Below are 56,496 nucleotides of genomic sequence, written 5' to 3' on the forward strand. Positions count from 1 at the left end.
AAACCGTGGGTGCGGGCGTTCTGATTGCCGGGTTGAGCGCCCCGGCGGCGAGGCATAGCGGATCCCTCTTCTTGACTCAACAAGATACTCCTGTTCTATCTTTACTAATCGCAGTATATAGAATAAGGCCGGGAATGGCGGATTGTCAATAGGACTTTGGCGGGTTTGGAAAATATATATTGAGCTGTCAGCTGTCAGCTTTTAGTTTTTGGGGTGGGGGGATAACCACGTTAAACTTAGTGTAACGCACACTTAACCTCATCTCACGCTCTACCTCACTCACCTACCCTAATGCTGTAATAAACAATGCCCCATAATCTTGCTCCGTATAACGCTGTCACTGACGGTCACAGCCGTTCTCGGCAACGTGGCCGGCTGCCGTCAGCCCGCGCCCGAACCGCTGTACCGCGGTGAACAGTTAAAGGTCGCATAGGATGACAAAGGGCGGTAGGGCAGGGCAAGTTACGCGTTATGCTCGTTTGGCAGCACCGAGATCGTTTCGCCGGTGGTTCCCCGATTTATCATCATCGGCAACTCTCTGTTACTATATGGGCATGACCGCAGCAGGCGAACAGCCTCGTATCGAACACCCCCAATCCGGGCGCGAAAAGAAACTACTTGGCGTCCGTCCCAATGTGTTTTACCTGGGGCTGGTAAGTTTTTTCACCGACGTCTCCAGTGAGATGATCTTTACCCTGGTGCCGCTGTTCCTGGCTAACGTGCTGGGGGTGCCGCCGGCGGTGATCGGCCTGGTCGGCGGTGTTTCCGACAGCACCGAAGCGCTGGTCAAGATATACAGCGGGCGGTTGGCCGACCGGTTCCGGCGTTACAAGGCGCTTTCGGTGGCCGGTTATGGGCTTTCGACGCTGGCCAAGCCGTTCATGTACCTGGCCAGCCACTGGGGCATGGTGCTGGGAGTCCGGTTCGCCGACCGGCTGGGCAAGGGGCTGCGCACCTCTCCGCGGGACGCGCTTATCGCCGCTTCCGTAGAACCGAAGGAACGCGGGCGCAGTTTCGGGCTGCATAAGGCGATGGACAGCGCCGGCGCCTTCCTGGGCCTGTTCATCGCCGCCGGGGTGATCTACCTGACCCAGCGGGGCGCGGTGGATCTGACCCAGGATACCTTCAGACTGCTGATCGTTATCGGCATCATCCCGGCTATCATCTCGGTGATCATTTTAGCGACTAAAGTGAAGGAACCACCGAAAGCGGATCAGATCGGGGTCGAAAAGATCGGCTTCCGGGCTACGGTGAGCGGCATGAACCGGGAATTCAAACTGTTTCTCCTGGTGCTCGGTATTTTTACCCTCGGTAATTCCAGCAATTTCTTCGCTATCCTGAGGGCTCAGAATTTGGGTAATTCGGTACTCGACATAACGCTGATGCTGGTGGTGTTCAACATCACCTATTTCCTGTCCGCCACACCCGCCGGAATTTTGTCCGACAGATTTGGACGGCGGCGGTTGATGATGGCGGGGTGGGGTATTTACGCCCTGACTTTCCTGGGATTCGCCGTCGCCGCGGAGAGCTGGCATATCTGGCTGCTGTTCGCGGTCTTCGGCGTTTATTACGGTATCGTCGAAGGAGTGGCCAAGGCATTCGTAGCTGACCTGGTCCCTCAGGAGAAACGGGGCACCGCCTTCGGGTTGTATCACGGGGTACTTGGTTTGCTGCTGTTGCCGGCCAGCCTGATCGCCGGTTTCCTGTGGCAGGAAGTCAGCCCGGCCAGCCCCTTCTACTTTGGGGCGGCTCTGGCATTTGCGGCCATGGTGGGGTTGGCGGTGCTGGTCAGACCGGCTAAGACAATATAATGTTGTCGATCAACCGCGTCCGGCCTATCCTGACCGCCAGCGATATCAGGGCAGGTTTGGCGACGAAAGTGAGTTCCTCAAGGCTGGAGGCGTCGGCGACGCTGACGTAATCGATACTCGCCAGGGGTTCGGTGTTAATGAGATCGATCATCCGTTGTCTGACGATGACCGGGTCTCTCTCTCCCGCGGCGATCAGGTCTTCAGCCAGGCGAAGCGAGCGATAGAGAACCGTGGCCGCCTGCCTCTCTTCAGTGGTGAGATAGCTGTTCCGGCTGCTCATGGCCAAGCCGTCTGCCTCCCGCACCGTCGGCATCACGACCACCTCGACCGGGACGTTCAGGTCGGCCACCATCTTCCGGATAACCGCCACCTGTTGAGCGTCCTTTTGTCCGAAATAGGCGCGGTGCGGCTGGGCCAGGTTGAAGAGTTTGAGCACCACCGTGGCCACGCCCTTGAAGTGACCGGGGCGGACGGCGCCTTCCAGGCGGTCGGCGATCCTGCCGGGCAATACCAGGGTGTCGGCGCCGGGGGCATACATTTCCTCGACGCCCGGCAGGAAAACAGCGTTGGCGCCGGCCGATTCGAGCAGTCCCAGATCCCGTTCGGTGTCCCGCGGATAATTGTTGAAGTCCTCGGCGGGGCCGAACTGGGTGGGGTTGACGAAAATACTGACGACGGTATGATCGCATTCGATAATCGATCGCCGAACCAGGGAAAGATGACCTTCGTGCAGGAAACCCATGGTCGGCACCAACCCGACGGACCCCTTAAGCCCGCCGCGGTAATCCCGAAGCTCGCCGATAGTTTTAAGGACTCTCATCTTCCCGTTTCAAGTCCTCGATGACGGCTTCTTCCATGGTGAAACTCTGGTGCAGGGTGGGGAAACTCCCGTTTTTAACATCGGCGGCATAGGCGGTGACAGCATCGGCTATCAGGTCGGCGAGCCTGGCGTACTGGCCGGCGTGTTTGGGCACGAAATCGGTGAACAGTCCCAACAGGTCTGAAATGACCTGCACCTGGCCGTCGCACCCGGCGCCGGCGCCGATGCCGATGGTGGGGATGGTGATCTTCGATGAAATGTAGGCCGACAGTTCCGTAGGCATGGTCTCAAGTACAACCGCGAAAGCCCCGGCTGATTCCAGTGCCCGGGCGTCGGCCAGGAGTTTCTTTGCCGCCTGGAGGTTCCGGCCCTGGACCTTGTAGCCGCTCAACTGGTTGACCGATTGGGGCGTCAGGCCGATATGGCCCATCACCGGTATGCCGCAATCGACCAGTTTTCTGACCTTATCGGCCACGGTGACGCCGCCCTCCAGTTTGACCGCCTGGGCGCCGGCCTCCTGGATGAAGCGGGCGGCGTTGCGGAGGGTTTCTTCGACGGTGATGTGATAGGTCATGAAGGGCATGTCGGCCACGACCATGGCTTTATCGGTGCCGCGGACGACGGCTTTGGTATGGTGGATCATCTCGTCCATGGTCACCGGAATGGTTGATTCATACCCCAGGACGACCATACCCAGGGAATCGCCGACCAGTATCACCGGGATCCCGGCGCGGTCGACGATTCGGGCGGTGGCGTAATCATAGGCGGTGAGCACGGCGAATTTCTCGCCTTTCGCCTTGAAATCCCGGACCTGCTGAATGGTGGTTCTCATGGCTTCCTCCTAAAAGAAAATCGCTCCTATCGCCTGTTTCACGGAGGTGATCCGGTTCTGCTCATTCACATACACCAGCTTGGGCATGTGACCGGCGAGGTCAGCCTCTGCCACCTGATCGTAGGTCAAAATAATGACGATGTCTCCCTTACAGGCGCAGCGGGCGGCGGCGCCATTGAGGCCGATCTCACCGCTGCCGGCCTCACCCTCGATGACATAGGTGGCGAAACGGGCGCCGTTGTTGAGGTTCAGCACCTGCACCTGCTCAAAAGGCAGGATGTCCGCGGCCTGCAGCAGGTCCCGGTCGATGGTGATGCTGCCCTCGTAGTCCAGATCGCAGCGGGTGACCCGCGCCCGGTGAATTTTGCTGTGTAACATCGTTCTCATAGATTGATCTCCAGAAGTTCTTTCATTATGGCGGCCTGATCCGTGTCGATGCCGCCTTTGGCCACCGCCAGGGGAATGGTATTCAGACCCAGAACACGATAGACATCGAGCGCCCGCGGGGACTTTCCCCTGAGAGCCGCGAGGTGCCGGTTTACCGTACCGGTATCGCCCCTCGATATGGGGCCGGTGAGGCAACCCGGTACGCCGATGGTCTCTACATTGTCGATGGCGCCCCGGACCAGCGGCAACAGAGCGGCCACAGCTTGTTCCCGCGTGCCGAAGTCTTTCCACAAACCGGCGGCGAGATCCAGGAGAGTCACCAGGTAATTTGAAGCCATGACCGCCGAGGCGTGGTACAGCACCCGGTCGGTGCCGGACAGTTCGACAGGCCGCCCGCCAAGCTCCTGCGCCAGGCTCCGTAAAATCCCCAACAGCGGCTCTTCGGACTCGATGGCGAAGGTGATGCCGGGAAGAATTGCGGCGCTGTCGATCGACCCTACGCTTTGCAGGGGGTGGAAAACACCGGTGACAGCACCCTGCCGGCGCAGGGGTTCGAGTACATCGACCGGGTCCGCCGCCGAGGTGTGGCAGACCATTTTACCGGGACCCGCCTTGATCGATGCCGCGACACCGGGTATGGCTGCATCAGGGGTGGTGATGAAGATCAGGTCGGCGGCATCGGCGACGGATTGGGGATCGATACCGGCCGCGGCGGAAGGCAGCCTGGCGGCCAGTTTTTCGGCCGAACCCAGGCTACGGCTGGCGATGGCGTTTACGGTATAACCGGCATCGGTCAAACCGAGCGCCAGCGCCGTGGCGACCTTCCCGGCTCCGGTGAATCCGATTTTCAGATCTCTATCCGGCATGGAAACGTAAATGCCTCCCCGGCAAAAGCAGAGAAGGCATCCTTCCGGGCTTATTGCCGTCTCGTTCCTTCAAGGGGATACAAGCGGACTGAATATGGATATATTATACCCGATGAGACGTGATAATGGAAAAGTTGGAGCGCAGACCGGGAGTAAAAGAGGGTTAATTATTCATCGAATAGTGTTGTACTAAGGTATTTTTCTCCCCTGTCCGGAAAGATCACCACGATTGTTCCTGAATCTATGCTTTTGGCAGTTTGAACCGCCGCATACATCGCGGCGCCGCTGCTCATACCGACGAAAATCCCCTCCCGGGCTACAATTTTCCTGGTCATTTCCTGTGCCGCCTCAGACTCGACCATCACCGTAATATCGATCTGCGAGGGGTCGTATATCGAGGGGACGATAGCTTCTTCCATGTTCTTCAACCCTTGAATATAGTGCCCTCTCACCGGATGGGCGCAGACCGTTTTGATTTGAGGGTTGTGTTCCTTTAGCACCTTACCAACTCCCATAAGAGTGCCTGAAGTTCCCAAAGAGGAAACGAAGTAGTCTACCTTACCGCCGATCTGTTTCCAGATCTCTTCTCCCGTAGTCCTGTAATGGGCGATCTTGTTGTACTCGTTGGAAAACTGATCCGGCATGAAATACTTCTCAGGATGCTCTTGAACCAATTGCCGGGCTTTGATTATCGCGCCGTCCGTACCCAGTTTTCCGTCGGTTAATGTCACCTTTCCGCCAAAGGCTTTGATCATCTTGATTCTTTCAATGGAAACGGCACTGCTCATGACGATCTCGACATCATAGCCCTTGACCGTGCCGATCATGGCCAGGGCCACCCCGGTATTGCCGGAAGTGGGTTCGATGATCGTTTTGCCCTTGGTTAATTTGCCTTCCATTTCAGCCTGCCGGATCATGCTTAAGGCAATTCTGTCCTTGATACTTCCGGTTGGATTGAAGCCCTCGAGTTTGGCGTAGATAGTTACATTCTCGTTGGGACTTAAATTGTTGATCCTGACGAGAGGAGTGTTACCGATAGTCTGGAGAATATTGGCAGCAGTTTCCATACTACTCCTTAAGTCGATGGCTTGAGTACACGAAGCCTGTCGAACCAATCGTCGCATAAGGCCTGAAGACCGTCGATGGCCGGTTTCCGGAACAGGTTGGCGTGAAGTTCGGTGACGGAAATGCAGTCCTGCTCGATAGCCTTGATATCGGTGTCTTCCGCGGCCTCGAAATCCAGCTTGCGGCGCACCAGCCAGTAGAACTCCCGCCGTCCGTCGTGGCCTTCCTGCACGGTGTCGATATGGGTCTTGTGCGCCAGGTTGGTGAGCCGAATCCCCTTGATCCGTTCCAGCGGGATATCCGGGGCGTTGACGTTCAGAAAGAATTCACCCGAGAGCCGGCCCGAGGCGATGTCCCCGGCGATAATGGCGGCCAGGCGTGCCGGGGTCTCGTGGTTGGTGGATTCGATATTGAAGGTGGAGACGGCCATAGCCGGGACGTTCCGGAGGTAAGCCTGCAACGCCGCGCCGACGGTGCCGGAGATCAGCACGTCATCGCCGAGGTTGGGGCCGTTGTTGATGCCCGAAACCGCCAGACCGACCGGTTTTTGCACGATGCGTTCCAATCCCAGGATCATGGCATCACCGGGCAGTCCTTCGGTAGCCCAGCAATCCACGCCGGGCAACTGGGAAGCCACCTTGCCCACTCTTAGCGGCTGGCGCAGGGTCAATGCCGTGCCTGTGGCGCTCTGTTCCCGGTCGGGAGCGACGATGGTGACCGGACCGATCTGTTTCAGGTGAGCGGCCAGGGTCCACAATCCCGCGGAATGGATACCGTCGTCGTTGGAGATGAGTATCTTCATAAGGGGCTAGAATATCACAATCGAAACGGGCGGTAAACCTGAGCGGCGGCAATCCCGACGGACCAACGATGCGCCCGACCCCATGGCACCGGCAAGCTGTTTACCGCTATAATTAGCCGCTTTGAAAACATCCGATTTCGACTACCACCTGCCCGAAAAGCTGATAGCTCAAACACCGGCCGAACCCCGCGACAGTTCCCGCCTGCTGGTGCTGGATCGGGAAAGCGGCACCACCGCTCATCGCCGCTTCGCCGATGTCGTCGATTACCTTCAGCCGGGCGATGCCCTGGTCTTCAATGATTCCAGGGTAATTCCCGCCCGCCTTTACGGCCGTAAGAAAGATACCGGAGCCAGTGTCGAGGTGTTGCTGCTTATCCGGCAGGGGCTCAACGAATGGCAGGCGCTGATAAAACCCGCCAAACGCCTGAACGCCGGGGCGGTCGTCGAACTGTTCGATAAGAACGGGGCGATCAGCGGCGTGACCTTCGAGATACTGGCGAAAGATGATGACGGTACCGCCTCTTTACGCTTTTCCGATGAGAACCGGCTGGCTGAACTGGGCATCTTGGCCTTGCCGCCCTATATCCATCATCAGCTGTCGGAATGGGAATCCGAGCGCTACCAGACGGTTTATTCAAAAGTGAGCGGCAGCGTGGCGGCGCCCACCGCCGGGCTCCATTTCACGCCGCGCCTGCTGGAGCAAATCGAGGCCAGGGGCGTCAAACTGCTGTTCGTGACCCTGCATATCGGCCTGGATACCTTCCGTCCGGTCAAAGAGGAAGACCCCTCCCGCCACCCGATCCACAGTGAATACGCCATACTACCGCCGGAAACGGCAGAGGCGATAAATCACGTCAAAGCCGCCGGGGGCAGGGTGTTCGGCGTCGGGACATCGGCGGTGCGGACGCTGGAGTGGGCGGCGATGACCGGCGGGATGCCGCTCAAGCCGTTCGAGGGATGGGTGGAGCTTTTCATACTGCCGGGATTCGAGTACCGGGTGATCGACAAACTGATCACCAATTTTCATTTGCCTAAAGGCACGCCACTGATGCTGGCGGCGGCTTTCGCCGGTTGGGACAAACTCAAAGCCGCTTATGATGAAGCGGTCGCCGGGGAATACCGGTTCTTCAGTTTCGGCGACGGTATGTTGATACTTTAAGCCGGCGACCACGCGGCTATTCCCAGCGGAAGAAACGCACGGTGAGGATCATACATACGATCAGCCATGCGACCAGTACCAGGATATCGACGCTCATTGGATATAGGGGAGGGGAACCTACCATCACTTGCCGGAAAGCGTCTCCGAGGTAAGTCAGTGGCATAGCTGAGATCACGGGACGGATGAAGTCCGGCATAATTTCCACCGGCCAAAAAATACCGGATAAGAACATCATGGGGAAGGATATCAGGTTGACGATGGGGGTGGCGCCCTCGACCGTCCTGACCCGGGCGGCCACCACGTAACCAAGTGCGATGAACACCAGGGTCCCCAATACCACAAGACCTATCATCATGAGCCAGCTGCCCAGAACTGGAACACCGAATACCAGGTTGGCGATGATCAACAGGATGGCTGCCTGGATCACCGCAAGTACCAGCCGGAAAGCTAATTGGCTGATGACCACGGTGGAGCGGGAAAGGGGAGTGACGCCCAGGCGTTTGAGGACTTTCTTTTCACGCCATTCGACTAGCGGTAAGACACCAAAGAGGCCGCTTTGCATGATGGACAAAGCCAGGATGCCTGGCACGAAGAAATCGATGAATCTCAGGCTGGTGGACAGGATCGATTCTTCTGAAAGGCTCAACAGTACCGGCGCTTGGGTCAATTGCCGGTTGAATTCATCGACGATCTGACGCATGACCGGGAGGATGATCTGCGACGTTTGAGTTTGTGATGGATCATGATAGAGGGTCAGAGCGGCGTTATTGCCCGCGCCGATAGTCGGTTCGATATTCTCAGGTATGACGATGACGGCGGCCAATTCGCCGTTTTTCAAAGCATCGATCGACGCTTCGAGACTGTCTTCGGAGATAGTAAAGATAGGAACACTGCCAATGGCTTCTGCGATATTTTGCCCAATCGGTGAATCATCATTATTCACCAAGCCGACACTATAGTTGACGGAGTTGTCGCCGCCGAAGACCATGCCGAAAAGGAATATGAAGATCAACGGGAAGGCGAAGGTAAAAAAGACCGCTGTTTTATCGCGGAAGAACTGCTTGAAATTAGCGATGATCAATTGCTGCATGGCTTTCATTCGCGGATCTTCCTCCCGGTCAGCTTCAGGAATACGTCTTCCAGGGTTGCCTGCCGCACGCGGAGGTCTTTGAGTTGGGAAGTGACGTTCTGCACTTCAGCGTATTTCAAAGTGGCCGACATGGTGGCGGGGATATCGTTGGAGTATATGACGATGTCATTAAGATCAGTCGCCACGCTGATGGCGCCGGGGAAACTGAGCAACAGTTCGTCCGACGGCCGCGGATCGAGTTCGAATTGAACCGCCTTTTCCTTGAAATTGGCGTTGATAAGGGCGCGGGGGGTATCCAGGGCGATGATCTTGCCGTGGTCGACGATAGCGATGCGGTCGCACAGGCGCTCCGCCTCTTCCATGTAGTGCGTGGTCAGGAAGATGGTTTTGCCTTTGGATTTCATGTCCTCGATAACTTGCCACATACCACGACGTACCTGGGGATCAAGGCCGGTGGTCGGTTCATCGAGAAAGGCGATCTCCGGGTCGTTGATGAGCGCCATAGCCACCGACAACCGCTGCAACTGGCCGCCGGAGAGATTCTTGACCAGCACGCGGCGGCTTTCGGTTAAAGAAAGCAGTTCCAGCAGATCGTTAATGGGAAAGGTACGCGTGTAGAAGCCGCTGAAAACCACGAGCAGTTCTTCGACGGTGAGCGACGGCATGAGAGCCGGCGTTTGCAACTGGGCGCCGATTCGTTGCTTGATGGCGTTGGAAGCCTTGGAAGCGTCCATGCCAAGGACGGTCACCTTCCCTGAATCCGGTTTACGGAGCCCCTCGATGATTTCAACGGTTGTGGTCTTGCCGGCGCCGTTGGGACCCAGCATGCCGAAGACCTCACCCTGTTTGACGTTGAAACTGAGACCGTCCACGGCGCGGATGGGTCCGTAAACTTTCACTAGATTTTCGACTTGAATAACCAACATCATACTCCAAGATAAATAGGCTTGAATCGCCTCGATGATTAATTATACATATTAGAGATAGTATAACAAAGAAATATTCTGCGAAAAAAATTGAGAGTCAAAAAAACCGATGACAATAACACAAATGAAAAGATATCTGGAAATGAGAGTTAAAGCGCAATGATGATGGCAAGTATAAGCAGCAACCCGACTATAATCGTACCGGCGATGAATAAATAGATTGGGGGGATGTCAGTCAGGAAACTGGATCGGTCGAAACCGGACCGGGCAGCTTTATATGTTGGTGTAGGCGTGGGTACTGGACGGGGGCGTTCCATGACCGGCATCGCTTCTTCCGGCAGGTCGGAATGGGCAGCCCATTGCTTATAGAGTTTCTTGAGCTTGGGATCGGTGATGATCTGCCGCTCTTCTCCCGGGGCACTCGATGCGATAGCCGCGGGTGCTTTTTTGGCAGCGGCGATTTCGGCGGGGGTCGGGGGCGTTTCCTCAGGCATTTCCATGCGGATCGATTCCTGCGGCCCGCTCAGCGGGACGCCGCAGGATGGACAGTAATCGAACGGCGCCGAGAGCCCCTTGCCACACGACGGGCAAAAACTAGCCCGTGACCTGGGGTTGGCGGCCGGCGGCGTTTCCAATTTGTTGCCGCAATTGGGGCAGAATTTTGTCGGTACCGATGACGCGGCGGTGTCGATGCTGGTATGGCATCGGGCACAGGTGATTTTGGTGTCGCCCATATCTGAAGCGTTCATTAACGCGGCTATTATAGCACGCCTTAATACCCGTGGGAACAATTATCGGTGGACAGATTTACGGTTGGTGATTATAATTCAGGGCTGTGACCAGCCGCTACAGTCTGAAGCTTTTGTATCCCCGCGACGAGATCGCCGGAGAGGTGCGTCGTATGGCGGAGCGTATTTCGGTTGATTACGCCGGAAAGGATCTGTTGGTTATCGGTGTACTGAAAGGCGCGGCTATTTTCCTGTCTGACCTGGTGCGGGCCATAACAATCCCTGTTGAGTTTGATTTCATCGGACTGGCCAGCTACGGCGACAGAGTGACGAGTTGCGGCGAAGTGAAAATAACCGCATATCCTACCTCGGCGATGGAAGGCAGACATCTGCTGGTGGTTGAAGACATCGTCGATACCGGACTATGCGTCGATTCCCTGCTGAAATTCCTGAAGGAACGGAATCCCGCTTCATTGAAACTATGCGCTTTGCTGGATAAACCGGTCAGGCGGCAGGTGCCAGTGAATATCGATTATTCAGCTTTTACGATTCCGGATAAATTTGTGGTGGGATACGGACTGGATTACGCTCAACGATATCGCAACCTGCCGGGGATCCATACACTGGAGGAGGCTGCCGATGACTGATGAGTTGCGACGGCGCATCCGGGTGGCCAGGGGTGAAGAACCGGCTGATCTCCTGTTCCGGAACGCCCGCGTGGTCAACGTTTTCAACGGTGAGATCGAGGACGCTTCGGTAGCCGTATGCGACGGAGTTATAGCCGGCGTAGGCGACTATGAAAAAGCCCAGGAAATCATCGACCTGCGCGGCGCCTATATCATTCCGGGGTTCATCGACGGGCATACCCATATCGAGAGTTCCATGCTGGATATCCGGCAGTACGCCCGCGCCGTAGTGGCCCGGGGTACCACCGGTCTGGTGACCGACCTGCATGAATTGACGAACGTCGTCGGTATCGACGGTATCAAGTACATACTCAACGCCGCCAAAACCTTGCCGCTGGATCTGCACGTCATGGCGCCGTCCTGTGTACCGGCAACGCACCTGGAAACCTCCGGCGCGACTCTGACGGCTGAGGACGTCGCCAGGGTGCTGCGGATGCCGGGAGTTATCGGCCTGGGAGAGATGATGAACTTTCCCGGCGTGCTTTTCGGAGATACCGGGGTGCTGGATAAGATAGAGGCGACGGGCGGCGGCATCGTCGACGGCCACGCGCCGGGACTTGGCGGTAAAGATCTGAATGCCTATGCAGGCGCCGGAATAAGCTCCGACCATGAATCGACCCGGATCGAAGAAGCCAGGGAGAAGCTGGCCCGCGGACTCCATATCATGATCCGTGAAGGTTCCACCGAGAAGAACCTGGCTGATCTGCTGCCCCTGGTCACGCCGCAAACCAGCCGCCGATGCATGTTTGTGGTCGATGACCGCAGTTGCGCCGACCTAAAGCGCGACGGCGATATGGACGCCATAGTGAGAAAAGCCGTCAAACTTGGACTGGAACCGGTTACAGCGATCCAATTAGCGACCATCAACCTTGCCGAGTATTTCGGGATGAGGTGGGTAGGGGCCGTTGCTCCCGGATACCGGGCAAATCTGCTGGTGGGCGATGACCTTGAACAAATTAACATAAGACAAGTTTATTGTGGGGGAAAACTGGCCGCCGAGAACGGTGAGGCACTGTTTGCAACCAGGGGCAAGGCGCCGGCAAAACTGTGCCGGACTATGAACGTCAAACCGTTCGGTGTTGCTGACCTGGCGATGGACTTGGTCGAATTGATGCCGGTGATCGAGGTGATCCCCGGTCAGATCGTCACCCGCTACCTCAAAGAAACACTCGATGTGGTGCCCGATCTTGAACGCGAGATGCTTAAAATCGTGGTTGTCGAAAGACACAAAGCTACGGGGAATATCGGCAAGGGTCTGGTCAAGGGTTTCGGCATGACGAGGGGAGCGCTGGCGTCCTCCGTCGCTCACGATTCCCACAATATCGTGGCCGTCGGCGCATCCGACGAAGATATATATGCCGCCGTCAACGAGGTGATCCGCATGGGCGGCGGCCTGGCGGTGGTCGCCGGGGGAGAGGTTTCAGCCCGCCTGCCGTTGCCTATCGCCGGGTTGATGTCCGACCAACCGCTGGACAAAGTTGTGGCTGCCCTCGAACGGGTGGAGTCCGCCGCCCGGGATATCGGGGTGAAACTGCCCGCCCCCTTCGCCGCATTATCATTCCTGGCTTTACCGGTGATTCCGGAACTTAAACTGACCGACCTGGGAATGGTCGATGTCGGCGCCTTCAAACTTATCTGAAAGCAGGGCTCTTAATTCATGGTCTACCGTCAACCCGCTCCCGATCCGCTGTTTGAAAACCGCTTTGACGCCGGTAAGCAACTGGCCGACAAGCTGATGGCTTACAAGAACGAGCCAACTATCGTGTTAGCCATTCCCAACGGCGGGCTGCCGGTGGGGTTGCAGGTAGCCCTGGCTATCGGCGCGGAACTGGATGTGGTCATTGCCCGGAAGATTCCCATTCCGTTGAGACCTGAGGGCGGTTTCGGCGCGGTGGCTGATGACGGCACCATGATCCTGAACAATGAAATCGTTAAATCGCTGGGATTGACCCAGTCACAGATAAACTACCAGGTGGCCAAGGTCAGGAACGACATCCAACAGCGCAGCCTGATCTACCGCGGCAGCCGGCCGTTGTCCATGGTGGCCGGAAAAACCGCCATCATTATCGATGACGGCCTCGCATCGGGCTACACAATGATGGCGGCGGTGGAATCCGTCAGGCGCCGCCGTCCGGCGCGCATCATCGTTGCGGTGCCGGTGGCATCCGAAATGTCGGTGCGCAAAGTGGAAAAGGTGGCGGACCGGGTGGTCACGGTGCACACGGCGCTCGTTCCCAAGTTCTACGTTTCGTATTTCTACCGCTACTGGAACGAGTTGTCTGATGACGACGGGCTGAAGTGTATTAAAGAATGGGAGATTCGGCGCTTCAAGCCCAATCTAAAGACGATCAACCAGCCCCTGTAAGTAACTTTGCCCGAACGATGCCGTTAACGCTGAAGGGAGCGGATCTCGGAAGGGCTGAGGCGCCGGTAGTCCCCTTCCCTGAGCGTTCCCAAATCAAGCGGCCCTATGCGGATACGCTTCAGCGCCCTCACCTGATGTCCCACCGCGGCAAAGAGCCTTCTGACGATACGCTTACGCCCCTCATGGATGATGATGCGGTAGTTGTAAGGCTTTTTGAGAACCGGATTGACCTTGGCCGCAGCGCTCATGCCGTCATCGAGTTCTATGCCTTTTTCAAGCTGCTCCACCTGGGAGGTTGAAAGGCCGCCGTCGATAGCCACCAGGTACTCCTTCTCCACCTCGAAGCGGGGGTGCGTCAACCGGTTGGCCAGATCGCCATCGTTGGTCAGCAGCACCAGTCCGGTGGTATCCTCATCGAGTCGTCCGACTGGAAACAGCTTGTAGCGGCCGTAGTCGGCGGGAATAAGATCGAGGACGGTGCGCCGGCCGTGGGTGTCCTCGGTGGTGGAGATTACTCCGGCGGGTTTGTAGAGCAGCAGATATACTTTATGCTGCCGGGCGATCTCTATGACCTTGTCGTCGAACACGATGACATCGGCAGGGGCCAGCGGCAGGGCAAAACTCTCGGCGACAACATCATTCACCTTGACACGTCCGGTCTTGATGGCAGCTGCCAGGTCGCGCCGGGAACCGAGGCCGGCGTCACGCAGTGTTTTTAAGAGAGTCCGGACGACCGGAGTGGGTGCCGAGTGTTTTTTAACGGGTGCCATGTTTAACCTTCCGTCTCGGCCAGCAGGCTTTCGGCATAGGCCAGAAGCTCGCTGCGGCGAGACTGTGAAACATTTTTAATATCAAGGTATTTTTCAAGGGCTTGCCGCGGTGAAAGCCCTTCACCGCCGGTTTCTCCCAAGCGGCTGCGGTTGTGACGTTCGACGTCACGTATTATCGAGAAGTAGTGGGCTTCCTTGAGGGCGTTTTTGATCTCGGCGTCGCGAAGAAGGGGGGCAACGGACTCCGGCATCTTCAGCTTCAATTGAACTATTGCTCCGGCAATATCGTCGCGGCGGTCGGCAAGGAGTTTCAGCACCTCCGAAGTCGGGTCCGTTTCACCGTGGTGTAGGGGCGAGACCGGGTCTCGCCCGCCCGGTTCGTCAAGCGTCGCTTCCAGGGTAAGAAAGCGGCGGCCTTCGAGCTTATGAAAATGGTATTTGACGTTCTTTTGCCCGCCGCTAGTCCGTCGTTGCGAGGAGGGAATCGACGAAGCAATCTCCTGTTGGTCCCCCGTAGGGGCACGCTGCTGCGTGCCCTTTTCTCCCGCATTAGACGGAGAGTCCGGTGGGCGAGGCAGGACGTCGATCTCGATGATATAAAAACCCTTGTCATCCTTCTCTTCGCCGAAGTCCAGGCGCTCCAGGCTGCCGGAGTAAATCACCGGCGGCGTTTCGTTGAGCACCTGGCGCTTGTGCAGGTGTCCCAGCGCCACGTAATCGAATACCGGTTGGGCGATATTGCCCAGCATAACTGACGGTTCAGTTCCCAGAATCAACTTGCGCTCCGAACCGATTTTGGCGCCGTCCACCCAGATATGAGCGGCCATGACGGCGGGCTGCGACGGATCGATATCGGCGGCCATCTGGGTTATCTTGGAAGACATGACCGCCTCAATCCTGGTCTTGATCTCCTCCGAAGAGACGCTTTGCCCTTCATTCTGAAACTTGCCCTCCATGCCGCCCTTGCGGGGCCATGGCAGCCCCGCCACCTGGAGCGGGCCGGATGCAGTCTCGATGTTGTACACCTTCGGCTGGCTGGCCACGGTTACCTTAGGTATCCTGAGTGTATCATATATCTCAGTGGAGGTGGCGCGGGTAGAGGCATTGGGCAGGTCGTGATTACCGATCAGGAGAAAAACTGGAATATCGTGGTCAGCCAGCTTCCTGATGCGGCGGGCAAACTCCCGCTGCTGCGTCTGCGACGGGTCCCGGCTTTTAAAGGCGTCACCGCAAAATAAAACCAGGTCCACTTTTTCCGCGACGGCGTAATCCACCAGCTTATCGAAGGCGGCCAGGAAATCCAGGAATCGCGTATTCAGTCCGCTGGCCGCATCGGGGTGGCCATACGTTTCAACGCCCAGGTGCAGGTCGGCGAAGTGGATGATTTTCATGGCTTTGTCATCCTACGCGAAAGCGGAGGATCCACGGAATTAAATTTCGGTGTATTTGTCATGGTGAACTGTTTTTAGGTGTTCGCCCTTTTTGAAGCACATATATGAGCAATAATACTTCGCGTTAGGGAAAAACTTATACTTCGGACTGGCCGAATCAAATGGCTTCCCACAATAACGGCAGGTTTTTACATTTGTATCTTCGGTCTTCATTGTGATGACCTAGATCAACTGTCGGATTTACTTCATCTCCCCCTTCAACCTCGGGAACAAATAAGCCTTGATCTCCTCGATCGGAATTCTCACCTGGGTCATGGTGTCGCGCTCTCGCACAGTAACCATCTTATCATTCAAAGAGTCGAAGTCCACGGTGATGCAATACGGCGTGCCTATCTCGTCCTGGCGGCGGTAGCGGCGGCCGATGCTCTGGGATTCGTCGTAGGTTACCATCCAGGCCTTGCGCAGGGAAGCGTAGATCTCCTTGGACAGGTTGGCCAGCGGCTCTTTCTTGGAAAGGGGCAGGATCGCGGCCTTGTAAGGCGCCAGGCGCGGATGGAGCTTCAATACGGTGCGGATTTCGTCCTTGTCCGGCTCTTCCGTGTAGGCGTCCAGCATGAAGGCCAGGACGGAGCGGTCAACGCCGGCTGAAGGCTCGATGACGTAGGGGGTGAAATGCTCGCCGGTCGCCTCGTCGAAATATTCGAGGTTTTTGCCGCTGTGCTGGGAATGCTGCTTGAGGTCGAAATCGCAGCGGTTGGCGATGCCTTCGAGCTCGCTCCAGCCCATGGGGAAGAGGTACTGAACATCGGAGCAAGCCTTAGCGTAGTGAGCCAGTTCGTCCTTGCAGTGTGCGCGCATCTGGAGATTTTCCGGCTTCATGCCCAGGGAGGTGTACCACTCCAGACGCGTTTTCAGCCAGTGGGCGTGCCATTCCTCATCGGTGCCGGGTTTGACGAAATACTCGAGCTCCATCTGCTCGAACTCGCGTGAGCGGAAGATGAAGTTGCCGGTGGTGATCTCATTGCGGAAACTCTTGCCCATCTGCGCGATGCCGAAAGGCAGCTTCTTGCGGGTGGTGTTCAGGACGTTTTCAAAATTGGTGAAGATACCCTGGGCGGTTTCCGGACGAAGATAAACGACAGCGGCGGTGTCTTCCACCGGGCCCATAAAGGTCTTGAACATCAGGTTGAACTGGCGCGGCTCAGTCAGTTCTCCGCCGCAGGAGGGACAGACTATGCCTTCGAAATCACCGGGGCGCCAGCGCATCTTGCACTTCAGGCAGTCGGCCATGGGGTCTGAGAAACCGGTGATATGGCCGGACGCTTCCCACACCTTCGGGTTCATCAGGATAGACGAATCCACGCCGACGACATCATCCCGTTCCTGGACCATGGATTGCCACCAGGCTTGTTTGATGTTGTTCTTTAAGAGGACGCCCAGCGGGCCGTAATCCCAGCAGCCGCCCGGGGCGCTGTAGATCTCGGAAGACTGGAAGATAAAGCCGCGACGGCGGCTGAGAGAGACGATCTTATCCATTTCGACGGGGTTGGTTTGGTCGGCCAAGGTGATTACTCCTTTAATTTTCTAGGTCATTCTTGAGCGCAGCGAAGAATCTCGATACTGCTTTCAAGGATATGCCTCGATCAATGGATTATTCTTTCTTCTTCTCCTCGATTCGAGTGAAACCCTTGTAAGCCTGAATGACGATCGGCAGCCCGAATATGATGATCAGTATACCGCCGATAACCAGCGTTATCAGGGAAAAAAGCCACAGCGGCATGAGATGGCTCGACTCCAGGGCGTAGACGATGCTGTCAATCAACACGTACGCCATGATCAACTGGATCAAGGCCGGCATATTGCCCATCAGGGTCAACAGGCGGGCGGGATTGAACCAGAAACTATCTTTATTGTCACGAAAGAGCTGGACACGGCTGATGGAGAGGGTGGCGAAGCAGGCAACGGTTGTCAGCACCGCCTGTATGCCTAGCAGCATCATCACCAGCGATGATTTGGCGGTCAGGCTGCCTGACGGGACACCGCTGAGATCGAAGCGATAATACAGCTCATCCGGTAACCGGCCGTAGAACACGGCGGCGACGGTGGCGGTGAGCAGCAGGACGGCCAGCGGCAGAGCGATGAAACTGAGACGGAATTTCAGGGGATCGGGGTTGGCGGTTTGTTGTGACACTTGATACCTCGACGGATATTTTACCTGAATCTGGCGGCGGTTGAAAGCGGCGGGGGATCCGACGATGACACAGGCGGCCGATTTCCCTAGAATAAGAGATGGAGACTGGCTGATGGGGTCAGCCCGGTCGTAAAAGAGCAGCAGAAAGGACATATCTAAATGATCATCGAACGTCTGATTGTCGGCCCGATACAGGCCAACTGTTATATTGTCGCTGACGAGGGGAGCAGGGAGGGGCTGGTTATCGATCCCGGTGCCGACGCCGCGACCATTCTCAAGCGCGTCCTGCAACTCGGCTTGAAGATCAAGTATATCATCCTCACTCACAGCCATTTCGATCATGTAGCGGCGACCGGAGCGGTCAAAAAGGCGACCGGTGCGAAACTGGCGATCCATGAAGCTGATGCCGGGAGTCTGAACGACGGCCTGCTGGCCCGTTTGGCGGGCATCGTTACCGAGAAGGCGCCGCCGCCCGACATGCTCCTCAAGGGCTGGGAAAAATTTACCATCGGGAAGATCGATTTCACCGTGCTTCACGTGCCGGGGCACTCCCCCGGCGGCATCGCCCTTTACGGAGCGGACGTCGTGTTTACAGGCGACAGCTTATTCGAGGAAAGCATCGGTCGGACCGACCTGCCCGGAGGTGACTATGCCACACTCATCGATAACCTCAACACCCGGCTGATGGCCCTCGATGACGCCATAAAAGTTTACCCCGGGCACGGCCCCGATACTACTATCGGAACCGAGCGCCGGGGTAACCCTTTTTTGGTTAACCCTCCCAGGAGGGAGTGTTAGAAGATACCTGTCATGTTGACGATGACCGGAGCCAGTACCAGCGAAATGATAGATACCAGCTTGATCATGATGTTGAGCGACGGGCCGGAGGTGTCCTTCATGGGATCGCCTACGGTGTCGCCGACGACGGTGGCCTTGTGGGCCAGGGAACCTTTACCGCCGAAGGCGCCGGTCTCAACCCATTTCTTGGCGTTGTCCCAGGAGCCGCCCGCATTGCTGAAGGCGACAGCCAGGATGAAGCCGGTGACAGTGGCGCCGACCAGGAAGCCTCCCAGGGCAATTTTCCCGAAGAGGAAAGCGACGACGATCGGCATCAGGACAGTCATGACGCCGGGGAGTACCATCTGCTTGAGGGATTCGCGGGTGCAGATATCTACGCACTTAGCGTATTCTGCTTTGCCGGTGCCTTCCATCAGACCGGGAATCTCTTTGAACTGACGGCGCACTTCGTTAACGATGGAAGCGCCGGTCTTGCCGACCGCGTCCATGGTCATGGCGGAGAAGACCGCGGGCAGCAGACCGCCCAGGAACAGGCCGACCAGGACCTTCGGATCCAGCAGACTGATCTGCGACGGGGTGATGCCGACGGCGATGGTGTAGGACAGGAGCAGCGCCAGGGAGGTCAGGCCGGCTGAGCCGATGGCGAAGCCTTTGCCGATGGCGGCAGTGGTGTTGCCCAGGGAATCGAGGGCGTCGGTGCGTTCGCGGATCTCGTGGGGCATGCCGGACATTTCTACGATGCCGCCGGCGTTATCGGCCACCGGGCCGTAAGCGTCGGTGGCGTCCTGGATGCCCAGGGTGGCCAGCATGCCGACGCCGGCCAGGGCTACGCCGTAAACATCGCCGAAGTTGTAGGCGACGATGATGGCGATAACGATGAAGATGACCGGGGGAGCCACACTCATAAGTCCGTTACCGAAGCCGGAAATGATGTTGGTGGCGGCGCCGGTCTGGGAAGCCTGGGCAACCTTGAGAGTCGGCTTGTAGACATAAGATGTGAAGTAGTTGGTGCTCTCGCCGATGGCCAGACCGGCAGCGAGACCGGCGGCGATGGCTACAAACAAGCCAAGGTCGGCGCCCAGGAAGCTGACGGCGGCGAACGAGAAGACCACCGAGAGGATAGCGGCGATATAGGTGCCGCGGCGTAGCGCGTTCAGGAGCGCCGTCATTTGCAGCTTCTCACCCACGCGGACGGAGAAAATACCGATGATGGAGGCGATGATGCCGCCGGCGGCGACCATCATCGGCAGCCACCAGGCAGTCTGCAGGTCAGGCACCAGGGAGGAGTCGAGATGGGTGGAGAAGACGGCGATAGTACCCAGTGTCATGGTGGCGATGATGGAATCGACATAGGATTCGAAGAGGTCGGCACCCATGCCGGCGGTGTCGCCGACGTTGTCGCCGACGAAATCGGCGATGACCGCGGCGTTGCGCGCATCATCTTCGGGGATGCTCTGTTCCACCTTGCCGACGATGTCGGCGCCGGTGTCCGCACCCTTGGTGTAGATACCACCGCCGACGCGGGCGAAGATGGCGACGGATGAGGCACCGAAACCGTAGCCGGGAATGATGGCCAGGAAGCTGGGATCGGTGTTGAAGGCGAAGTACAGGATGGATAGGCCGAGCAGGCCGATGCCTACCACGGTCATACCCATGACCGAACCGGCGCGGAAGGAAACCTTCAGGCCGTGATTAAGGCTCACGGCGGCGGCGGCGGCGGTGCGGGAGTTGGCGCGGATGGCGATGGCCATGCCGATGTAGCCTGCCAGCCCGGAACTGATGGCGCCGAAGACGAAGGCCAGCGCCACTTTCCAGCCCAGATCGGGCACGACGATGAGGACCAGGGTGACCACGGCGACGAAGATTGCGAGTATCCGGTACTCGCGTCCCAGGAATGCCAGGGCTCCCTCTTTGATGGCAGCGGCGATCTCCCGGACTTTGGCGTTACCTTCGTCCTGGCTCAAAACGAACTTTGCCAGGAACCCGGCCAGCACCAGTCCCAGGACTGCGCTCCCGAGGGCAAGAATAATTGGATCCACTAGTTGTAATCCCTCCTTCTATTAATTTGCTCTCTATTTAAGCCGGTCGTTAAGCGCGCCCAGTTGACCTTCCAGGCGCTTCTGTTGCAGCGTCAGCGTCAAGTCGCTGCGGGTCTTTTCCAAAATACCGCGCACCATGTCGGTCGTGCGGCGTAAATTGCCGGTAATGGCATCGGGAAAATCCATGGTGACCAGTATCTCATAAATGGCGTCCATATCGCCGAGGAGTTCTTCAGCCCGTGAGAGATCCCCCTGGCGCAGGCCGTCCAGGATGTAACGCCGCAGTTCGCCGATGACCTCCCCCATGCCGTTCAGGTAGGCGGCGGAGTCAACTTTCAGGTCTTCGGGGGTTGGTATCGGCTGCCCGGTGATGATGGCCAGGGTGATGCGGCCTTCGGCGTATTCTTTCTGGGCATCGCGGAAGAAGCTGGTGTTGGACAGTTCGTCGCAGGCGTCGATGCTGGCCCCGGCCTCATCGATCAACGACTTGGCTTTTTCAAGAGAGGTTTCAGCTTCGGCGAACTGCCTGCGGTGGATGGCGCGGATGGAAAGGGAACAATAGCGGATAGCTTCACGTGAAAGGGGTAAAGCTTTCTCGCGGGCGGCATCCTTCTCGGTAAAAGAGAGGCGGATGCCGGTGGCAATCGAGTCGAGCCTTTCGTTGAAGCTTTCCGTCATCTGACACCATTCCTGGCTGGTACGACGATGGGGATGCCGATTTTGCCGGTCAATTCGTCTTTGAGCGTGTCGGAGCACAGCACATAATCGGCACCTCCGCTCTCGGCGCTGACCGCCTCCTCGACATTCATTGCGGCATAGCCGATGAGTTGGTCGATCGCCAGCAGGCCGCGCACGACCGGAGGAGGCAAAGATCCCCCGTCGATGGCTACGCCGTCGGCTTTGACGGCAACGGCGATATCGGCAAATTCTCCGATAATGAATAGCGCGCCGGCATTATTACATCGTTTCCTGGTTTCGGTTGCCAGACCCCAGAGATCGCAGCGCTTCAAAGAGCCGGGATCGAGTTGAACCGATTGGCTGCCTTCAGCAAGAGCCGCCGTGACGTCATCCATGTTACCGGCGGTCGTGTATCGGCCGGAAAGACGGCTGGTCTTAGCCTGCCGGGAGAGGAGGACAGTCAGTTCTTTTTCGATATCGTATACTGCGTAGCGGATAGTCTCGAACACGGCTCCGTCGATGGTTATCTCCGGCAACCGAGCCATTTCTTCCAGTACCCTCAGGGACTGCTCCACGCGGCGGGCGTTGGCCGTCACGGTTTCGCCGATGTCGCCGGCCGATCTTTTAACGGCTTCAGACTCCCGGCCGACATCGCCGGCGCTGTCCCGGGCTGAAAGTAATTCGGCAGTCGAAAAATGACAGTTTTCCAACAGGCGATGTCGCAAGGATTTAAGGCGTTTGGAGATGAGGGAAGAGTCAAGATAAAAACGGGACACGTCCTCTAGAACGCGCAAGCCCTCAGCCGTGCGGTCCAGGTTGGCGTCAATGATCCGCAGTGTTTGACCTTGGAGGTGAGTCAAATAATCCCCGATTGGGCGTTCATTCAAGATAATTTAAAAGCGCCTGATTGTAGCATAAGAGCCGCGTAATCGTAAAGGGACGCCGGTACGGGTACCCCCGCTGTCCCAACTCCTTGGCATCCTACGCTCACCCGTTGTCACCCTATAGCAGCCGTCCGGCACCCATTCGTGTCTCTCCCTTTCCTAAAGGCCTGTCCTTGAGCGAAGTCGAAGGAGAGATTATGAGGGATTTCGTCACGCCGTGCCGTCTGCGGCAGGATATGAAGAGGGAATTGTTTTATTGTTTTTTTCGCAATGCATTTTTTTAGAAACAATCCCTATTTTTCACGATTGACATCAGGCGGTCCAAACGTGGGATTGTTTTGTTGTTTCAAGCTGAATCAAATAAAACAAATCCCCCGGTCAAAGCTGCCAACGGCCGCCGGGTGGTATTTTTTCGGGGTTGTTTGAAATTCAATATCCCTAATTCAGTTTTAAAAGAGCCAGGATGCTAACCAGACAACGGTCAACGCTTCAGCGGGGAACCAGGCTGCCTGCTTCGTATGCCTTGCGAAAACGAAGGAAACGAATCCATTTTTTCACTTTCAGCCTTGCCCGGAACTGCTGCGGAGCGAGGCGAACAGGCATAGGGTAGACTGGTGTCTGACCGGGAGAACGTATGATACCATATCGTCACTCGTAGGTTGTCAATGGGATATTGGCGGGTTTTGGAAATATATATTCCGAAAAATCGATGGAGTCACCCGTCAGACAAGGTTAAACCGGAAACGGGCGCGCTAGTCCAAAATGGGTTCCTGATAATATATCAGGTCGAACCCGCCCCCGCGTGCATCTCATCCGAAGTCGTGACCCGGATGTTCGAGGCCGCAAAATCATTCAATCGTCGCGGGTGATGGCGTAGGGGATGTGGTCCAGGTGATGTCCGGTGGCATGGAACTCGACGCCGATAAAATCTATGCGCCAGTCTGCCGGCGATTTGGGGTTAGCGCAAAGGTATTGCTCCGCGGCTCGGATAAGCTTATGGCGCTTGCGCCGGGTGACCGATTCGGCCGGAGAGCCGTAATCAGCGGATGATTTGGCCCGTACTTCGATGAAAACCAGTTCGTTATATTTTTGCGCGATGATATCGATCTCGGCAACTTTGCACCGCCAGTTGGTCGCAATGATGGAGAATCCGGCGTCTTCGAGATATTTCCGGGCGATCAGTTCGCCGCACCGTCCGGTCGATATCCGGCTCAAAGGAGGGTTCTCAGATTGAAGACCGGCGCGAAGGTGCGGCGGTGGATGCAGCAGGGACCGTGTACGTTCAGACGTTCGAGGTGTTCGGCGGTGCCGTAGCCTTTATGCCCGGCCAGGTGATAGTCACTGAATCGTTCGCCCAACCGGCGCATCAACCGGTCGCGGGTGACCTTGGCGATGATCGAGGCGCAGGCGATGGAGACGCAGAGGGCATCGCCGTCGATGATGCCTTTCTGAGGTAACGGTATTTCCGGGAGACGCAGGAAGTCGATTATCAGCGCCTGCGGTCCCGGCGTCAGTTCGGCGACGGCCAGTCTCATGGCCAGCCTGGTGGCGGGTACGATGCCGTTTTTATCGATATAAGCATGGGAGACCACGCCGGCGCCGTAGCTGAGCGCGTCCATGGTTATTGCCTTATATAACTCCTCCCGGGCCTCGAGAGGCAAGAGTTTGCTATCGCGGATATCCTTGAGCCAACCGCTTTTCCGCTGCCTGCCCAGGATGACGGCTCCGGCCACGACCGGCCCGGCGAGCGCGCCGCGTCCGGCTTCATCCACACCCGCCACAAGTTCCAGCCCCTGCCGGATAAATTCGGATTCTTCACGAAAATGAGGGAAACGGTTTGTCGCAGACATCAATCCGGTATTATACCAGCATGACTGGAATATCGCATGACCGATCTGTCCCGATATGCCGGGGCGGCCTAGCGGCGTTACCGGTTTGGAGCACTGTAGCGGGCATCGAGCAGGGACTTGACCTTCTCCCAGATGATGTCCGCGATCCTGTCTTTCGTCTGCGACGCGTCCACTACCAGCCAGCGCGACGGCTCTTCACCGGCCAGCGCCAGATAACCGTCATGCACTTTCCGGTGAAAGCCCAGGCCTTCCCGCTCGATGCGGTCGGCGGTCTGCATATGTTTGCGCGCCTGCCCTTTTTCCACCGGCATGTCCAAAAGCAAGGTCAAGTCAGGCATCAGTCCCTGGGAGGCGATGCTGTTGATGGCCCTCACGGTGGATAGAGATAAGCCGCGCCCGAGACCCTGGTAAACGATGGTGGAATCGACGTAACGGTCGCAAACAATGATCTTTCCGGCGGCGAGCGCCGGCTTGACGATCCGGCTGACCAGTTCCGCCCGGGAAGCATTGAAGAGCATGAGTTCAGCCAGGGGACAGATGGCGTCCTGATCGCTCCATTTTAATATACGGGATATTTCCGTGCCCAGCGGGGTGCCTCCCGGCTCCTGGGTACGTACCACCTCATATCCGGCCGCCTTCAGCCGCTCATGAAGGAGACCGGCCTGGGTGCTCTTACCGAACCCCTCACATCCCTCGAAGGTGATGAATAAAGACATCGTCACTCCTTGAAGATATTGACCCGGCGGCGCGGTTCTGCGCCCAGGCTGTCGGACCGTAATTGATTGCGTTCGGCCACCAGGTGTTGCAGGCGGCGGATATAGGCGCCCTGGGGACTGAGTTCCACCCGCCCCTCAGCGCCGCTCCTCACCCTGCTGACGGCTTCCTCGGCTTCAGTAAGCGCCCAGTTGAGCCCCCCGGAATTTCCGGTCTGCTCCGGTTCGTGGCGGCTCAGCATGCCGAGGAACTGGCGGAATTGGGCGGGGGTGTGGCTTTTAAGGACATAGACCGGAAGTTCCCGGGCTTCGGCATCCCGGATACGCTGCGGCCGGCGTCGAAAGTAGTTACCGGAAGTCACCAGCATGCCGGCATCGGTCAGCCGCTCGGTGATGTTCAGCTTGATATGCATCTCTTCGGCGATCTCTTCGAGGCGGGTCCGATTGATGCCGAAGAGATACAGGCGCGGTGTCTCGACGGGTGCAGGGGCGGCGGGAATGTGTGTCTTTTTTAAGCGGCCTTCTCCTCGGGATTCTTCCGCCTCGACACGGGTGATTTTGACCTCACCGGCCTCATCCACGGAGCGGACCTCGGTCTCCGGCGGATGGCCGCGGAGAATGGCGTCCACGGCCTCAGCGGCGTTTGTATGGACGGCTACCCGGTCCCGTTCCTGAATCTCTACGATGATATCGAAGGTCGGGGGCGCCTTGCGTTCCAGGACGGTTTTCTGAGTGCCGCGGCGCCGCGCCTCTTCGTCGCCCAGGGTGACGGCCTGGATGCCGCCTATAAGGTCGGAAAGAGTCGGGTTCTGCATCAGGTTATCCAATGTATTGCCGTGAGCGGTGCCGACCAGTTGCACGCCGCGCTCGGCGATGGTACGCGCGGCCTGGGCCTCCAGTTCTGTGCCGATCTCGTCGATGACGATCACTTCCGGCATATGGTTTTCCACGGCTTCGATCATCACCGCGTGCTGAGCATCGGGCATCGCCACCTGCATGCGGCGGGCGCGGCCGATGGCGGGGTGGGGAATGTCGCCATCGCCGGCGATCTCGTTTGAAGTATCGACGATGACCACCCGTTTTTTCAGGTCATCCGCCAGCACCCGGGCCACCTCACGCAGCATGGTGGTCTTACCAACGCCGGGTCTTCCCAGGAGTAACACGCTGCTTCCAGTCTGGATCAAATCCTCGATGATCTTAATCGTGCCCAGCACCGCCCGCCCTATGCGCAGGGTGAGGCCGATGATCTTGCCTTTGCGGTTGCGGATAGCGGAGATGCGGTGAAGGGTGCGTTCGATGCCGGCCCGGTTGTCACCGCCGAATACGCTGATACGGGTGATCACATAATCAAGATCGGCTTCGGTGACCTCTTCAGGGCGTAATACGATCTCACGCTGCGGAAAACGGGCTTCCGGCACCCGTCCCAGGTCCATGATAACCTCAAGCAATTGGCTCAGATCGGGCTGCTCGTTGAGCGGACGCCGGATCTCCAAGGGCAGGATGTCGAGAAGGGTGCCCAGATCATCGGTGATCAAATTGGCCAAGTCACTGCCTCCGGAAAAATGTTTGATACCGGTATCATTCTACTATCCGGTTACTCGATGGGCAAACCGTTAGCGCAATGGTCTTTTAGAAGGTAATCCGTTGCGCCGCGGATAACTTTCAGGAGTAGGGGAGATTTTCTCGATCACGATCAGCCGGCGATCATCTGACAACCCGTCGATCTCGATGGCCCGCACGTCCCGAAGACATCCGCCGAGCAGGGCGATACCTTTACGGGCTGATTCGACTTCATCTTCTATCGAGCCCTTTTTCATGGCGATGAACCAGCCGCCGACACGGCAGAACGGTAAAGTAAGTTCACATAAAGTATCCAATGAGGCGACGGCGCGGGAAACGGCGATATCGTAGCTTTCCCGGTGTTCCGGCTGCCGTGCCGCTTCTTCAGCTCGCAAATTGACCACGGAGACACCGTCCAGCCCCAATATACCGGCCATATGACTCAAAAACACCGCCTTTTTCCCGATAGCTTCGAGAAGAGTCAATTCGATACCCGGGAAAGCGATCTTGAGCGGCAGGCCGGGAAAACCGGCGCCGCTGCCGACATCGATGACCCGGTGGTTGTCGAACCCGATGCCGGCGACGGCGAGTGACAACGAATCCAGGAAGTGGGTCACCTGTACCCCATCGTAATCGGTGACGGCGGTGAGGTTGAAGCGCGCATTCCAGTCAATCAATTCCCGGTAGTATGTTTCGAAAAGGTCGTATCGACTTTCGTCCAAAGACAGTCCGAGGCCGGTGGCGCCCCGGCGCAGTAATGGTAAATTTTCGAACATGCGACGATTATAGCATTTTGTTCCGCTACGGCGGGTTGTGTTATGCTTAGGTACCAGACCGCTAGGGGTGCGCACCCGCTGAGAGTCCCCGGAATCCGGGACAACCCTGGCACCTGAACTCGGTAATGCGAGCGTAGGAAAAGCGGAGGTGCCTGCCAGGGTCTGGAATAATGCCCTGGTTTTTTTATGACGACTCAAATGCAACGAGCCCGCGAGGGCATAATCACCCCCCAGATGATGGCGGTAGCCGCGGCGGAACACCTGCCGGTTGAAACCATTCGCGCCGGTCTTGCCGACGGGACGATCGTAATTCCGGCCAATATCAGCCACCTTCACCTGAACCCATGCGGTATAGGTAAAGGGCTGCGGACCAAGGTCAACGCCAACATCGGCACATCATCCGATTGTGTCGATATCGCGCTGGAACTCAGCAAATTGGCGGCGGCGCAGGACGCCGGCGCCGATGCGGTGATGGACCTGTCAACAGGTGGTGATCTGCCGGCTATCAGGCGGGCCATACTGGCAAAATGCACCGCCGCCCTGGGGACGGTGCCGATATATGAGGCCGGGGTGGTGGCGCGGGTAACCAGGGGTTCTATCATCGAACTGACCGCAGAAGACCTGTTCGATGTCATCGAACGGCATGCCCGCGAAGGCGTCGATTTTCTCACCGTGCATTGCGGCGTCACCCGGAGCACCATAGCCCGCTTGAAAGAACAGGGACGGGTGACGGATATCGTTTCCCGAGGCGGGGCGCTGCTGGCCGGCTGGATGGCCTACCATGATCAGGAAAACCCGCTGTATGAGCAGTATGACCGGTTGCTCGGTATCTGCGCCGAATACGACGTTACACTGAGCCTGGGCGACGGCTTGCGGCCCGGCTGTCTGGCCGACGCCACCGACCGGGCACAGGTCGAAGAGCTGCTCACCCTCGGCGAACTGGTGGACCGGGCGCGGCGGGCGGGCGTCCAGGTGATGGTTGAAGGACCGGGTCATGTGCCGCTCAACCGCATCCGGACCAATATGGAGTTGCAGAAATCGATTTGCAACGACGCGCCGTTTTACGTGCTGGGGCCGCTGGTGACCGATGTCGCCGCGGGCTATGACCATATCACTGCCGCTATCGGGGGAGCCCTGGCGGCTGTCCACGGGGCTGACTTCCTGTGCTACGTGACGCCCGCCGAACATCTCTCACTCCCGGATGTCGAGGACGTGAAAAACGGCGTCATCGCTTCCCGGATCGCCGGCCATGCCGCCGATATCGCCAAAGGCGTCAAAGGCGCCGCCGATTGGGACCGGAAGATGGCCGAAGCCCGGAAACGGCTGGATTGGGAAGCTCAGGCCGAGCTTTCGATCGATCCCGAACTCAGCCGACGGCGGCACGGCGCTCTTCGTTCAGCCGGCAGCGCCTGCGCCATGTGCGGTGAATTTTGCGCCATGGAGATGGCGGAAAAATACCTGGGGATCAAGACCGCCCGGTGTTAAAATCCGCAGGCACGGATGTAAGCCATATTGGATAGCGGTTTCAACCTGGGCCATATTTTCGGTATTCGATTCCGCGTCCATTACTCCTGGTTTTTCATTTTTCTCCTTATCACCGTATTTTTAGCCCAGCAGGTATTCCCGGTCGCCGTTCCCCGGGAGAACACCTCAACTTACTGGATCATGGGAGCGGTGACTTCGCTCCTGTTCTTCTTTTCAGTCCTGTTCCATGAAACATCACACAGCCTGGTTGGCCGAGCCAACGGCATACCGGTAAGCAGCATCACCCTGTTCTTGTTCGGCGGAGCGGCCCAGATGACCCGGGAGCCGGCCTCAGCCGGCGCGGAGATGAAAATGGCCCTGGCCGGGCCGATGTCCTCGCTGGGCCTGGCTGCCGCCTTTTGGATGATCTATTCCTTCTACCTGGGCATTGAGAACACCGTGGCGGCGATGGCATTGTGGCTGGCCCAGATCAATCTGATCGTGGCTGTTTTTAATCTGCTGCCGGGTTTTCCGCTGGACGGAGGCCGGGTATTCCGTGGCTTGTGGTGGCATTTCCGGCGCGACTACGAAGGGGCGACCAGGGTGGCCGTTTTTGCCGGCCGGATAACCGGCTTTCTTATCATCGGCGCCGGCCTGTATTTTATCGTTTATTATCGCGACTGGTTGGCCGGTGTCTGGCTGGCGGTGCTTGGCTGGTATTTGGAAAGTGCTGCCCGAACCAGCCTCAAGCAATTCGAACTGCAAATATGGCTTAAGGGGAAGAAGGTGTCGGAGGTGGTGAACAAGGAGTGCCCGGTGGTCGCGGAGAACACAACCGTCGCTCAATTGAGGCAAGAGCATCCCGGCCGGCGCTGTTTCTGGGTAGAAGCGGAAGGGACGATTTCCGGTGCGGTATTTTTACCCGGGAAGGGTGATGACCTTGAACTTAAGATAATCAGCGACCTGGCGCAGCCGATAGCGGGTGCCATTGAAGTTGGCCCCGACACCGACCTGCTGGTTCTGGTGCAGGAATTTAATGAAACGGGCAAGGATGTTGCCCTGGTAACCGGTTACGAAGAACGAGGGCTTGTATTCCTCGATGAACTGGTAGAACTGGTTAACCGGCAGAGAAATCAGGGGGTTGGAAATACCGGGACCGGAGGAAAATGAGTACCGTCTCTGCATTACTGTTTTGCCGATGGGGCATTTGAAGTTATATACTGGAAATAAGGTATTGATACAGGGGTACCTTAATCGTCGTCCAGATTAATGCGACGACATATCCGTTAAGCTGATTGCGCTGAATAATAGAAAGAAGGAATTAATGTCTCCCGAAAACACAAACAAACCCCTAACGCTCACGGAAGCTGCCGTGGCTTACCTGGCGTCCTTGTCTGCTGCCAAGCGCCAGGTTATGACGCCAGCGGTGATGAATTTTGTGCGCTGGTACGGCGGCAATCATACCTTGAATAATCTGTCCGCGCCCAAATTGGCGGATTACGCGGCCGCGCAACCGGCGGGAGAAGAAGCTGCTGCTAAATTGAAAGCCGTCAAGGAGATGCTCAGTTATTCAGTGAAGAACGGTTGGATCGAAGCAAGCCTGGGGGCACATGTCAAGCTTAAAAAATCCCCGTTGAGATCGGTGAGTGCCGCCCGAAAGCCGGCAAAGGTTGAACAACTGGTCTTGACCACCGCAAAAAAGGCCGAGATGGATAACGAACTGGCGGCTTTAAAAGAAAAGCGTTTTCACGTAGTTGAAGATATTAAGCGGGCTGCGGCGGACAAAGACCTGAAGGAGAATGCCCCCTACCATGCTGCCCGCGAGGAAAAGGCTAAATTGGACGGGAAGGTCGAGGAATTGGCATTGCTGCTCAAGCATGCCATCGTCAATGACGATGAAACCCGTGCCGGAGGCACAAAAGCAGAACTTGGACGAAAAATCACCATCAAGGATGTGGCCACCGGGTCAACGTCGACATATACGCTGGTGATACCGCGTGAAGTTAGTCCCAAAAGCGGGCGGATCTCGCCGGTCTCCCCGATTGGCAAAGCCGTATCGGGACGCGCCGTCGGAGACACCGTCGACGTAATTGCGCCGTCCTGTGTCGTACGTTACATCATCGAGTCAATCGAATAGCAAAATAGCCAAAGGAGTCTGATATGCGGTCATCATTCCGCTTGGGACGCATTCTTGGCATCGAGATCGGCATCCATGTTTCATGGTTGTTTATTTTTGCTTTTCTAACGTGGTCCCTGGCGGCCGGATATTTTCCGCTGGAAAACGTTCTGCCCGGTCGTGACAACTTAACCTACTGGCTTCTGGGCGCCGTATCCTCACTGAGCCTGTTTATCTCGGTACTGGCGCATGAACTGGGCCATTCGGTCGTCGCCAGGCGCAATGGTATTCCGGTGAAGAACATCACCCTGTTTATTTTCGGCGGGGCATCCAATATTACCAAGGAGGCGGAGACGCCTGGCGCGGAGTTCCGCATGGCTGTCACCGGGCCGATGGTCAGTTTCGCCTTGTCCGCCATATTTTTTACCGTATTCTTCGCAACTGGTAGAGAGGCAACTGCGCTTAACGCCGTGGTCGTTTACCTGGCTCAGATCAACCTCATTCTCGGTGTTTTCAATCTTCTGCCGGGATTCCCGCTGGATGGCGGCCGGGTTTTCAGGTCGATCCTTTGGAAGGTTCTGAAAGATGAACCCAAGGCTACCCGGATAGCGGCCGGCTCCGGCCAGGTGATCGCCTATATTTTCATCTTCGGCGGTATCGCTCTGGCTTTCATCGTCGGTATAGGGGGTTTGTGGCTGGCTCTTATCGGTTGGTTCCTTGCTTCGGCCGCTTCGGCCAGTTACCAGCAGTCGGTGTTGACGGAAGCGCTGAAAGGCGCCAAGGTGAAGGAGATCACGAACTCATCTATCCTTTCGGCAACGGATGACATCACCGTGGAGCAGGCCATGTCCACCATGCTGAGCCATAACCAGCGTGCTTTGCCCTTGATCACAGACGGACGGATGACCGGCTTGGTGACGTTGACCGACATCAAGAAAGTTCCCAAAGAATCATGGCCGCATGAACAGGTCAACCGGATCATGACCCCGGCCACCGAAGTGCAATCGGTTTCACCTGAAGATGATCTCACCGTTGTTTTGGAACTACTGCAGAGTGCCGGATACAATCAGCTGCCGGTAATGGAAAAAGGGAAGTTCCGAGGACTGGTGTCCCGGGCCGAACTCCTGCAATACATCCAATTGAAACATGACTTAGCCAAATAGTCATTACAGCTTTATCCCTTTGAGTTATTGACACGACTACTGGGCTGCTATACTCTTATTTCGATTAACATCCAAAAGGAGTCACCTCGGTGGAGAAAACCTCAACGGGTCTGCAGGAAAACGTCGCCGGACTGCTATGCTATCTTGGCGCCTGGGTCACGGGAATCATCTTTCTGATCCTGGAACCTAAAAACCGCTTCGTCCGATTCCACGCCGTCCAGTCGATAGTGGTTTTCGGGGTTTTATCCGTCGCCGGCACGATGCTGGGATTCATCCCCTTCACCGGTTGGATCATGAGCAGTTTTTTGGGTGTGTTGTCATTTATTCTTTGGATAGTGCTGATGGTAAAAGCGTATCAAGGGGAGTATTACAAGTTACCGGTGGCCGGTGATCTGGCGGAGCAACTTCTCGGAAAATTGTAGTCTCGATTCAGATAATAATGCCAAAGGCGGCGCATTAGCGCCGCCTTTTCAATGTAGCCCGAACGCCGGGATCATTTTCCGACGTAAACTATATGGTCCTTGTTGACGGCGACGAAATCCAGTTGGGCGATACCGCCTTCGAACGCCGGATTGAAATCCACATCGGTCAGCGGGATGAACTGATCGCTGCGATTCAGTGCGTCCTGTAATTCTTCCCACATCTCGCTGTGCATGTTGCCCGTAAGGCTTACCTGGGGCAGATTGATAACGGCCTGCAGCGGTTTTTTGCGCCGCATCGGGTAAACATTCGTCTGCGTTGTCGATGATACGATGTTCTGCTCACCCACGAATAAAATATTGTTCTTCCGGATATAGGCCGTATCCATATGGCGGGCGGCCTGCCCGGGGGCGAAGAAACTCACTTCGAATAATGGCACGAAGTCCGAGCAGGTCTGTAACTTGGAGGTATAAAAGCCCTTGTTCAAAGCATCCAGCAGCCGCTGCTGGTGCTGGCAAAGAGTTAATCCGGAAAAGATACCATTGGTGGTGAAAATAATCACATTGACCCGCCGAAATCGGGTTACATCAAAATTATCACCTGATACGGTGGAAGCGCCAACAGCGTCCAAGGCACTCATCCGGACCTCCTTAAACCAACTTGTTAGACAAAAATATCGGGAAACCCCGCCAGCTTGATGGTACCGATCACGATTACGAAACCACAGAGAATCATCCCGGTGATTGAAATACCTCTCTTCTTATGCTGGGCTAGGCTGGCGAGCCCCATGAAAAAACCTACCATGGCCAGGGGTACGGCGAACCAATGTAAAAAGCCCAAATATGGGAGGAAGGCAGCGAACATGCCGATCAGACTGATGATGCCGATCGTTAAACTGAAAATGGCCAAGTGGTTCTCCCCCGAAATCTTTTTATAACAGATAAACGTAGTGTTGTAAACAAAAATCTTTTTACGGTTAAATACCGAAAATCCCGCCGAAGGGAGATTATCTGTTTACCATCGATGCTAACCGGGTGTTAAGCCCGGCACCATCAACATGTACCCCACGCCATGTTTATTCATGATCAGTTTTGGATTGTCGATATCCTGTTCTATCTTTTGGCGCAATTGGCGGATATACACTCTTAGCGCCGCGACGCAGTCGGGATAAAAATCGTTCCAAAGGGCTTCGGCAAGTGTGGCGTAGGTGACTACTCCACCGGCGTGTTGCATCAGTTTACTCATGATGATCTCTTCGGTACGTGTCAACGGTATTTCTCTATTCTGAAAATGGAGAATGCCTGTGGCGGGCGATAATCGTAGCTCGCCGACAGTAAGCGCTGAATCCGGTCCCGGCGCGGACGAACGGCGCAGGAGAGCCTTGATCCGGGAGAGCAGTTCCATCTGCTTGAACGGCTTGACCAGGTAATCATCGGCACCCGCCTCGAGGCCTTTGACGATATCGAACTCATCTTTACGGGCGGTAAGGATGATGATCGGCAGGTCGGAAAACTTCCGGATACCTTTCAACGCTTCGAATCCGCTGATATCCGGCAAACCCAGGTCAAGAATGATCACGTCCGGTTTCTGTTCACGGGCCATGGTAATACCCTGGACGCCGGAGTCTGTTGATAGAAATTCCATATCCGGCCAGCGCATCCGGAATGCCCAGGCTACCGAATCAACGATTTGAGGATCATCCTCGATCATTAATGCCTTCATGAATGCTCCTTTGGTTCGGCTAAAGGTAAAGCAAAGCCGAAAGTCGTTCCTTTTCCGGGTGCGCTTTCTACCCAAACCCGGCCGTTGTGCAGTCCGATTATCATTTTCGACAATGCCAAGCCAAGACCCAGGCCGCTCAACTGTTCACCACCGCTGCGGGGTACGCGGTAATAGGGCTCAAAGAGCCGTATTTGAGCTTCCCGGCTGATACCCGGTCCCGAATCTATCACTTCCACTTTCAGTTCGCTGTCCGCAGGGTAGGCTTTGAGTGTGATGCGGCCTCGTTCCGGCGTATACTTGATCGCGTTGGTAAGATAATTGTACAACACTTGCCGGACACGGTCGTCATCCATTTTGACCGGCGGCAGATTGTCCGGGATATCTATATTGAGAGAATGACGCTTGCGTGCCGCGGCCGGTCTGAGAGTGTCGGCCATACTGACAAGCAAAGGGCCGATATCGCCAGGTTTAGCGGTGACGGTCAATATGCCGATCTCACCGCGGGTTACGTCCAGGAGTTCATCGGTGCGGCGGTCCAGGTTCTGGGCGGCACGGTAGATGTTTTTAGCCAGGTCCTGCCTCGGATCGCCGGACAATTCGTCGACGAACAATTCAGCGGAAGCCAGCATGGCGGTAAGCGGGGTTTTAAGTTCATGAACCAAAGCCCGGTTGAACTCCGCCCTCCGTTGTATCTCACGGTCAAGTTCCTGGTTGAGCCGCTTGAGATCCGCGGTCCGGTCAGCCACTTCTTGTTCCAGTAGTTGCCGTTGCCGTGCGACCGCTTTCAACCTTAGATAATAAATGCCGTAGGCGATGAGGACGCCCAGCGCGGCGGCCACCATGTTCACCCACCAATCGTCAGGAATTTGAAGATCGATGCCATCGATCGGACCATCCGCTTCCTGGTCGGAAGAACCGGCGGCAGGCACCGTGGATAAGCCAGCGGGATCTTTCGGTGCCGTTCCCGCATGCAGGATTGTGCCGGTATCCGGGACGTTCGCGGTCAGCGATAAGACCATGAAAAGGACCAGAAGCACCCTGTGAACCCGGAAATTGTGATTGAGTATATGGCGCAGCATTAAGGCATTTTAGTACATTGCTCATCCGCTGGCAAAGAAACCTGATAAAAACAAGACAGCCCCGTCACGGACGGGACTGTCTGACTTAAAAAGCGGGCGGGCTAATCTTCCAGGAGCGAGGGAATATCCTTGCCCATGTCGTTGATGTCTGCAAGCTTGTGGCGGAGTTCCACCTGGCGCTGTTTGATGACCGGGATCAGGGTGAGCGAGTCGGAGTAGAAATTGCGCACTCTTTCCACATCGGAGAGTTCCGAGAGGATCACGGTTACGGTTAACTTGTTGGAGCCGCGGGGATAATCACCGTTACGGATAATGGCGTTGGGGCAAAGCTCCCGCATCCATTCGTTCAGCTCTCGCATCATGTCCATGTTCATCTCCTTGGGGGGAGCTGAAACCAGGTAGATGGCGCGGCCGGCTTCCTTGGGATTGCATTTGAGCGACATTTCGCTGATGGCCTCGTCCATAGCCTGGATGCCCTTATGGGTTTCGGAGGTTTTCTTGCGGAAGTCTGTGCTGCGCTCGAAAAGACTGAAAGACTTGCTCAGGTCGGATTGCCCGGAGCCTAACACGGACCAGCCGGAAAGTGTCTGGATAATGTCGCCGGCATCGAGCGTCTTGGCGCCGATGAACTTGGGGTTCTTTTCTTCCCCGGCGCACAGCAGGTCGTAAAAAGGCTCGACGATGAGTTCGTTGATGCGGGACATGTTGTTGCCCAAGGAAGAATCTTTCATAACGTAGCGCTGGTTATCGATGAGAAAGACACAATCGGAGATGGAGTAGATGGATTTAAGACAGACCGCGGAGTTGTAGGAAGCCCGTTCCTCGGTTTCGCGCTCATGCTCGAACGGCAAAGCCAGTAAGGAATACAGCGGTTTGTCGGGATAACGTTCTTTGATCCGCTGCGCGATGATCGAGATCGAGCCCGATCCCGTGCCGCCGGCGGAACTGGCCGCCAGGAGGAAGGCGTCCGCCTCATAAAAATGGCGCGCGCTTCGTAGAGCGTCGATGACCTTGTCAGCATCAGCCCGGGCTACCTCGGCGCCAAGTTCATTGATCTTGCCGACGCCATGACCGCCGGTCTTGCGTCCGCCGATCAGGATGCGGTGCTGATAATCTGGTTCGATGGTGGTAAGCCCGGTAAGATCCGCGGCGTCGGTGTTGACCGCAAAGATACCGGGGCAGATCTCGATCCCGCGCTGGCTTTGAGCTCTTTTATTGATCCGGGCAAACTCGTCAGCGATACGGCTGCCGGCTTGTCCCAACCCAACAACTATTAACTTCACCAATTCCTCCTAGCGATACTCAGGGTTCATTTTAGTTTCACGTTATGGCCCTGTCAACCATTACGAACGTTTAGGGTTAAAGGGAATAACCTCGATCATCCAGAATTATTTTCTCCTGCCTTGCGATAATTAGATGCCTTTGGCTCCAATATAAGCGCACAGATCACCCAGGCGGGTAGAATAACCCCATTCATTATCATACCAGCCGAGCACTTTAACCATGTTGCCCGCGATTACCATAGTAGAGGGGGCATCGATAATGCAACTTGACGGGTCGCCTTTGAAATCCGAACCGACCAGTTCTTCTTTACAGAAAGACAATATCCCTTTAAGCTCATTGTTCGCCGCGACCTCCAACGCCGCGTTGACCTCCTCAGCGGTAACGTCCCGGCCGACGATGGCGGTTATGTCGGCGATGGAGACGCTGCCTACCGGAACCCTCAAGGAAATCCCGTGAATCAGCCCCTTGAGCTCCGGAATCACCTGAGCTACCGCTTTGGCGGCGCCGGTGGTGGTGGGGATGATGTTCAGGGCAGCGGCACGGGCGCGCCGCAGGTCTTTGTGATAGATGTCCAGCAGACTCTGATCGTTCGTATATGCATGGACGGTATTGATCAGTGCTTTTTCAATGCCGAATTTGTCAAACAGGACTTTAACCATGGGGGTAACACAATTGGTGGTGCAGGAAGCGTTGGATATGATCACATGTTCCGCAGGGTTATACGCTTGTTGATTGACACCCATCACTACCGTCAGATCAGCATTCGACGACGTGGTGGAGATGATGACCTTTTTAGCGCCGCCTTCCAGATGCAGCGCGGCTTTAGCCCGGTCTGAAAAGCGGCCGGTGGATTCGATGACGATATCCACGCCGTAGTCTCTCCACGGGATCTTGTCCGGGTCTCTCTCCGAGAAAGCCCGTACCGTTTTGCCATCGACGATAATGGTCCCGTCACCGCTGGTAACAGTACCGGAATAGGAGCCGTAACTGCTGTCGTACTTCAATAGATGTGCGTTGGTGGCTGTGTCCGCCAGGTCGTTTATGGCCACTACATCCAACTCATTGGGGTGGTACTTCTTCAATGCGCGGAAGGTGAGCCTGCCAATGCGGCCGAAGCCGTTGATGCCGATGCGGGTTACCATGGATAGTCCTCCTTTTTAATAATGTGTTATCGAGTGGCGGTTCTTTTGAGGCTCAACATATCCAAAAAGGCTTCCAGGCGGGTTTTCAGATGCTGGCTCAGACCGAAGTCCATATTGCCCTCTATCGTCAAAATGGGCACTCCGAGTTCAAACCGTATCAGTATATCACCAATGGCGCGGTGGCAAAAAGACTGGACGTAATGGATAATACCGTCCAAGTTACGCTGGGTGGTAGCTGTTTTGATGTCCTCGATACGCTGTTCCGTGGCATAAGGGTAAGTATATCTGGTGTATTGTTCACCCAGATCGGCCACGTCATAGGGCATGGCAAACTGCCGCTGCACCTCATTGTAAACGACCCTTCCACCGTACCCTTCGAGAAACGGGTAGAGTTGAGAGGCGTACACCGGGGGGACGCCGATAAGGCCAAGACGTATTTCGTCGGCGGGATAGGGGTCACGTATCGCTGCTTTTTGGATGACGGCGCCCAATTGGTCGGTAAAGGCTCCGACATCACTATTGAAGTCGGACGCGGACACCAGCCAGAAATGATTCTCCTTGCCGCTGATCCGGTTTTCAGCCCAGGTAAACCGGTCGAGTTCGGCGGTCAGTTTTCGGGTCGGCAATAATTCTTTTCGAACCTGCTCCGCGGCTTGTCTTGTCACCCCAAGGTCCGTGGCAAGTCGGTCTATGGCTGTGGTCACTTGATTGCAATCCGGGATCGGGGGATAGGCAAAAGGAATAGTTCGGACGCCCTTGTGTCGCAGTACTTCCATCAACATCAGGGTATTTGAGCAGTCCCCGCCGGTCACACAGATCACGTTCGCGATACCGTACTTGAGAGTGGCGCCGTAGATACCCTTGATCCACGCACAGGTATTCAAAGGGAACCCGGCCTTTTCCGCGATTGTTATCAACGATGCTGGGTCAGGATCGCTGATGAACAGGTTGTTCAGGTCGATGGGGACGGCTCCGGCTGCGAGGACAACCTCTACAGGCACGGTGGTGGTGATTCCTATACGTTTCATCCTACTTATTATAACTAAATATTGATTTCTGGGCATTCTGCGATTGAGACCCCTTTCAGAGCGAGCTAAAAATATGGACAGCGATAACCCCCATATTGTAAACTTGGCCCATTCGATTCAAAAATTTGGGAGGAGCCAACGTGAAAAAGTTTTCAATCCTGCTGGTCATGTTCTCGCTCGTAGCCGCGCTTATATTGCCCGGATGCGACAACGGCACCGATGACCCGAATCCAACGGCCGTTACCAAGATTCGCGTCGCTACCGACGCCACCTGGGCGCCGTTCGAGTACGTGGACACGGCCACAAACCGGATCGTCGGATTTGATATCGACCTTATGAATGAGATCGCCAAGAAGGCCAATCTCGAGATCGAATACATCAACGTCGAGTGGGACTCGCTGTTGGCCGGCATGGCCCAGGGCACCTATGACGCCGCCATTTCTTCAATCACCATTACCGCCGACCGGCAGCTAGAGATGAACTTCTCCAACCCGTACTATGCAGCTGGCCAGATCATCGTCGTTCGCTCCAGCAACAATACAATCACTGGCGCGGCCAACATCAGCGGCAAGGTCGGTGTCCAGTCCGGTACCACCGGTGACACCGAAGTATCTGCCATGACTGGTGTCGAAAAGGTAGCCTACGATGAAATCGGTTTGGCCTTCGCCGCTCTGATGAGCAACCAGATCGACGCCATCGTGTGCGATACACCCGTGGCGGCAGGTTATGTGACAAAGAATCCCACCCAGCTGAAAACGGTGGGCGCCATGCTTAGTGCCGAGGAATACGGCATCGCCGTCCCCAAGGGCAAGGAAGACCTTTTGGCTAAGATAAATGCCGCCCTGGCCGAGGTCAAAGCCGCCGGAACCATCCCGACGCTGTTGACCAAGTGGGAAATCGAATAAAATAAGGGACAGGGGGCGCTCAACAGAGCGCCCCCTTCTTTTTTGCTTCGCATGAAAGAACCAGAGAAGGTTTCACCGGTAGAGGAACTCAGCTTCGTCACCGGGGGCGAGATAAACATCCGCCAGGATCCTTGGTGGTGGCTGGTAGCCGCCGTGGCTGCCCTGATCGTGCTTCTGGTGGTCGCTCAGCCGGACCCGTTCAAAGACATCGTCGTTTTCGCTCGCGACGGCATCGCCGTTACGGTGCTGGTGACGGTGTTATCGTACCTCCTCATGCTTATCGCCGGACTTTTCGGCGGCCTGGGGCGCATGGCCAAAAACAAAATCGTCTTCGGCATCGCCACCCTTTACGTCGAGATTGTCCGCGGCGTCCCGCTCCTGGTGCAACTTATCGCCTGGTATTTTGCCTCGCCGGTGGTCATTCAGCAAATCGGCACATGGCTCAATCTTGCACCCCTCATTGAATACCGGGCCAACCCCATCGTCACCGCCATCATGGCCATTACCGTATGCTACGGTGCTTATATGTCGGAGATCGTTCGCGCCGGCATCCAGAGCATTCCCAAGGGGCAGATGGAAGCGGCCAGGTCCCTCGGTATGAGCCATTTCCAGGCTATGCGCTACGTGGTGCTGCCGCAGGCCTTCCGGGTCATCCTGCCGCCCATGGGCAATGAGTTCATCGCCCTGTTGAAGGACTCCTCGCTCGTCTCCGTCGTCGCCGTGGCTGACCTCACCCGCCGCGGCCGGGAGTTCATGGCTGCTAATTTCAACCCTATCGAGACATGGACGATGATCGCTCTCCTCTACCTGATAATGACTTTATTCGCCGCCCGCATCGTTTCCTATATCGAGAAGAAGACCCGGTACGAGAGATAGCCATGCCTGAACCGATTATCGAAATAGAAAACGTGCATAAGCGCTTCGGCCGGGTACTGGCGCTCCGTGGGGTCAGCCTGACAGTAGGAAAAGGCGAGGTGGTGGTTATCATCGGTCCTTCCGGATCCGGCAAATCCACCCTCCTCCGCTGCATCAACCGGCTGGAGGAATACGAGAGCGGGCGTATCGTCGTTGACGGAATACCGCTGGACTCCTCCCAGAACATCAACGCTGTACGCCGTGAAGTGGGTATGGTCTTTCAATCGTTCAACCTGTTTTTGCATCTATCGGTCATCGATAACCTGATGCTCGCCCAGTGCCAGGTACGCAAGCGCTGCAAAGAAGAGGCCCGGGAAGTTGCCCTGCAACTTTTGAAAAAAGTGGGTATTCCGGAGAAAGCTAACGCCTACCCCGGTCAACTTTCCGGCGGCCAGCAGCAACGGGTTGCGATTGCTCGAGCCCTGGCAATGAATCCCAAAGTTATGCTCTTCGACGAACCAACTTCGGCGCTGGATCCTGAAATGATTAAAGAAGTTCTCGACGTCATGGCTGCTCTCGCCGCAGAAGGCATGACCATGGTGGTAGTCTCCCACGAGATGGGCTTCGCCCGCGCCGCCGCTGACCGGATGATCTTCATGGATGAAGGCCAGATAGTAGAAATGGCCACCCCGCATGATTTCTTTGCCAATCCCAAGCAGGAGAGATCACGGGCGTTTTTATCTAAGGTATTGCATATCCATTAAGGAAATCCCACACCCGTCGTCGCGAGATGGCTGCCAGCCGATGATGCAATCGCTCTCTCGTTATAGGGGACTCGCGTGAATAAAATCCTCAAAATGGAACTCCTCGGCATCCTCTTCGTCTTTACTCTCGGAGCGTTGCTGCATTTTGTTTTTGAGTGGTCGGGTGAATCGCCACTGGCTGGCGCCTTTGCCTCAGTCAATGAAAGCGTCTGGGAGCACTTCAAACAGGGTTTCTGGCCTACGGTGCTCTGGGCAGCCATCGAGCACCGCTTTTTCCGGGATATGCTCAATAATTTCCTGACCGCCAAGGCAGTCGCCTCTTATCTTATTCCTGCCGTCACGGCGCTTATCTTTTACTCCTACACCGCGGCCACCGGTGAGGAAATCCTGATCGTGGACATCTTCATTTTCGCTGTGGCTATCGGCATCGGGCAGATGGTCAGCTATAAGATATTGATCTCGAGCGGGTTGCCCGGCTATATGAATTGGGTCTCTGGGGCAATGATAATCGCGTTGGCGGCAGCACTGGTGCTGTTCACGTTTTTACCCCCGGAACTGCCGATTTTCCGTGACCCGACAGGTACCTATGGCATTCCGCTCGGCGCGCGCTAAACGGACTTCGACCGGGGGCACCTTCGTCGCCGGGGGAGAAGACATCCTCTATCTTCACCTTGAACAATCCCGGTATCTTGAACGCCAGCCCCAGCGATGGATGAAATCCCTGACAGAATCCGTCTAAATGCGTTATTAGGAATATGAAGAATGAAGACGGTCAAATCAATGGGCAACTGATCAATATCCGGGAGGCCAGCGAGTTGCTCAATGTCTCAATCAACACGCTCAGACGTTGGGGAGATAAGGGAAAGATAGATTGCTGGCGAATTTCATCGCGCGGTGACCGCAGATTCAGGCGGGAAGACATTGAACGAATGGCGTGGAAATCCTTCGCCAGTTCCGCCGATGGAGTCTCTTCATAGCCGGATGCATCCCGGATTCATGACCTATACCTCGGCCTCATAAAGCAAATAGTGGCTGCGCTGCATGCCCAGGGCTTCATAGGTATGCTGAGCGGCTACATTTTCCCGGTCGACATACAGCCGGATTTCCCGTACTCCACCATCGTTTTGTGCGGATGTCTTCACGAATTCATATAATTTGCGATATAGCCCCCGGCGGCGGTACGCTTTGGAAACGTAGACGCTTTGTATCCACCAGATGACGCCATTGCGCCAGTCGCTCCATTCGTAGGTGATCATTGTCTGGGCCGCTGGTTTACCCTCGATCTCGGCGATGATATAGAAGCCGAATTCCGAGTGTTCCAGAAAGTGCCGGACGCCATCCGTAACGGTGGTTTCCTGCAAACGCCGGTCCTCGGTTTCGGAGGCGAGCGCGATATTGTATTCGGCGATGGTCGGGACGTCCCGGGGGTTGGCGCGGCGGATACTGACGGTGGTGGTCATAAACGGTCCTTTCGGGTTCATGATCGTTCATTTTGATCTTTTTGATTTAGCCAATGATGCTACCACAATGCCGTGGATATGTCCTAATTTATCCGTAATAATTGGCTGTTGACAATGGCATAGCAATGCGATATGCTGATTATTAGTTGTTCAGTTCGTGTCATTAGTACCACGCCCCAAGCCCAAGTATGGATGACCGCAACTCTCACAACGAGTATTAAGAGAGGAGGTCATTCAATGGCTCTACAGGACAAGCAGATCCAGTGTTCCGATTGCGGAACCAGCTTCACATTCAGCGCCGCGGACCAGGAATTTTTCCAGTCCAAGGGTTACACCAATGAACCCAAGCGCTGTGCTCCTTGTCGTTCCGCTCGCAAAACCGAGCGCGGCGGCAGCACCGGCGGTTTCGGCGGCGGTCGCTCATCCCAGATGTACCCGGCCGTTTGTGCCGCTTGCGGCCAGAACACCCAGGTACCCTTCCAGCCCCGCGGCGACAAGCCGGTTTACTGCAGCGATTGTTTCCGCAAAGTCGGTTCCAACCGCTAAGTAAAAAACAATCCAATTAACAAAGCGCCCCGAGAAATCGGGGCGCTTTGCTTTTGTTCTTCCCTTGGGTCTAATACCACGATCCTTGCGTCGTCAGGTTCCCATGGTAGTACGGGCATCCCTGCCCGTACTATGACAGGCAGGGATGCTTTTCATACCGTTCCGATCAACGGTTTTACCAATACCCAACGCTTGCGCCGGGGAGATGTCATTTTTTAGCAGGGGTTGAGGCCAGCTTATCCTGGAGCGAGGATGATGACTCCTGCAAGGCGGCGCGGATCTGTTTGGCCAGCGCTAAAGCCTCATCGGCGATCGCCTGCACTTTGGCGATATGCTCCGCGGCTACGCGGGCAGCTTCACCGGCGGCTTTTTCACCGGCTAACTGGGCTGCCGCGGCGGCATCCCGGGCTGTCTTGGCGGCGGCGTCCGCCAGCCTGATGCTGTCGTCGATCTCATCGAGGATCTGCGGCAGCGGTTTGGACATGATCCTGCTGGCAATTGTTTGGTCGGCCATCTATATCCTCCGTTGTTGCTTCTTCAGCTTGATTTCCATGATATTATAGACCCATTGCCGGATGAAAGTAAGTCTGATTACCCGGTATTGGGTGACATAAAATAATAACTATCGATGTTGCTACAATCTGATCTCAATGATCTGATTAGCCAGCGGTGTTTCGCTTCTGGTAGTCACCCGGATATAGTTGTCGCTGTAACCCACCCATTCATCGCCTTCTTTATTTTCGAATAGGACATCAAGTGCCCGTCCATGGAACCGGCGCTTGAACTCCGCCTCACAATGGTGTCCCAGCCGGAGCAGGCGGTCCACCCGCACTTTGACGATCCTGCTGTCAATTCTGTCCGGCATCAATTCGGCGACAGTGCCGGGGCGGGGGGAGTACGGGAACACATGTAACCGGGAGAACTCCAGGGATTCGATGAAACGGTAACTTTCTTCAAATTCCGCTTCGGACTCACCCGGGAAACCGGCGATTATATCGGTGGTGATGGCGACGTCCGGGATGTGTGATCGTATCTGTTCGACGATGCCGCGGTAGCGGGCTGTGTCGTAACGCCGGCGCATGCGGCCGAGCACGGAGTCGGAGCCGCTTTGAAGAGACAGGTGAAAGTGGCGGCACAGGCGTCGGTCCCGCCACAGGCCGATAAGTTCCGGCGTTACTTCCTGGGGTTGCAGTGATGATATGCGTATTCGTTCGATCGATGTCTGATCGAGGATCCGCCTGAGCAGTGTTTCGAGGCTGTGCCCATCGTTCGTATACTCGCCGATTTCGGTGCCGGTCAGGACGATTTCCCGGCAGCCTTCGGCCTGGCGTCGCATGACCTCGTCGATAACGGCGTCAGGCGGAACACAACTTTTAACCGGGCGCACCAGCGGCACGATGCAATAAGAACAACGGTGGTCACAGCCGTCCTGTATCTTGATCAGCGACCTGTTGCGGGACGGATCGCTTGAATCGGGTTCAAGCATCGGCAGGAAACCCAGGCGCTTGAGTTCTGCGACCATGCTTTGTTTAGCCGCGTTCCCCGGTACCGCCCGGACGTTCGGCAGGGTCAGTAGAGATACCCCTGCCGTCTCGGCGTAGCACCCGGCGACGATAACGGATATACCGGGATTATGCTTGACCGCGTTCCGGACAGCCTGTCGCGCTTTCCTGTCGGCGATATGGGTGACGGTGCAGGTGTTGAGGATGAGGACATCCGCGGATTCAACGGCGCCTATCACCTGGTAGCCCGCTGCCGAAAGATTACGCCATAGGGTCTCCGATTCAGCCTGGTTCAGTTTGCAGCCGAGAGTTTCGATGATGACACGGGTCATACGGCATATTGTATCAGAACAGCTTGAAATCTGTCTCCCAGATCAATTGACCGATGTTGGTTACCTTCGATATAATGGCAATATAACTATTTATATTGCCGTATTGTAGCGGGAGAAAAAGAATGGCCAAAATCGACAGCCGGGAAGTAGAACGTGAAAAACTGGCGATCCTGCGCGTACTGGGCAGCGCTTCCGGCGCCCTGGGCAGTCAGGTTATCGCCCGGCGCCTCCGGGACGAATACGGCATAGAACTTTCGGAACGGGCGGTGCGCTATCACCTGGGGTTGCTCGATGACCAGGGCTTAACGTCCAAGGTTTCCCGCCGCAGCGGTCGCGCTGTCACTACCGCCGGCCTTGATGAGTTAAGCAACGCCATGGTCACTGATAAGGTCGGCTTCGTATCGGATAAGATAGAGTTGCTGGCCTACCAGAGCACTTTCGATGTGAACCGGCTGGACGGTTTGATACCGGTCAACATCTCTTTTTTCCACGTCGATCAATTCCAGGACGCGGTAAAGACAATGACGCCGATCTTCAAGGCCGGGATTTGCGTATCCGACAAGGTGGCGGTGGCTGCGCCCGGCGGTAATCTGGGTGGGATACCGGTACCGGAAGGCTACGTGGGTCTGGCCACGGTATGCAGCATCGTTATCAACGCCACTTTGTTGAAGGCAGGAGTGCCCATGGATTCACGCTTCGGCGGTACGCTCCAATACCGGCAGAACCGGCCCTGGCGCTTCACTGACCTAATCCATTACTCCGGATCGTCACTGGATCCGTCGGAGATATTTATTTCCAGCCGCATGACCACTGTCGCTGAGGCGGCGCGGCGTGGCGCCGGCAAGATACTGGCTAATTTCCGCGAAGTTCCAGCCATGAGTCTGCCGCTGGTACGGGATCTTATGTCCAAGCTTGAACGTGCCGGAATTCGCGGACTGGTATCCATGGGGGAAAGTGCCAAACCGGTGTGCGAAGTGCCGGTGGGATTGAACAAGGCCGGAATGGTGCTCTGCGGCGGATTGAACCCCGTAGCTGCGGCGGCGGAGGCGGGAATCGGCACCAGGAACCGCGCCATGAGCGGGTTGATGGATTTCCGCAGCCTTGAGAACTTCTCGGATATCGCTAAAAGATAATCGCTAACCGGGGGATGACGTCTCTTGCACGATCCCGAAGGGATAATCGATCATCGATATCGATCGAATATAGGAAATTTTATAGCAGCGACTTCAACTCGGCCAGCTTGCGCAGATGCGCTTTTTCCTCGCTGATGATCTTCGTGATGTCCTCCGCCGCGTTGCCGGCGACAATGTCTCTAAGCTGCTCGTAAAACAGGATGGAATCTTTCTCCGCTCCGATACCAACCTCGATCGCTTCTTTATCGGTGTCAACCTTGGTCACTAACTCAGAGGTAGCCAGATCATTGTTGAAGACGGAAGCCTCCACCAAAGCCTGAAAATAGGCGCCGTACTCCTCGGCATCGGCGCCCTCCCCTTTGGCTGCCGGTGCCTCAGCCAGCAATTTCTGGAAGGTCTGGATATGCTGGTGTTCTACGGCAGCCAGGGCCAGAAAAGCTTGTTTGGTGTCGTCGTTGGAACAGGTGCGGGCAAGGGTGTCGTAGAAGGCGGCGCCACGTCGTTCGACGGAGATGGCGATATTGTAGAGTTCGGCCGGGGTAAAGGCTATGGTCATCGGTCGGTTCTCCTTTTAATACTCTGATTCAAAACACACAAGGTCATCGTTTACTTCAGCCGGGATTCGCATACTTTCCAGTCGATATTCCTGAAGAAAGCATTGATGTAGTCGGCGCGTTTGAGTCCGTAATCGACCATGAAAGCGTGCTCCCAGACGTCCATGACCAGAATGGGCTGGCACCCTGCCAAATGCCCGGATTCATGAAGATTGATCCACGCGTTGAAGACCTGTCCGGTCTGGAGATCCTCGTAGAGAATTACCCAGCCGACACCCCGCAGGGCGCCGGTGGCGCGGAAGTCCGCTTCCCAGGCTTCGTGGCTGCCGCAGGCATCTATGAGTTTGCGCTCTAGCTTGCCGGAGCTTACCGGCTGGCCGTTGCCCTTCAGGTTGCCGAAATAGTACTCGTGCAGCCGCATACCGTTCCACTCGAAGGCGAATCTCCGCTGCAGTTCTGCATACTCCGGCTTGTCGCTCTTGCCGCTCTTAGCCAGACCATCGATAAGTTCGATGAGTTTGTTCGTGTTCTTGACATACCCCTGGTAAAGGGTGAAATGGTTGTTGATGAGGGTGTCAGAGAAACCATCCATACCCAGAATCTTGCTGAAATCCTGCGCGGTATAACTCATGTGCTGCCTCCTTGAATTTCGATCTCAGTCTATTATATAGCAGAAGAAAGGAGACTCAAACACCGGGAGTCTCCGGGGCGTATATTTAGCACCGAAACCTTCTTATGCTACAATAACGCGAGGACAAAGAGGGCACCGCTAAGCGGATCAATCCTTAATAAATGCAGGAGAATTCATGGACAAGACACTCGTTCAAAGCATCAGCGTACCCAGTTCGCGGACCCTTACCGTCAGGGAGAGCGATTCAATTGAAGAGGCGATACGGGAGTTCGTTAAACAACCGGACGTTCATACGCTCTTCATCGTCGATGAGCAGAAAAAGCTGAAAGGGCTGGTTAAGCTCCACTATATCCTGAATTGGGTCAAGCTCAAGCTGGGGATGAATCTGTCGGATCGCACCAGTATACGGGGTGGAGCGTTTCAAGCCTTTGAGATCATGAAGCTGTGCCAGTCGCAGACCATCGGCGATATTATTTCACCGGCTGTTTCGGTTAAAGCCGGCAACACACTGGAACAGGCACTGCACATCATGGTGCATGAACAATTGGTGGAATTGCCGGTAGTGGATGATGTTGGCAAACTTATCGGTGAGGTCAAACTGACTCAGCTCTTAGCGCGGATGCTGGAATCCGGCTCAGATGCCGCACCGACCTGCCAGTTGTAACAGCCGGACTGCTTCTTGCTTATAAGCCCGCTACACCGTTAGCGGGCTTAGTTTTTGCCCGGCTTCGAAAGCGCTGACGTTTGCCTTGCGCAGCTTTACCGGCAGTGCTGCCTCGATCGTGGACAGGAGCAAACGGCTGTCGATATCGATGAACCGGGCAGCGTAGCCCAGGAGTACCGTATTTACCATCTTGGCGTTGCCGAGACCTTCTGCCGTCGCTGTGCCGTTCACGACGTTGAGCCCCGGGGTGTATCTTCGGATCATCGCCGCTATTTCGGTATCCGACGGGTAGGTATCGGCGCCGAGAGTGACCGAAAGCGGGGGCAGGGCCAGATCATTGACAATGACTGTGCCATCCGGTTTGATGAAGTGCGCCCAACGCGCCGCTTCCAGCTTCTCAAAGGCGATCAGGATATCAGCCCCGCCCTCAGGGATGAGCGGCGAGGCGACGGATCGCCCGTAGCGCAGATGGCTGACCACGCTGCCGCCACGCTGGGCCATTCCCAGGGTATCGGTCTTTTTCACGTCGCAGCCGCTGGCAAGCGCGGCCTCAGCCAGTAAATTGGAGGCAAGCACGACCCCCTGGCCGCCGACGCCGACGATAACGATGTTTTGCCCGGTCATGGCGTTACCTCGATGCCGGAAGAAATGGCGCCTTTGGGGCAGACCTGCTCGCACAGCGTGCAGTATTCCCCGACGCAGACGCCGCTGTCGATGGTAATATCGCCGTCAGCGTTCCGTTTGATGGCCGAACAGCCGATGAGGAGGCAGGCGCCGCAATCATCGCATTTATGGATATCGTGTTGCATTGGGGTTCCACGTTTGCGGGTCAGGGTGGGGCAGTCACCGCGGACGATGACTACCTCAAGCTCGCTCGATGTCATGGCCTGTCTCAATGCCGTACGCACGGCTTTCAGGTCGAAAGCATCGACGACGGCCGGATTCTTTACACCCGCGCCGCGGACCAGGTCCTCGATCACCACCCTGGCGGCCGGCTGTCCGGCGGAGGAGACGCCGCTGCCCGGGTGGCCCTGGTGGCCGGTCATGGCGGTGGTGCCGTTGTCCAGGATGAGTACGCAAATCCTGGCTTGATTGTAAACAGCGTTCAAGAGACCGTTTATACCACTGTGCATGAAAGTGGAGTCACCGATCACGGCGATGGGTTTCTCGTCGAGGCCGGCTTTAGCCATACCCGCCGCCTGGGAAATGCCGGCGCCCATGCAGCCGCAGGTGTCCAGGGCCGATAAGGGGGCAAAAGCGCCCAGCGTGTAGCAGCCGATATCGCCGCAGATGGTTAACTTCGGCGGCCGGGGATTTTTACCGGGGAGAGCGGAGCGGTGCCCCAGGCTGGAGAGAGTGAAGAAGACGCCGGAATGGGGGCAACCGGGACATAAAAGCGGCGGCCGTTTGGCCAGTCCGCCGATCGGCAGGCATTTCGTCGAACTCCCTTCGATGAATCCTGCCTTGGCTGCGGCTTCGCGAATGACATCAGGTGAAAACTCGCCGGAACGAGGGAAAATCTCTTTGCCGGTGACAGTGATGCCGAGAGCTTTAAGATGGAGTTCGATGAATCCGTCGAGTTCCTCGATGACCAATAAGGTATCCACCCGGCGGGCGAATTCGCGTACCAGGTTCGGCGGCAACGGGTAAGTGAGGCCGAGTTTAAGGAAAGAGGCGCCGGGAAAGACCTCCCGGGCATACTGGTAGGAGATGCCGCTAGTTATAATGCCGAGTTTCGGTGAGCCCTCGATAACTTGATTGAGTGAAGAAGTCTCGGCATATCCGGTCAGTTTCGACAAACGTTCGTTGATCTTCGGTACTCTGCCCCGCGCCGCTCCCGGCAGCATTACGAGCTTGCCCGGTTCGTGGCGGAATTCGGGTTTCCGGTCGAGGGTGAGCCCTTCAGCGGTCGTCACCACGCTCTTGGAGTGGCAGACGCGGGTGGTAGGTCTTAATAACACCGGAGTGTCGAAGTCTTCGCTGAGCTGAAAGGCGGCGCGGCTGAAATCGTAGGCTTCCTGAGAGTCGGACGGTTCCAGACATGGCACTTTGCCCAACCGGGCGTAATTGCGGGTGTCCTGCTCGTTCTGAGAGGAGTGAATGCCCGGATCGTCGGCGGACACGATCACCAACCCGCCACGGACGCCGGTCGTCGCCGCGGCCATGAAGGCGTCGGCGGCTACGTTCAGACCGACATGCTTCATCGAAGCCAGCGCCCGCACGCCGGTGTAACTGGCGCCCAGCGCCACTTCGACGGCCACAGCCTCGTTGGAGGACCATTCGGTATAAACGTCCGGGAATCGGGCAATGGCTTCCAGTATTTCGGTTGACGGCGTGCCGGGATAGGCGGCGGCCACACGTAACCCGGCGTGGGCGGCGCCCAGGGCGATGGCTTCATTACCTGAAAGCAGTAAACGTTCCAAAAATACCTCGAATAACGGGTGATTCAGGATAAATTATGGCCGGGGTATTGTCAAACGCAAGCGGGTCCCCGGGGCATTGCCGATTGTTTTTTTCGCGATGCATATTTTGGGAAACAATACCGATTTTCCGCGATTGGGCTCCGGCGGTCCAAACGTGAGATTGTCTGGCGGAAACAAATAATTCAAGTGAAACAATTCTTTTTTTGGCAGATGTCATTATTTACCCCTCCCCGGGGCAGAATTGAATTCTGCCCCGGGGAGGGGACGTTTTTGAAGCTGTTTGGCGGGATCGGCAAAGCGAACACTCATTAATGAAGCCTGATTTCTAACGGGGAGAGCATATGATACCACACGGTCACACCTGGGTTGTCAATAGGATTTTGGCGGGTTGGAAAAATATATATTGACCGTGATACCTCAAAAACAGGGTCAACCTATTGACCTTTATGGTAAAATTAATTATAGGAGCGGCTTGAGTTAAGCCTGAACCATAATTTGGATTTAAGTTGTATTGTACTGGCCGGAGGCCGGGGGCTGCGGCTGGGCCGTAATAAAGCGCTTGAGGCAATAGGTACCCAAACCCTGGTCCAACGCACTGTCTCAAGCCTTATTTTTTGTGACACCGAAATTATCGTCGTGACCGGTCCGCATAACACCGAACTGGGGCTCGAGGAATTCGGGCATGTCCGATTGGTCATCGATGCCTTTCCGGGGCGCGGTCCGCTGGTGGGGATATACACAGGACTTCTTAACTCCCGCGCGGACAAGAACCTGGTTGTGGCATGCGATATGCCGTTCCTGAATCCAAAGCTCCTGCGATATATGGCGGAAATTTCGGAAGGATACGATGCAGTAGTGCCGCGGGTGGAACGAAATGTGGAACCGCTGCACGCCATTTACGGCAAGGAGTGCCTGACCCAGGCTAAATACTTGCTGGACGATGGAATCTATAGTGTGACGGAACTGTTCAAACGGATCAGGGTCCGCTATGTGGAAGCGGATGAGATCGACCGTTTCGATCCGGAGCATTTGTCTTTCTTTAATATCAACAACGAGGCCGATCTGACACGGGCTCGGGAAATCGAACAAAAAGAGCGGCTGGCTATGGCCGGATCCGATCCGGGCGGATTCATCCCGGGATCATCAACTTATTAGATACCAGAAGAAGGGACCTTAACTTGATTCACAACGCCGCCCAATTCGTATTTAAAGCCCCGGATTCCATCTCGCGGGCCAGACGGGTGCTCATCAAACCGTCGGCCCATTTCGACGCGGGTTATCCGGTGACCACCAGCAGGGACATCATCGCCCGCATCATCAAGGGCATCCGCTGGATCAGCGACGCGGATATCATTCTCCTGGACGGCACACCCGATGGCACCCCTGTTCAACCGATTTATCAGTCCCTGGGTTATGACTTTCCGAGGGTGCTTACTTTAGACGTGAAAGACTCGACATGGGTGGAAGTCGATAATCCCTTACCCAAACCGTTCATCATTCCCACATTCTGGGTGCCGAATATTATCCTGTCCAGCGATTATCTTATCAGTGTGGCGCCGCTACACGTTATCAAAGGCCAGGGGCACATGACCATCTCCAATTTGATGTCGTTGCTGCCCGTGGTTAAGTACGGCGGCAATAAAGAAGGCTGGAAAAACCTCCACGCACTGGGATTGGATAAGGTACTGGCCGATCTTTACTTTACACTGCCTTTTGACATGGGCATCGTGGAAGCCCGGCAGAAGTTCGTGTCGGATGATGATCCGACACACGGAACGGCTGAAGAGGTAGGGAAAATATTCATCGGCAAGCCGTTCGAAGTCGATCTGGAAGTGACGGAGACTCTTGGCATCAAGGCCGATTACATGGAGAATATAAAACTCGGCCGTCAAGAGGTTGAGATTTAGTCCGGCAATCGATATCGTTCCGCCTGCTCAAGGGCAATCGCGGAAGCCGGCGCCCCGCACCAGGCCGCGGATAGTGAGGCGTACCGCGCGGATATCGCCTCTCATAAAACCCGGTATCAGGCGCCCTTGGGTTTCTTGCCTTTGACCTTGAGTACCTCTACCGGGGGCGGAGGTTGAACGAATTGACTGGTGATCTCACCCTTCCTGGTATCTTTCTTGACCTTTTTTTGTTCCCGGCCGCCTTTATCGCGCTGACCCATATAGTTATCCTCGTTTCTCTTTCTGATCTAATGTTAACAAAGCATCATCGGGGTGTAAAGTATCCTGGAGATTTTGAAGCGCAAGACGAGCGGACTGTGATTCGGCTTCTTTTTTACTGTATCCCTGACCGCTGCCGAGGAGTACGCCTCCAGCCCGAACCTCGGCGGTAAACAATGGCTGGTGGGCAGCCCCTGCGCTTTCGACAATACTGTATTCCGGTGTGGTATGGCAGGTTCCCTGGATAAGTTCCTGAAGCTTGCTCTTATAATCCACGCCGGCACTGAGCAACTCCAATTTTTCAAGATCATCGGCGTAGAGCCGGTTCAGGAACTCACCTGCCACTTGCTGCCCCTGATCCAGATAGACAGCGGCGATCAAAGCTTCCAGGGCTCGCGACAGGTTGGCTGGTTTGCGCCTGCCGCCGCTGGCCTCTTCCCCCCGGCCAAGATACAGATACGCTCCAAGATCTATCGTCTCGGCAAGCCGGGCCATCGTGCCCCGCCTTACCAGGATGGATCGATATTGGGTCAGGACTCCTTCGGCGGCCTCGGGAAGCAGGCGGTAGAGTTTCCCGGCGACCCACTGCCCAAGCACGGCGTCACCCAGGAATTCCAACCGTTCGTTGGAATCTATCTTGGAGCCGGGTCTCTCGTTGACATAAGAACTATGGATCAACGCCAATTCCAAAAGTCCCAGGTTATGGAAGGTGACGTTAATAACGGATTGGAGTTTTTTAAGTTCAGCCATATCGGACTAGAATAAGAGTTTATTCGTGAACTGTCAATCCAAGATAGGGTACTAGTGCTTTGGGGCTAGAACCTTGACTCAAGGCGTTCAAATAGCTATCATATTAGCAACGATTATTAGGAGGCTTACCTTGCGGAGTTTAATTGACAATCTGGTCTCCCTCGGCATTATCGCCGGTATGGCGTTTGTGGCCTTTGGGCTGTCTTACGTGATTTTCTGGGGCTTCATGACCCATAATCCCGCTTAGTCTTTCAAAAAAACGATCGTACATCGGTGGCTGAGGCTGACACCCGCGGTTGCGGGTGTCAGCCGTGTTCCGCTATAATGTCCTGCGCACTGGGGATTCGTCTAGTGGTAGGACAGCAGACTCTGAATCTGCTTGCCCAGGTTCGAACCCTGGATCCCCAGCCAGCTCTTCAAGGCGCATTCGTCTAGCGGCCTAGGACGCTGCCCTCTCAAGGCAGAGATCACGGGTTCGAATCCCGTATGCGCTACCACCTTCCAGCACTTTTATCGTCATTTCGTTGACCGGGCCGGGTTTCGATTGTGATTATTTCCTGGGAGCCATTGGGAATAAGTAATATTTCCGATTTAACAGGAAGAGCCCCACGATTATTACAAATGCGATAACTCCGGCAATGAGTACCAGAGGCAGGGAAATTGTGAACCGGCCCGCGCTGTCATTATCCGTAACATCCTCAGGGACACTGAAATTGACCTCGAATCCGTTGATGCTCGCCAGGTAACTTCCCACGGCTGACCGGTTGATGATAAAGCTGACCACCTGATCGGCGCCGGGCTCCAGCACGACACTCCTGGTTTCAGCGACGGCATTATTCAGCAGCAAATCCATTTGGTAGGCGCCTGACACATCGCCCTCGTTAGCGACCGTAAACTCAACGGTCAGCTGCTTACCGCCACCGGGAGTGTCATCCACATCGAATCGCCATCCGCTGGTTTCAAACACCGCCGGAGAACCCAGAGTAGTAAATGAAAACTCCCCGGATGCAGTTTGGTTGCCGGATCCATCCGTGCTCCTGACCTTGAACGTATATGTCGTTGCCGGCGTCAAACCACTGAGCGTGGCGGAGTGGGAAGTCACCAGGGCCGCGTTACTAGAGGTGAGCGCTCCGGGACTATAGTCTACCGCGCCTGCCGCTTCTTCATCAGTGTTCCATGTAATGGTAGCGCTGGTTTTGGTGATGTCGATCGCCTGAACCCCGGAGATCAGCGGCGGTGTTTCATCCGGCAGGAGTACGAAGTTGGCAATGATCGTTTGATCGCTGTCCATGTCGATAGTTGTACTTGCCTGAGATGGGCTGGCTACGTTACCGGTCCAGCCCGCGAAGCGCCAACCCGCTGCCGGGGCAGCCGTTACGGTAACCCGGCTGTCCTGATCAATACTGTGGGCGCCAACCGCCGGATTAACCGTACCCTCTCCGGTTTTTTGGATGGTGAGCAAATAGGTCGGAACCGGCGGCGTTTCCTCGAAATTAGCCACGATGGTTTTGTCTGAGTTCATCAGGATGCTGGTGCTGGGCGTATTCGGGTCAGCTACCTCGCCGGTCCAGCTAATGAAAACCCACCCGGAAGCAGGGTAAGCCGTCAATACAACCTGGCTGTTTTGCTCGTAATCGCCCGATGACGGGCTGACCGAACCGTTTCCGGATACCTGGATGGTAAGGGAGAAAGTCGGAGGCGGGGAAGTTATCGAAAGATCAATGGTGACGGGCAGGCCTCGTTCAGGTAAAGTACCAGATCCGGCCGGAATGCCGTTTACGGTGAAGCTTATGCTATCGCCCGGGTTGGCAGCGTCCGCGGGAATATCCATACTGTAAGAACCACCGCTGGTGCCGGCGGAGACGCCCAAACTCGATTGGACGTTTGAGCCATCGGGTGCCGGACTGCCGTCAATGGTCACGCTGCCGTCAATAGCGTAAGGCTGTTGCGGTTGCGCCCGCACGGTAATCCCCGGCAGCAGAGAGGCCAGTAACAAAAAGGTAAGCACGACCTTAACGGCGATTCTCATTTTAAGCTTATCTCAATTCGTACATATTGTATTTCTTATCCAACGACAATATCAGCCATCTTCAAATTCATCAGGTAATAGTAAGCGTTCGGGGACTGCTCATATAAACCCAATAAGCATTGCCCTGCGTCATTTCCGTTAACGTCGCCGGGCTTCCCGGAATGAACCTCGTCCAGATACCGGTCACGCCATCGTAATGCCAAACGATAACAACATCATCGATAATACCGGCTAAAACTGTTCCTATATCCGGGTCACCGGGCGCGGTGCCAAGGCTGATAAGATTCCAACCGGCAGTTAAAGTGATGTCATTCGATGGCGGTATTGTGCCTGAAACTGTCAGTGTCGCTGCTTCCGAAAGGTTGATCCAATATCCGACACCGCTGGTCATTTGGGTAAGCGACGAGGCAACTCCGGGAATATACCGGGTCCAGGCAGCGCCATCATAAGACCATACGATAACTACTTTATCGATAATGCCTGCCAAAACATCTGAAATGTCAGTCGAAACGGGAATCACCGGCAAGCCGATAAAATTCCAGCCGGCGATAAGTTCAAGCGTCGATGTTTCCGCCGGGACGGTCACGGTGATAGTTTCACTGTCGGAAAGACTACCGTCGGAGACCACCACATCGAAAGTGTAGACCGCTCCTCCCTGAGCCTCGGTTGGAGTCCAGGTGAAGACGCCGTCAGCAGTAATGGAGGCACCCGCGGGAATAGAGCCGCCGGCGCCGTCGGCCAGCGAAAAAGTCAAAATGTCAGCCGGTAAATCGGCGTCAGCAGCGGTGGCGGTGAAGGTGATCTCCACCAGTTCATCGCCTGATATAGCCCCGATCTCAGCCAGTACCGGGGCGACGTTGACCTCGTTTACGGTCACGGTGATAGTTTCACTGTCGGATAGACCGCCGTCGGAGACCACCACATCAAAGGTGTACACCGCACCTCCCTGAGCCTCGGTTGGAGTCCAGGTAAAGACGCCACCTTCGGTCATGACGGCGCCAGCCGGGGCGCCGCCGTCCAGTGAGAACGTCAAAGTATCCGCCGGTACGTCAGCATCCACAGCGGCGGCGGTGAAGGTGATCTCCACTAGTTCATCCACCGATTGAGCCCCGATCTCAGCCAGCACCGGGGCGATGTTGACCTCGGCCACGGTAATGTCGAAGGTCTCGAAATCATCA

Annotated in this window: 61 protein-coding genes, 2 tRNA genes and 1 riboswitch (1 of these 64 only partly in view); of the genes, 23 read left to right on the plus strand and 40 right to left on the minus strand. The window is 56.0% G+C overall.

The genetic code is table 11. The annotated features are described in order from the left end of the window. Positions 1–554: 554 nt before the first annotated feature. Positions 555–1,811, plus strand: a complete 1,257-nt coding sequence (locus tag ABFB09_RS03585) for an MFS transporter (protein ID WP_346999945.1) — start codon at positions 555–557, stop codon at positions 1,809–1,811. On the opposite strand, the gene panC is transcribed toward ABFB09_RS03585, so the two are convergent. The 6 genes from panC to surE all read right to left on the minus strand — a co-directional run bounded on the left by panC (position 1,798) and on the right by surE (position 6,583). After that, complete coding sequence (gene panC, locus ABFB09_RS03590; RefSeq protein ID WP_346999947.1) at positions 1,798–2,631, minus strand: pantoate--beta-alanine ligase; 834 nt, start codon at positions 2,629–2,631, stop codon at positions 1,798–1,800. The two genes, ABFB09_RS03585 and panC, sit on opposite strands and share 14 nt — an antisense overlap. Further along, positions 2,618–3,463, minus strand: coding sequence for a 3-methyl-2-oxobutanoate hydroxymethyltransferase (gene panB / locus ABFB09_RS03595; protein ID WP_346999948.1), 846 nt, complete (start codon positions 3,461–3,463; stop codon positions 2,618–2,620). The genes panC and panB overlap by 14 nt, the downstream gene beginning before the upstream one ends. 9 nt (positions 3,464–3,472) lie before the next feature. Then, a complete protein-coding gene (gene panD, locus ABFB09_RS03600; protein ID WP_346999951.1) occupies positions 3,473–3,850 on the minus strand; it encodes an aspartate 1-decarboxylase in 378 nt (125 codons plus the stop codon). After that, a complete protein-coding gene (locus ABFB09_RS03605; protein ID WP_346999952.1) occupies positions 3,847–4,716 on the minus strand; it encodes a DUF2520 domain-containing protein in 870 nt (289 codons plus the stop codon). The genes panD and ABFB09_RS03605 overlap by 4 nt, the downstream gene beginning before the upstream one ends. Before the next feature lie 167 nt (positions 4,717–4,883). Then, complete coding sequence (locus ABFB09_RS03610; protein ID WP_346999954.1) at positions 4,884–5,783, minus strand: cysteine synthase family protein; 900 nt, start codon at positions 5,781–5,783, stop codon at positions 4,884–4,886. Positions 5,784–5,791: 8 nt separating this feature from the next. Next, the gene (gene surE, locus ABFB09_RS03615; protein WP_346999956.1) at positions 5,792–6,583 is read right to left on the minus strand and encodes a 5'/3'-nucleotidase SurE; all 792 of its coding nucleotides are present in this window, start codon (positions 6,581–6,583) and stop codon (positions 5,792–5,794) included. A gap of 121 nt (positions 6,584–6,704) precedes the next feature. On the opposite strand from surE, the gene queA reads away from it, so the two are divergent. After that, on the plus strand, positions 6,705–7,742 hold the full coding sequence (gene queA, locus ABFB09_RS03620) for a tRNA preQ1(34) S-adenosylmethionine ribosyltransferase-isomerase QueA (protein WP_346999957.1): 1,038 nt from the start codon (positions 6,705–6,707) through the stop codon (positions 7,740–7,742). A gap of 16 nt (positions 7,743–7,758) precedes the next feature. Here the strand turns inward: queA and ABFB09_RS03625 are convergent, their stop codons facing one another. The 3 genes from ABFB09_RS03625 to ABFB09_RS03635 form a co-directional block, all read right to left on the minus strand. Continuing rightward, positions 7,759–8,841, minus strand: coding sequence for an ABC transporter permease (locus tag ABFB09_RS03625; protein WP_346999958.1), 1,083 nt, complete (start codon positions 8,839–8,841; stop codon positions 7,759–7,761). Then, the gene (locus ABFB09_RS03630; RefSeq protein WP_346999959.1) at positions 8,838–9,731 is read right to left on the minus strand and encodes an ATP-binding cassette domain-containing protein; all 894 of its coding nucleotides are present in this window, start codon (positions 9,729–9,731) and stop codon (positions 8,838–8,840) included. Before ABFB09_RS03630 ends, ABFB09_RS03625 begins: the two co-directional genes overlap by 4 nt. 176 nt (positions 9,732–9,907) lie before the next feature. Continuing rightward, positions 9,908–10,507 carry a zinc ribbon domain-containing protein gene (locus tag ABFB09_RS03635; RefSeq protein WP_346999960.1) on the minus strand — a complete coding sequence of 200 codons (600 nt, stop codon included), beginning with the start codon at positions 10,505–10,507 and terminating at the stop codon, positions 9,908–9,910. An 86-nt stretch (positions 10,508–10,593) separates the two neighbouring features. Between ABFB09_RS03635 and hpt the strand changes: the two genes are divergently transcribed. Genes hpt through ABFB09_RS03650 form a run of 3 tightly spaced genes read left to right on the plus strand, consistent with a single transcriptional unit; the run spans position 10,594 to position 13,537 of the window. Further along, positions 10,594–11,133 carry a hypoxanthine phosphoribosyltransferase gene (hpt, locus tag ABFB09_RS03640; protein WP_346999961.1) on the plus strand — a complete coding sequence of 180 codons (540 nt, stop codon included), beginning with the start codon at positions 10,594–10,596 and terminating at the stop codon, positions 11,131–11,133. Then, positions 11,126–12,811 carry an adenine deaminase gene (gene ade, locus ABFB09_RS03645; protein ID WP_346999963.1) on the plus strand — a complete coding sequence of 562 codons (1,686 nt, stop codon included), beginning with the start codon at positions 11,126–11,128 and terminating at the stop codon, positions 12,809–12,811. The genes hpt and ade overlap by 8 nt, the downstream gene beginning before the upstream one ends. An 18-nt stretch (positions 12,812–12,829) precedes the next feature. Continuing rightward, entirely contained in the window at positions 12,830–13,537 is a 708-nt protein-coding gene (locus ABFB09_RS03650) for a phosphoribosyltransferase family protein (RefSeq protein ID WP_346999965.1), read from the plus strand. A gap of 23 nt (positions 13,538–13,560) precedes the next feature. Here the strand turns inward: ABFB09_RS03650 and ABFB09_RS03655 are convergent, their stop codons facing one another. The 4 genes from ABFB09_RS03655 to ABFB09_RS03670 form a co-directional block, all read right to left on the minus strand. After that, on the minus strand, positions 13,561–14,307 hold the full coding sequence (locus tag ABFB09_RS03655; protein ID WP_346999967.1) for a pseudouridine synthase: 747 nt from the start codon (positions 14,305–14,307) through the stop codon (positions 13,561–13,563). A 2-nt stretch (positions 14,308–14,309) separates the two neighbouring features. After that, positions 14,310–15,698, minus strand: coding sequence for an exonuclease SbcCD subunit D (locus tag ABFB09_RS03660; RefSeq protein ID WP_346999968.1), 1,389 nt, complete (start codon positions 15,696–15,698; stop codon positions 14,310–14,312). A gap of 240 nt (positions 15,699–15,938) precedes the next feature. Next, positions 15,939–17,234, minus strand: coding sequence for a glycine--tRNA ligase (locus tag ABFB09_RS03665; protein ID WP_347000154.1), 1,296 nt, complete (start codon positions 17,232–17,234; stop codon positions 15,939–15,941). Between the two features lie 115 nt (positions 17,235–17,349). Then, positions 17,350–18,042, minus strand: coding sequence for a hypothetical protein (locus tag ABFB09_RS03670; RefSeq protein ID WP_346999970.1), 693 nt, complete (start codon positions 18,040–18,042; stop codon positions 17,350–17,352). Positions 18,043–18,048: 6 nt separating this feature from the next. Here ABFB09_RS03670 and ABFB09_RS03675 point away from each other — a divergent pair, with 6 nt between their 5' ends. Continuing rightward, positions 18,049–18,687: an MBL fold metallo-hydrolase gene (locus tag ABFB09_RS03675; protein WP_346999972.1), complete on the plus strand. Its 639-nt coding sequence runs from the start codon at positions 18,049–18,051 to the stop codon at positions 18,685–18,687. On the opposite strand, the gene ABFB09_RS03680 is transcribed toward ABFB09_RS03675, so the two are convergent. The 8 genes from ABFB09_RS03680 to rsmG all read right to left on the minus strand — a co-directional run bounded on the left by ABFB09_RS03680 (position 18,684) and on the right by rsmG (position 27,187). Further along, on the minus strand, positions 18,684–20,726 hold the full coding sequence (locus ABFB09_RS03680; protein ID WP_346999974.1) for a sodium-translocating pyrophosphatase: 2,043 nt from the start codon (positions 20,724–20,726) through the stop codon (positions 18,684–18,686). The genes ABFB09_RS03675 and ABFB09_RS03680 overlap by 4 nt on opposite strands. Positions 20,727–20,759: 33 nt before the next feature. Next, positions 20,760–21,404: a haloacid dehalogenase gene (locus ABFB09_RS03685; protein WP_346999976.1), complete on the minus strand. Its 645-nt coding sequence runs from the start codon at positions 21,402–21,404 to the stop codon at positions 20,760–20,762. After that, positions 21,401–22,291: a thiamine phosphate synthase gene (locus ABFB09_RS03690; RefSeq protein WP_346999978.1), complete on the minus strand. Its 891-nt coding sequence runs from the start codon at positions 22,289–22,291 to the stop codon at positions 21,401–21,403. Before ABFB09_RS03690 ends, ABFB09_RS03685 begins: the two co-directional genes overlap by 4 nt. A gap of 849 nt (positions 22,292–23,140) precedes the next feature. After that, a complete protein-coding gene (locus ABFB09_RS03695) occupies positions 23,141–23,503 on the minus strand; it encodes a YraN family protein (RefSeq protein WP_346999979.1) in 363 nt (120 codons plus the stop codon). Then, positions 23,500–24,138, minus strand: a complete 639-nt coding sequence (locus ABFB09_RS03700) for a ribonuclease HII (protein ID WP_346999983.1) — start codon at positions 24,136–24,138, stop codon at positions 23,500–23,502. Before ABFB09_RS03700 ends, ABFB09_RS03695 begins: the two co-directional genes overlap by 4 nt. Before the next feature lie 77 nt (positions 24,139–24,215). Then, the gene (tmk, locus tag ABFB09_RS03705; protein ID WP_346999984.1) at positions 24,216–24,854 is read right to left on the minus strand and encodes a dTMP kinase; all 639 of its coding nucleotides are present in this window, start codon (positions 24,852–24,854) and stop codon (positions 24,216–24,218) included. Positions 24,855–24,856: 2 nt separating this feature from the next. Continuing rightward, complete coding sequence (locus ABFB09_RS03710; RefSeq protein WP_346999986.1) at positions 24,857–26,395, minus strand: R3H domain-containing nucleic acid-binding protein; 1,539 nt, start codon at positions 26,393–26,395, stop codon at positions 24,857–24,859. A 69-nt stretch (positions 26,396–26,464) separates the two neighbouring features. Further along, on the minus strand, positions 26,465–27,187 hold the full coding sequence (gene rsmG, locus ABFB09_RS03715; protein WP_346999987.1) for a 16S rRNA (guanine(527)-N(7))-methyltransferase RsmG: 723 nt from the start codon (positions 27,185–27,187) through the stop codon (positions 26,465–26,467). Positions 27,188–27,240: 53 nt separating this feature from the next. Then, positions 27,241–27,345, plus strand: a riboswitch (TPP riboswitch). Between the two features lie 28 nt (positions 27,346–27,373). Here rsmG and thiC point away from each other — a divergent pair. The 5 genes from thiC (at position 27,374) to ABFB09_RS03740 (ending at position 32,352) form a co-directional block, all read left to right on the plus strand. Continuing rightward, a complete protein-coding gene (gene thiC, locus ABFB09_RS03720; protein ID WP_346999988.1) occupies positions 27,374–28,672 on the plus strand; it encodes a phosphomethylpyrimidine synthase ThiC in 1,299 nt (432 codons plus the stop codon). A gap of 27 nt (positions 28,673–28,699) precedes the next feature. Next, complete coding sequence (locus tag ABFB09_RS03725; RefSeq protein WP_346999989.1) at positions 28,700–29,821, plus strand: site-2 protease family protein; 1,122 nt, start codon at positions 28,700–28,702, stop codon at positions 29,819–29,821. 154 nt (positions 29,822–29,975) lie between these two features. After that, entirely contained in the window at positions 29,976–30,788 is an 813-nt protein-coding gene (locus ABFB09_RS03730) for a GreA/GreB family elongation factor (protein WP_346999991.1), read from the plus strand. Positions 30,789–30,811: 23 nt separating this feature from the next. After that, positions 30,812–31,930, plus strand: coding sequence for a site-2 protease family protein (locus ABFB09_RS03735; protein WP_346999993.1), 1,119 nt, complete (start codon positions 30,812–30,814; stop codon positions 31,928–31,930). Between the two features lie 89 nt (positions 31,931–32,019). Next, positions 32,020–32,352, plus strand: a complete 333-nt coding sequence (locus ABFB09_RS03740) for a DUF4870 domain-containing protein (RefSeq protein ID WP_346999995.1) — start codon at positions 32,020–32,022, stop codon at positions 32,350–32,352. Positions 32,353–32,423: 71 nt separating this feature from the next. Here the strand turns inward: ABFB09_RS03740 and ABFB09_RS03745 are convergent, their stop codons facing one another. The 7 genes from ABFB09_RS03745 to ABFB09_RS03775 form a co-directional block, all read right to left on the minus strand. Then, complete coding sequence (locus ABFB09_RS03745) at positions 32,424–32,990, minus strand: hypothetical protein (RefSeq protein WP_346999997.1); 567 nt, start codon at positions 32,988–32,990, stop codon at positions 32,424–32,426. A gap of 23 nt (positions 32,991–33,013) precedes the next feature. Continuing rightward, entirely contained in the window at positions 33,014–33,259 is a 246-nt protein-coding gene (locus ABFB09_RS03750) for a hypothetical protein (RefSeq protein ID WP_346999999.1), read from the minus strand. Positions 33,260–33,376: 117 nt separating this feature from the next. After that, a complete protein-coding gene (locus tag ABFB09_RS03755; protein ID WP_347000001.1) occupies positions 33,377–34,072 on the minus strand; it encodes a response regulator transcription factor in 696 nt (231 codons plus the stop codon). After that, positions 34,069–35,151: a HAMP domain-containing sensor histidine kinase gene (locus tag ABFB09_RS03760; protein WP_347000003.1), complete on the minus strand. Its 1,083-nt coding sequence runs from the start codon at positions 35,149–35,151 to the stop codon at positions 34,069–34,071. Before ABFB09_RS03760 ends, ABFB09_RS03755 begins: the two co-directional genes overlap by 4 nt. Positions 35,152–35,252: 101 nt before the next feature. Next, complete coding sequence (locus ABFB09_RS03765) at positions 35,253–36,434, minus strand: tubulin/FtsZ family protein (RefSeq protein ID WP_347000005.1); 1,182 nt, start codon at positions 36,432–36,434, stop codon at positions 35,253–35,255. A 129-nt stretch (positions 36,435–36,563) separates the two neighbouring features. Then, a complete protein-coding gene (gene gap / locus ABFB09_RS03770) occupies positions 36,564–37,577 on the minus strand; it encodes a type I glyceraldehyde-3-phosphate dehydrogenase (protein WP_347000007.1) in 1,014 nt (337 codons plus the stop codon). 26 nt (positions 37,578–37,603) lie between these two features. Continuing rightward, positions 37,604–38,605, minus strand: a complete 1,002-nt coding sequence (locus ABFB09_RS03775; RefSeq protein ID WP_347000009.1) for a 2-hydroxyacyl-CoA dehydratase — start codon at positions 38,603–38,605, stop codon at positions 37,604–37,606. 140 nt (positions 38,606–38,745) lie between these two features. Between ABFB09_RS03775 and ABFB09_RS03780 the strand changes: the two genes are divergently transcribed. The 5 genes from ABFB09_RS03780 to ABFB09_RS03800 all read left to right on the plus strand — a co-directional run bounded on the left by ABFB09_RS03780 (position 38,746) and on the right by ABFB09_RS03800 (position 42,106). After that, positions 38,746–39,510 carry a basic amino acid ABC transporter substrate-binding protein gene (locus ABFB09_RS03780; RefSeq protein ID WP_347000010.1) on the plus strand — a complete coding sequence of 255 codons (765 nt, stop codon included), beginning with the start codon at positions 38,746–38,748 and terminating at the stop codon, positions 39,508–39,510. Positions 39,511–39,561: 51 nt separating this feature from the next. After that, positions 39,562–40,386 (plus strand): amino acid ABC transporter permease, encoded by an 825-nt coding sequence (locus ABFB09_RS03785; protein ID WP_347000011.1) that lies wholly within the window; start codon positions 39,562–39,564, stop codon positions 40,384–40,386. Between the two features lie 2 nt (positions 40,387–40,388). Then, a complete protein-coding gene (locus ABFB09_RS03790) occupies positions 40,389–41,129 on the plus strand; it encodes an amino acid ABC transporter ATP-binding protein (protein WP_347000012.1) in 741 nt (246 codons plus the stop codon). 75 nt (positions 41,130–41,204) lie between these two features. Continuing rightward, positions 41,205–41,741, plus strand: a complete 537-nt coding sequence (locus tag ABFB09_RS03795; RefSeq protein ID WP_347000014.1) for a DUF6512 family protein — start codon at positions 41,205–41,207, stop codon at positions 41,739–41,741. A gap of 143 nt (positions 41,742–41,884) precedes the next feature. Continuing rightward, positions 41,885–42,106 carry a helix-turn-helix domain-containing protein gene (locus tag ABFB09_RS03800; RefSeq protein WP_347000016.1) on the plus strand — a complete coding sequence of 74 codons (222 nt, stop codon included), beginning with the start codon at positions 41,885–41,887 and terminating at the stop codon, positions 42,104–42,106. A 24-nt stretch (positions 42,107–42,130) separates the two neighbouring features. Here ABFB09_RS03800 and ABFB09_RS03805 read toward each other — a convergent pair whose 3' ends face one another. Further along, a complete protein-coding gene (locus tag ABFB09_RS03805; protein WP_347000018.1) occupies positions 42,131–42,610 on the minus strand; it encodes a GNAT family N-acetyltransferase in 480 nt (159 codons plus the stop codon). Positions 42,611–42,826: 216 nt separating this feature from the next. On the opposite strand from ABFB09_RS03805, the gene ABFB09_RS03810 reads away from it, so the two are divergent. After that, positions 42,827–43,135, plus strand: a complete 309-nt coding sequence (locus ABFB09_RS03810; protein WP_347000019.1) for a CxxC-x17-CxxC domain-containing protein — start codon at positions 42,827–42,829, stop codon at positions 43,133–43,135. Positions 43,136–43,343: 208 nt separating this feature from the next. Here the strand turns inward: ABFB09_RS03810 and ABFB09_RS03815 are convergent, their stop codons facing one another. Continuing rightward, positions 43,344–43,649, minus strand: a complete 306-nt coding sequence (locus ABFB09_RS03815) for a hypothetical protein (protein ID WP_347000020.1) — start codon at positions 43,647–43,649, stop codon at positions 43,344–43,346. A gap of 120 nt (positions 43,650–43,769) precedes the next feature. Beyond that, positions 43,770–44,969, minus strand: coding sequence for a tRNA (N(6)-L-threonylcarbamoyladenosine(37)-C(2))-methylthiotransferase MtaB (mtaB, locus tag ABFB09_RS03820; protein ID WP_347000022.1), 1,200 nt, complete (start codon positions 44,967–44,969; stop codon positions 43,770–43,772). 122 nt (positions 44,970–45,091) lie between these two features. Here mtaB and ABFB09_RS03825 point away from each other — a divergent pair, with 122 nt between their 5' ends. After that, the gene (locus tag ABFB09_RS03825; RefSeq protein WP_347000024.1) at positions 45,092–46,102 is read left to right on the plus strand and encodes an NrpR regulatory domain-containing protein; all 1,011 of its coding nucleotides are present in this window, start codon (positions 45,092–45,094) and stop codon (positions 46,100–46,102) included. Positions 46,103–46,181: 79 nt separating this feature from the next. Here the strand turns inward: ABFB09_RS03825 and ABFB09_RS03830 are convergent, their stop codons facing one another. Further along, a complete protein-coding gene (locus ABFB09_RS03830; protein WP_347000026.1) occupies positions 46,182–46,658 on the minus strand; it encodes a ferritin family protein in 477 nt (158 codons plus the stop codon). A gap of 50 nt (positions 46,659–46,708) precedes the next feature. Beyond that, the gene (locus ABFB09_RS03835) at positions 46,709–47,287 is read right to left on the minus strand and encodes a Fe-Mn family superoxide dismutase (RefSeq protein ID WP_347000027.1); all 579 of its coding nucleotides are present in this window, start codon (positions 47,285–47,287) and stop codon (positions 46,709–46,711) included. A 175-nt stretch (positions 47,288–47,462) separates the two neighbouring features. Between ABFB09_RS03835 and ABFB09_RS03840 the strand changes: the two genes are divergently transcribed. Continuing rightward, positions 47,463–47,951 carry a CBS domain-containing protein gene (locus ABFB09_RS03840; protein WP_347000028.1) on the plus strand — a complete coding sequence of 163 codons (489 nt, stop codon included), beginning with the start codon at positions 47,463–47,465 and terminating at the stop codon, positions 47,949–47,951. A gap of 30 nt (positions 47,952–47,981) precedes the next feature. On the opposite strand, the gene ABFB09_RS03845 is transcribed toward ABFB09_RS03840, so the two are convergent. From ABFB09_RS03845 to ABFB09_RS03855, 3 genes are read right to left on the minus strand one after another with little or no spacing between them, the layout of a single operon-like run. After that, positions 47,982–48,575, minus strand: a complete 594-nt coding sequence (locus tag ABFB09_RS03845) for an indolepyruvate oxidoreductase subunit beta (RefSeq protein ID WP_347000030.1) — start codon at positions 48,573–48,575, stop codon at positions 47,982–47,984. Beyond that, on the minus strand, positions 48,572–50,374 hold the full coding sequence (gene iorA, locus ABFB09_RS03850) for an indolepyruvate ferredoxin oxidoreductase subunit alpha (protein ID WP_347000031.1): 1,803 nt from the start codon (positions 50,372–50,374) through the stop codon (positions 48,572–48,574). The genes ABFB09_RS03845 and iorA overlap by 4 nt, the downstream gene beginning before the upstream one ends. Then, a complete protein-coding gene (locus ABFB09_RS03855; RefSeq protein ID WP_347000033.1) occupies positions 50,349–50,591 on the minus strand; it encodes a hypothetical protein in 243 nt (80 codons plus the stop codon). Before ABFB09_RS03855 ends, iorA begins: the two co-directional genes overlap by 26 nt. Positions 50,592–50,869: 278 nt before the next feature. Between ABFB09_RS03855 and ABFB09_RS03860 the strand changes: the two genes are divergently transcribed. Continuing rightward, entirely contained in the window at positions 50,870–51,529 is a 660-nt protein-coding gene (locus tag ABFB09_RS03860) for a molybdenum cofactor guanylyltransferase (protein WP_347000034.1), read from the plus strand. Between the two features lie 23 nt (positions 51,530–51,552). Next, positions 51,553–52,281 (plus strand): DUF362 domain-containing protein, encoded by a 729-nt coding sequence (locus tag ABFB09_RS03865; protein WP_347000036.1) that lies wholly within the window; start codon positions 51,553–51,555, stop codon positions 52,279–52,281. Positions 52,282–52,397: 116 nt separating this feature from the next. Here ABFB09_RS03865 and ABFB09_RS03870 read toward each other — a convergent pair whose 3' ends face one another. After that, positions 52,398–52,541, minus strand: coding sequence for a hypothetical protein (locus ABFB09_RS03870; RefSeq protein ID WP_347000038.1), 144 nt, complete (start codon positions 52,539–52,541; stop codon positions 52,398–52,400). 4 nt (positions 52,542–52,545) lie between these two features. Then, positions 52,546–53,289 carry a ribonuclease III gene (gene rnc / locus ABFB09_RS03875; RefSeq protein ID WP_347000040.1) on the minus strand — a complete coding sequence of 248 codons (744 nt, stop codon included), beginning with the start codon at positions 53,287–53,289 and terminating at the stop codon, positions 52,546–52,548. A gap of 337 nt (positions 53,290–53,626) precedes the next feature. Between rnc and ABFB09_RS03880 the strand changes: the two genes are divergently transcribed. Both ABFB09_RS03880 and ABFB09_RS03885 read left to right on the plus strand, forming a co-directional pair. Beyond that, positions 53,627–53,700 (plus strand) — tRNA-Gln (locus ABFB09_RS03880). A gap of 9 nt (positions 53,701–53,709) precedes the next feature. Continuing rightward, a tRNA-Glu gene (locus tag ABFB09_RS03885) sits at positions 53,710–53,786 on the plus strand. A 53-nt stretch (positions 53,787–53,839) separates the two neighbouring features. On the opposite strand, the gene ABFB09_RS03890 is transcribed toward ABFB09_RS03885, so the two are convergent. After that, a complete protein-coding gene (locus ABFB09_RS03890; RefSeq protein ID WP_347000042.1) occupies positions 53,840–55,318 on the minus strand; it encodes a fibronectin type III domain-containing protein in 1,479 nt (492 codons plus the stop codon). 70 nt (positions 55,319–55,388) lie between these two features. Next, positions 55,389–56,496, minus strand: the end of a protein-coding gene (locus ABFB09_RS03895) for a S8 family serine peptidase (RefSeq protein WP_347000046.1). 2,078 nt of this gene lie beyond the right edge of the window; the window shows 1,108 of its 3,186 coding nt (coding positions 2,079–3,186); the start codon falls outside the window, past its right edge; it ends in the stop codon at positions 55,389–55,391.

Source organism: Dehalogenimonas sp. THU2 (assembly GCF_039749495.1).
In the GTDB taxonomy this organism is placed as follows: Bacteria; Chloroflexota; Dehalococcoidia; order Dehalococcoidales; family Dehalococcoidaceae; genus Dehalogenimonas.

Coding starts and splice junctions, on each gene's coding strand:
- ABFB09_RS03585 (WP_346999945.1), top strand. CDS start 555: ATGACCGCAGCAGGCGAACAGCCTCGTATCGAACACCCCCAATCCGGG.
- panC (WP_346999947.1), bottom strand. CDS start 2,631: ATGAGAGTCCTTAAAACTATCGGCGAGCTTCGGGATTACCGCGGCGGG.
- panB (WP_346999948.1), bottom strand. CDS start 3,463: ATGAGAACCACCATTCAGCAGGTCCGGGATTTCAAGGCGAAAGGCGAG.
- panD (WP_346999951.1), bottom strand. CDS start 3,850: ATGAGAACGATGTTACACAGCAAAATTCACCGGGCGCGGGTCACCCGC.
- ABFB09_RS03605 (WP_346999952.1), bottom strand. CDS start 4,716: ATGCCGGATAGAGATCTGAAAATCGGATTCACCGGAGCCGGGAAGGTC.
- ABFB09_RS03610 (WP_346999954.1), bottom strand. CDS start 5,783: ATGGAAACTGCTGCCAATATTCTCCAGACTATCGGTAACACTCCTCTC.
- surE (WP_346999956.1), bottom strand. CDS start 6,583: ATGAAGATACTCATCTCCAACGACGACGGTATCCATTCCGCGGGATTG.
- ABFB09_RS03625 (WP_346999958.1), bottom strand. CDS start 8,841: ATGAAAGCCATGCAGCAATTGATCATCGCTAATTTCAAGCAGTTCTTC.
- ABFB09_RS03635 (WP_346999960.1), bottom strand. CDS start 10,507: ATGAACGCTTCAGATATGGGCGACACCAAAATCACCTGTGCCCGATGC.
- ade (WP_346999963.1), top strand. CDS start 11,126: ATGACTGATGAGTTGCGACGGCGCATCCGGGTGGCCAGGGGTGAAGAA.
- ABFB09_RS03650 (WP_346999965.1), top strand. CDS start 12,830: ATGGTCTACCGTCAACCCGCTCCCGATCCGCTGTTTGAAAACCGCTTT.
- ABFB09_RS03655 (WP_346999967.1), bottom strand. CDS start 14,307: ATGGCACCCGTTAAAAAACACTCGGCACCCACTCCGGTCGTCCGGACT.
- ABFB09_RS03660 (WP_346999968.1), bottom strand. CDS start 15,698: ATGAAAATCATCCACTTCGCCGACCTGCACCTGGGCGTTGAAACGTAT.
- ABFB09_RS03665 (WP_347000154.1), bottom strand. CDS start 17,234: ATGGATAAGATCGTCTCTCTCAGCCGCCGTCGCGGCTTTATCTTCCAG.
- ABFB09_RS03670 (WP_346999970.1), bottom strand. CDS start 18,042: ATGTCCTTTCTGCTGCTCTTTTACGACCGGGCTGACCCCATCAGCCAG.
- ABFB09_RS03675 (WP_346999972.1), top strand. CDS start 18,049: ATGATCATCGAACGTCTGATTGTCGGCCCGATACAGGCCAACTGTTAT.
- ABFB09_RS03685 (WP_346999976.1), bottom strand. CDS start 21,404: ATGACGGAAAGCTTCAACGAAAGGCTCGACTCGATTGCCACCGGCATC.
- ABFB09_RS03700 (WP_346999983.1), bottom strand. CDS start 24,138: ATGTCTGCGACAAACCGTTTCCCTCATTTTCGTGAAGAATCCGAATTT.
- tmk (WP_346999984.1), bottom strand. CDS start 24,854: ATGTCTTTATTCATCACCTTCGAGGGATGTGAGGGGTTCGGTAAGAGC.
- rsmG (WP_346999987.1), bottom strand. CDS start 27,187: ATGTTCGAAAATTTACCATTACTGCGCCGGGGCGCCACCGGCCTCGGA.
- thiC (WP_346999988.1), top strand. CDS start 27,374: ATGACGACTCAAATGCAACGAGCCCGCGAGGGCATAATCACCCCCCAG.
- ABFB09_RS03730 (WP_346999991.1), top strand. CDS start 29,976: ATGTCTCCCGAAAACACAAACAAACCCCTAACGCTCACGGAAGCTGCC.
- ABFB09_RS03735 (WP_346999993.1), top strand. CDS start 30,812: ATGCGGTCATCATTCCGCTTGGGACGCATTCTTGGCATCGAGATCGGC.
- ABFB09_RS03745 (WP_346999997.1), bottom strand. CDS start 32,990: ATGAGTGCCTTGGACGCTGTTGGCGCTTCCACCGTATCAGGTGATAAT.
- ABFB09_RS03755 (WP_347000001.1), bottom strand. CDS start 34,072: ATGAAGGCATTAATGATCGAGGATGATCCTCAAATCGTTGATTCGGTA.
- ABFB09_RS03760 (WP_347000003.1), bottom strand. CDS start 35,151: ATGCTGCGCCATATACTCAATCACAATTTCCGGGTTCACAGGGTGCTT.
- gap (WP_347000007.1), bottom strand. CDS start 37,577: ATGGTAACCCGCATCGGCATCAACGGCTTCGGCCGCATTGGCAGGCTC.
- ABFB09_RS03775 (WP_347000009.1), bottom strand. CDS start 38,605: ATGAAACGTATAGGAATCACCACCACCGTGCCTGTAGAGGTTGTCCTC.
- ABFB09_RS03785 (WP_347000011.1), top strand. CDS start 39,562: ATGAAAGAACCAGAGAAGGTTTCACCGGTAGAGGAACTCAGCTTCGTC.
- ABFB09_RS03790 (WP_347000012.1), top strand. CDS start 40,389: ATGCCTGAACCGATTATCGAAATAGAAAACGTGCATAAGCGCTTCGGC.
- ABFB09_RS03800 (WP_347000016.1), top strand. CDS start 41,885: ATGAAGAATGAAGACGGTCAAATCAATGGGCAACTGATCAATATCCGG.
- ABFB09_RS03805 (WP_347000018.1), bottom strand. CDS start 42,610: ATGAACCCGAAAGGACCGTTTATGACCACCACCGTCAGTATCCGCCGC.
- ABFB09_RS03810 (WP_347000019.1), top strand. CDS start 42,827: ATGGCTCTACAGGACAAGCAGATCCAGTGTTCCGATTGCGGAACCAGC.
- ABFB09_RS03815 (WP_347000020.1), bottom strand. CDS start 43,649: ATGGCCGACCAAACAATTGCCAGCAGGATCATGTCCAAACCGCTGCCG.
- mtaB (WP_347000022.1), bottom strand. CDS start 44,969: ATGACCCGTGTCATCATCGAAACTCTCGGCTGCAAACTGAACCAGGCT.
- ABFB09_RS03825 (WP_347000024.1), top strand. CDS start 45,092: ATGGCCAAAATCGACAGCCGGGAAGTAGAACGTGAAAAACTGGCGATC.
- ABFB09_RS03830 (WP_347000026.1), bottom strand. CDS start 46,658: ATGACCATAGCCTTTACCCCGGCCGAACTCTACAATATCGCCATCTCC.
- ABFB09_RS03835 (WP_347000027.1), bottom strand. CDS start 47,287: ATGAGTTATACCGCGCAGGATTTCAGCAAGATTCTGGGTATGGATGGT.
- ABFB09_RS03840 (WP_347000028.1), top strand. CDS start 47,463: ATGGACAAGACACTCGTTCAAAGCATCAGCGTACCCAGTTCGCGGACC.
- ABFB09_RS03845 (WP_347000030.1), bottom strand. CDS start 48,575: ATGACCGGGCAAAACATCGTTATCGTCGGCGTCGGCGGCCAGGGGGTC.
- ABFB09_RS03855 (WP_347000033.1), bottom strand. CDS start 50,591: ATGACATCTGCCAAAAAAAGAATTGTTTCACTTGAATTATTTGTTTCC.
- ABFB09_RS03870 (WP_347000038.1), bottom strand. CDS start 52,541: ATGGGTCAGCGCGATAAAGGCGGCCGGGAACAAAAAAAGGTCAAGAAA.
- rnc (WP_347000040.1), bottom strand. CDS start 53,289: ATGGCTGAACTTAAAAAACTCCAATCCGTTATTAACGTCACCTTCCAT.
- ABFB09_RS03890 (WP_347000042.1), bottom strand. CDS start 55,318: ATGAGAATCGCCGTTAAGGTCGTGCTTACCTTTTTGTTACTGGCCTCT.